Source organism: Flavobacterium akiainvivens, assembly GCF_001278115.1.
Classification (GTDB): Bacteria; Bacteroidota; Bacteroidia; order Flavobacteriales; family Flavobacteriaceae; genus Flavobacterium; species Flavobacterium akiainvivens.
This window is the reverse complement of the sequence record NZ_LIYD01000005.1, coordinates 4,436,258-4,493,928: the sequence shown is the minus strand read 5'-3', so window position 1 is coordinate 4,493,928 and position 57,671 is coordinate 4,436,258. Positions and strand designations below refer to the sequence as shown.

General features: G+C 44.5%; 53 protein-coding genes and 1 pseudogene (1 of these 54 cut by a window edge). 22 read left to right on the top strand and 32 right to left on the bottom strand.

Annotated features, from left to right (window positions below; genetic code table 11):
- Window positions 1–9, bottom strand: partial view of a hypothetical protein gene (locus AM279_RS20275; protein ID WP_054409969.1) — the 5' end (the start) only. The gene continues 621 nt to the left of window position 1, outside the view; the window shows 9 of its 630 coding nt (coding positions 1–9); it begins with the start codon at window positions 7–9; its stop codon lies off the left edge, out of view.
- Between the two features lie 148 nt (window positions 10–157).
- Here AM279_RS20275 and AM279_RS20270 point away from each other — a divergent pair, with 148 nt between their 5' ends.
- The 9 genes from AM279_RS20270 to rplT all read left to right on the top strand — a co-directional run bounded on the left by AM279_RS20270 (window position 158) and on the right by rplT (window position 8,851).
- Complete coding sequence (locus AM279_RS20270; RefSeq protein WP_054409967.1) at window positions 158–418, top strand: hypothetical protein; 261 nt, start codon at window positions 158–160, stop codon at window positions 416–418.
- Window positions 411–707: a type II toxin-antitoxin system RelE/ParE family toxin gene (locus tag AM279_RS20265; protein ID WP_054409965.1), complete on the top strand. Its 297-nt coding sequence runs from the start codon at window positions 411–413 to the stop codon at window positions 705–707. The genes AM279_RS20270 and AM279_RS20265 overlap by 8 nt, the downstream gene beginning before the upstream one ends.
- A gap of 138 nt (window positions 708–845) precedes the next feature.
- A complete protein-coding gene (locus AM279_RS20260; protein WP_082344276.1) occupies window positions 846–2,807 on the top strand; it encodes a trehalase family glycosidase in 1,962 nt (653 codons plus the stop codon).
- Between the two features lie 385 nt (window positions 2,808–3,192).
- The gene (locus AM279_RS20255; RefSeq protein WP_054409964.1) at window positions 3,193–3,897 is read left to right on the top strand and encodes a DUF4339 domain-containing protein; all 705 of its coding nucleotides are present in this window, start codon (window positions 3,193–3,195) and stop codon (window positions 3,895–3,897) included.
- A 15-nt stretch (window positions 3,898–3,912) separates the two neighbouring features.
- Window positions 3,913–5,310, top strand: a complete 1,398-nt coding sequence (locus AM279_RS20250; protein WP_054409962.1) for a KAP family P-loop NTPase fold protein — start codon at window positions 3,913–3,915, stop codon at window positions 5,308–5,310.
- A 226-nt stretch (window positions 5,311–5,536) separates the two neighbouring features.
- On the top strand, window positions 5,537–7,483 hold the full coding sequence (gene thrS / locus AM279_RS20245) for a threonine--tRNA ligase (protein ID WP_054409961.1): 1,947 nt from the start codon (window positions 5,537–5,539) through the stop codon (window positions 7,481–7,483).
- Window positions 7,484–7,512: 29 nt separating this feature from the next.
- Window positions 7,513–8,064, top strand: coding sequence for a translation initiation factor IF-3 (gene infC, locus AM279_RS20240; protein ID WP_074961668.1), 552 nt, complete (start codon window positions 7,513–7,515; stop codon window positions 8,062–8,064).
- 141 nt (window positions 8,065–8,205) lie between these two features.
- Window positions 8,206–8,403, top strand: a complete 198-nt coding sequence (gene rpmI, locus AM279_RS20235; RefSeq protein ID WP_054409957.1) for a 50S ribosomal protein L35 — start codon at window positions 8,206–8,208, stop codon at window positions 8,401–8,403.
- 103 nt (window positions 8,404–8,506) lie between these two features.
- Window positions 8,507–8,851 (top strand): 50S ribosomal protein L20, encoded by a 345-nt coding sequence (rplT, locus tag AM279_RS20230; RefSeq protein WP_054409954.1) that lies wholly within the window; start codon window positions 8,507–8,509, stop codon window positions 8,849–8,851.
- A gap of 76 nt (window positions 8,852–8,927) precedes the next feature.
- Here the strand turns inward: rplT and AM279_RS20225 are convergent, their stop codons facing one another.
- Window positions 8,928–9,437 (bottom strand): DUF4833 domain-containing protein, encoded by a 510-nt coding sequence (locus tag AM279_RS20225; RefSeq protein ID WP_074961666.1) that lies wholly within the window; start codon window positions 9,435–9,437, stop codon window positions 8,928–8,930.
- 125 nt (window positions 9,438–9,562) lie between these two features.
- Here AM279_RS20225 and AM279_RS20220 point away from each other — a divergent pair, with 125 nt between their 5' ends.
- A complete protein-coding gene (locus tag AM279_RS20220) occupies window positions 9,563–11,068 on the top strand; it encodes a DUF2254 family protein (protein WP_054409950.1) in 1,506 nt (501 codons plus the stop codon).
- Window positions 11,069–11,121: 53 nt separating this feature from the next.
- Here the strand turns inward: AM279_RS20220 and AM279_RS20215 are convergent, their stop codons facing one another.
- The 5 genes from AM279_RS20215 to AM279_RS20195 all read right to left on the bottom strand — a co-directional run bounded on the left by AM279_RS20215 (window position 11,122) and on the right by AM279_RS20195 (window position 15,004).
- Window positions 11,122–12,012: an SDR family oxidoreductase gene (locus AM279_RS20215; RefSeq protein WP_054409948.1), complete on the bottom strand. Its 891-nt coding sequence runs from the start codon at window positions 12,010–12,012 to the stop codon at window positions 11,122–11,124.
- A 78-nt stretch (window positions 12,013–12,090) separates the two neighbouring features.
- Window positions 12,091–12,669, bottom strand: a complete 579-nt coding sequence (locus AM279_RS20210) for a Crp/Fnr family transcriptional regulator (RefSeq protein ID WP_054410447.1) — start codon at window positions 12,667–12,669, stop codon at window positions 12,091–12,093.
- A gap of 10 nt (window positions 12,670–12,679) precedes the next feature.
- The gene (locus AM279_RS20205) at window positions 12,680–12,952 is read right to left on the bottom strand and encodes a hypothetical protein (RefSeq protein ID WP_054409946.1); all 273 of its coding nucleotides are present in this window, start codon (window positions 12,950–12,952) and stop codon (window positions 12,680–12,682) included.
- 173 nt (window positions 12,953–13,125) lie between these two features.
- Window positions 13,126–13,968, bottom strand: coding sequence for an isoaspartyl peptidase/L-asparaginase (locus AM279_RS20200; RefSeq protein WP_054409943.1), 843 nt, complete (start codon window positions 13,966–13,968; stop codon window positions 13,126–13,128).
- 85 nt (window positions 13,969–14,053) lie between these two features.
- Window positions 14,054–15,004 (bottom strand): cyanophycinase, encoded by a 951-nt coding sequence (locus tag AM279_RS20195; RefSeq protein WP_054409940.1) that lies wholly within the window; start codon window positions 15,002–15,004, stop codon window positions 14,054–14,056.
- A 246-nt stretch (window positions 15,005–15,250) separates the two neighbouring features.
- Between AM279_RS20195 and cphA the strand changes: the two genes are divergently transcribed.
- On the top strand, window positions 15,251–17,878 hold the full coding sequence (gene cphA, locus AM279_RS20190) for a cyanophycin synthetase (protein WP_054409939.1): 2,628 nt from the start codon (window positions 15,251–15,253) through the stop codon (window positions 17,876–17,878).
- 200 nt (window positions 17,879–18,078) lie between these two features.
- Here cphA and AM279_RS20185 read toward each other — a convergent pair whose 3' ends face one another.
- On the bottom strand, window positions 18,079–18,945 hold the full coding sequence (locus tag AM279_RS20185) for a cupin-like domain-containing protein (protein ID WP_054409937.1): 867 nt from the start codon (window positions 18,943–18,945) through the stop codon (window positions 18,079–18,081).
- Window positions 18,946–19,141: 196 nt separating this feature from the next.
- Here AM279_RS20185 and AM279_RS20180 point away from each other — a divergent pair, with 196 nt between their 5' ends.
- Window positions 19,142–19,570, top strand: a complete 429-nt coding sequence (locus tag AM279_RS20180; RefSeq protein WP_054409936.1) for a lipocalin-like domain-containing protein — start codon at window positions 19,142–19,144, stop codon at window positions 19,568–19,570.
- Window positions 19,551–19,847 (top strand): DUF721 domain-containing protein, encoded by a 297-nt coding sequence (locus AM279_RS20175; RefSeq protein ID WP_054409934.1) that lies wholly within the window; start codon window positions 19,551–19,553, stop codon window positions 19,845–19,847. The genes AM279_RS20180 and AM279_RS20175 overlap by 20 nt, the downstream gene beginning before the upstream one ends.
- A gap of 206 nt (window positions 19,848–20,053) precedes the next feature.
- Here AM279_RS20175 and AM279_RS20170 read toward each other — a convergent pair whose 3' ends face one another.
- A complete protein-coding gene (locus AM279_RS20170; protein ID WP_054409932.1) occupies window positions 20,054–20,473 on the bottom strand; it encodes a nucleoside-diphosphate kinase in 420 nt (139 codons plus the stop codon).
- Window positions 20,474–20,651: 178 nt separating this feature from the next.
- On the opposite strand from AM279_RS20170, the gene AM279_RS20165 reads away from it, so the two are divergent.
- Window positions 20,652–21,914, top strand: coding sequence for a hypothetical protein (locus AM279_RS20165; protein WP_054409930.1), 1,263 nt, complete (start codon window positions 20,652–20,654; stop codon window positions 21,912–21,914).
- Between the two features lie 337 nt (window positions 21,915–22,251).
- Here AM279_RS20165 and AM279_RS20160 read toward each other — a convergent pair whose 3' ends face one another.
- The 11 genes from AM279_RS20160 to AM279_RS20110 form a co-directional block, all read right to left on the bottom strand.
- On the bottom strand, window positions 22,252–23,646 hold the full coding sequence (locus AM279_RS20160) for a hypothetical protein (protein WP_074961664.1): 1,395 nt from the start codon (window positions 23,644–23,646) through the stop codon (window positions 22,252–22,254).
- 116 nt (window positions 23,647–23,762) lie between these two features.
- Entirely contained in the window at window positions 23,763–28,409 is a 4,647-nt protein-coding gene (locus AM279_RS20155; RefSeq protein ID WP_143090436.1) for a GEVED domain-containing protein, read from the bottom strand.
- A 112-nt stretch (window positions 28,410–28,521) separates the two neighbouring features.
- Window positions 28,522–29,121 carry a lipocalin family protein gene (locus AM279_RS20150; protein ID WP_054409924.1) on the bottom strand — a complete coding sequence of 200 codons (600 nt, stop codon included), beginning with the start codon at window positions 29,119–29,121 and terminating at the stop codon, window positions 28,522–28,524.
- A 13-nt stretch (window positions 29,122–29,134) separates the two neighbouring features.
- Complete coding sequence (locus AM279_RS20145; protein ID WP_054409921.1) at window positions 29,135–30,622, bottom strand: DUF3570 domain-containing protein; 1,488 nt, start codon at window positions 30,620–30,622, stop codon at window positions 29,135–29,137.
- 6 nt (window positions 30,623–30,628) lie between these two features.
- Window positions 30,629–30,841, bottom strand: coding sequence for a DUF4266 domain-containing protein (locus AM279_RS20140; RefSeq protein ID WP_082344274.1), 213 nt, complete (start codon window positions 30,839–30,841; stop codon window positions 30,629–30,631).
- Window positions 30,834–31,835: an FAD:protein FMN transferase gene (locus AM279_RS20135; RefSeq protein ID WP_054409920.1), complete on the bottom strand. Its 1,002-nt coding sequence runs from the start codon at window positions 31,833–31,835 to the stop codon at window positions 30,834–30,836. The genes AM279_RS20140 and AM279_RS20135 overlap by 8 nt, the downstream gene beginning before the upstream one ends.
- On the bottom strand, window positions 31,832–32,272 hold the full coding sequence (locus AM279_RS20130; protein WP_054409918.1) for a thioredoxin family protein: 441 nt from the start codon (window positions 32,270–32,272) through the stop codon (window positions 31,832–31,834). The genes AM279_RS20135 and AM279_RS20130 overlap by 4 nt, the downstream gene beginning before the upstream one ends.
- Window positions 32,273–33,136 (bottom strand): T9SS sorting signal type C domain-containing protein, encoded by an 864-nt coding sequence (locus AM279_RS20125; protein ID WP_054409917.1) that lies wholly within the window; start codon window positions 33,134–33,136, stop codon window positions 32,273–32,275.
- Between the two features lie 110 nt (window positions 33,137–33,246).
- On the bottom strand, window positions 33,247–34,563 hold the full coding sequence (locus AM279_RS20120) for an HTTM domain-containing protein (protein WP_054409915.1): 1,317 nt from the start codon (window positions 34,561–34,563) through the stop codon (window positions 33,247–33,249).
- A 16-nt stretch (window positions 34,564–34,579) separates the two neighbouring features.
- A complete protein-coding gene (locus AM279_RS20115; RefSeq protein ID WP_054409913.1) occupies window positions 34,580–35,980 on the bottom strand; it encodes a di-heme oxidoreductase family protein in 1,401 nt (466 codons plus the stop codon).
- 70 nt (window positions 35,981–36,050) lie between these two features.
- Complete coding sequence (locus tag AM279_RS20110; RefSeq protein WP_054409911.1) at window positions 36,051–37,244, bottom strand: imelysin family protein; 1,194 nt, start codon at window positions 37,242–37,244, stop codon at window positions 36,051–36,053.
- Window positions 37,245–37,403: 159 nt separating this feature from the next.
- On the opposite strand from AM279_RS20110, the gene AM279_RS20105 reads away from it, so the two are divergent.
- The 4 genes from AM279_RS20105 (at window position 37,404) to AM279_RS20090 (ending at window position 43,145) form a co-directional block, all read left to right on the top strand.
- Window positions 37,404–38,510: an imelysin family protein gene (locus tag AM279_RS20105; protein WP_054409909.1), complete on the top strand. Its 1,107-nt coding sequence runs from the start codon at window positions 37,404–37,406 to the stop codon at window positions 38,508–38,510.
- Window positions 38,511–38,517: 7 nt separating this feature from the next.
- Window positions 38,518–39,882 (top strand): HTTM domain-containing protein, encoded by a 1,365-nt coding sequence (locus AM279_RS20100; RefSeq protein WP_054409907.1) that lies wholly within the window; start codon window positions 38,518–38,520, stop codon window positions 39,880–39,882.
- On the top strand, window positions 39,779–42,283 hold the full coding sequence (locus AM279_RS20095; RefSeq protein WP_236688535.1) for a TonB-dependent receptor domain-containing protein: 2,505 nt from the start codon (window positions 39,779–39,781) through the stop codon (window positions 42,281–42,283). Before AM279_RS20100 ends, AM279_RS20095 begins: the two co-directional genes overlap by 104 nt.
- Window positions 42,284–42,500: 217 nt before the next feature.
- Complete coding sequence (locus tag AM279_RS20090) at window positions 42,501–43,145, top strand: TetR/AcrR family transcriptional regulator (RefSeq protein WP_054409905.1); 645 nt, start codon at window positions 42,501–42,503, stop codon at window positions 43,143–43,145.
- 13 nt (window positions 43,146–43,158) lie between these two features.
- Here AM279_RS20090 and AM279_RS20085 read toward each other — a convergent pair whose 3' ends face one another.
- Window positions 43,159–44,130: an SDR family NAD(P)-dependent oxidoreductase gene (locus AM279_RS20085; protein WP_054409903.1), complete on the bottom strand. Its 972-nt coding sequence runs from the start codon at window positions 44,128–44,130 to the stop codon at window positions 43,159–43,161.
- A gap of 223 nt (window positions 44,131–44,353) precedes the next feature.
- Here AM279_RS20085 and AM279_RS20080 point away from each other — a divergent pair, with 223 nt between their 5' ends.
- A complete protein-coding gene (locus tag AM279_RS20080) occupies window positions 44,354–45,196 on the top strand; it encodes an SDR family NAD(P)-dependent oxidoreductase (RefSeq protein WP_054409901.1) in 843 nt (280 codons plus the stop codon).
- A gap of 74 nt (window positions 45,197–45,270) precedes the next feature.
- The gene (locus AM279_RS20075) at window positions 45,271–46,191 is read left to right on the top strand and encodes a helix-turn-helix domain-containing protein (protein ID WP_054409899.1); all 921 of its coding nucleotides are present in this window, start codon (window positions 45,271–45,273) and stop codon (window positions 46,189–46,191) included.
- Between the two features lie 20 nt (window positions 46,192–46,211).
- On the opposite strand, the gene AM279_RS20070 is transcribed toward AM279_RS20075, so the two are convergent.
- Complete coding sequence (locus AM279_RS20070; protein ID WP_054409897.1) at window positions 46,212–47,654, bottom strand: FAD-dependent oxidoreductase; 1,443 nt, start codon at window positions 47,652–47,654, stop codon at window positions 46,212–46,214.
- A gap of 117 nt (window positions 47,655–47,771) precedes the next feature.
- Between AM279_RS20070 and AM279_RS20065 the strand changes: the two are divergent.
- Window positions 47,772–47,927 (top strand): annotated as a pseudogene (locus AM279_RS20065) (helix-turn-helix domain-containing protein); the annotation flags it as partial.
- A 6-nt stretch (window positions 47,928–47,933) separates the two neighbouring features.
- On the opposite strand, the gene AM279_RS20060 reads toward AM279_RS20065, so the two are convergent.
- Both AM279_RS20060 and AM279_RS20055 read right to left on the bottom strand, forming a co-directional pair.
- Window positions 47,934–48,425, bottom strand: a complete 492-nt coding sequence (locus AM279_RS20060) for a hypothetical protein (RefSeq protein WP_054409895.1) — start codon at window positions 48,423–48,425, stop codon at window positions 47,934–47,936.
- Between the two features lie 494 nt (window positions 48,426–48,919).
- The gene (locus AM279_RS20055; RefSeq protein ID WP_054409893.1) at window positions 48,920–49,816 is read right to left on the bottom strand and encodes a DUF2971 domain-containing protein; all 897 of its coding nucleotides are present in this window, start codon (window positions 49,814–49,816) and stop codon (window positions 48,920–48,922) included.
- A 355-nt stretch (window positions 49,817–50,171) separates the two neighbouring features.
- On the opposite strand from AM279_RS20055, the gene AM279_RS20050 reads away from it, so the two are divergent.
- Window positions 50,172–50,357: a hypothetical protein gene (locus AM279_RS20050; protein WP_152926069.1), complete on the top strand. Its 186-nt coding sequence runs from the start codon at window positions 50,172–50,174 to the stop codon at window positions 50,355–50,357.
- A 187-nt stretch (window positions 50,358–50,544) separates the two neighbouring features.
- On the opposite strand, the gene AM279_RS20045 is transcribed toward AM279_RS20050, so the two are convergent.
- The 8 genes from AM279_RS20045 to AM279_RS20010 form a co-directional block, all read right to left on the bottom strand.
- Window positions 50,545–51,549, bottom strand: a complete 1,005-nt coding sequence (locus AM279_RS20045; RefSeq protein ID WP_054410440.1) for a nucleotidyl transferase AbiEii/AbiGii toxin family protein — start codon at window positions 51,547–51,549, stop codon at window positions 50,545–50,547.
- Between the two features lie 5 nt (window positions 51,550–51,554).
- Window positions 51,555–52,166, bottom strand: coding sequence for a DUF6088 family protein (locus AM279_RS20040; RefSeq protein ID WP_054409889.1), 612 nt, complete (start codon window positions 52,164–52,166; stop codon window positions 51,555–51,557).
- Window positions 52,167–52,706: 540 nt separating this feature from the next.
- Window positions 52,707–53,000 carry a putative quinol monooxygenase gene (locus AM279_RS20035; protein WP_054409887.1) on the bottom strand — a complete coding sequence of 98 codons (294 nt, stop codon included), beginning with the start codon at window positions 52,998–53,000 and terminating at the stop codon, window positions 52,707–52,709.
- A 39-nt stretch (window positions 53,001–53,039) separates the two neighbouring features.
- Window positions 53,040–53,930: an NAD-dependent epimerase/dehydratase family protein gene (locus AM279_RS20030; RefSeq protein WP_054409885.1), complete on the bottom strand. Its 891-nt coding sequence runs from the start codon at window positions 53,928–53,930 to the stop codon at window positions 53,040–53,042.
- 59 nt (window positions 53,931–53,989) lie between these two features.
- The gene (locus AM279_RS20025; RefSeq protein ID WP_054409883.1) at window positions 53,990–54,733 is read right to left on the bottom strand and encodes an SDR family oxidoreductase; all 744 of its coding nucleotides are present in this window, start codon (window positions 54,731–54,733) and stop codon (window positions 53,990–53,992) included.
- A 19-nt stretch (window positions 54,734–54,752) separates the two neighbouring features.
- Window positions 54,753–55,553 carry an SDR family NAD(P)-dependent oxidoreductase gene (locus AM279_RS20020; RefSeq protein ID WP_054409881.1) on the bottom strand — a complete coding sequence of 267 codons (801 nt, stop codon included), beginning with the start codon at window positions 55,551–55,553 and terminating at the stop codon, window positions 54,753–54,755.
- A gap of 11 nt (window positions 55,554–55,564) precedes the next feature.
- Entirely contained in the window at window positions 55,565–56,764 is a 1,200-nt protein-coding gene (locus tag AM279_RS20015; protein WP_054409879.1) for an NAD(P)-dependent alcohol dehydrogenase, read from the bottom strand.
- Window positions 56,765–56,978: 214 nt separating this feature from the next.
- Window positions 56,979–57,614 carry an SDR family NAD(P)-dependent oxidoreductase gene (locus AM279_RS20010; RefSeq protein ID WP_054409877.1) on the bottom strand — a complete coding sequence of 212 codons (636 nt, stop codon included), beginning with the start codon at window positions 57,612–57,614 and terminating at the stop codon, window positions 56,979–56,981.
- Between the last annotated feature and the right edge of the window lie 57 nt (window positions 57,615–57,671).

Sequence of the window (57,671 nt, the reverse complement as noted above, 5' to 3'; positions counted from 1 at the left end):
TCGTATCATAACTTTAGGTTTTAAATGGTTGTTGTTATTTGATGAAGCAAAGTTGCACACAAAAACCCACCTTTTAAAAACCTTGTTACCCAGTTGTAGATTTTAGCGGACGAACTGTAAAATTAGGTATATTTGTGTATAAATTAAGCATTTGGATATGAAAAGACTGCTATTAAAAGGAAATTCTAAAGAAGATATAAAACTTATTGCCAACTTCGCCACCAGGCTTGGCCTTACCGTGCAATACCTTGAAGACGAGATTACTTATACCGTACAGGAGCCAGAAATGGTAACCGAATGGGATAACCTTTCTACAGCGCAAAGGCAAGGTATATATGATGCTTTGGAGGATATAAAGGCAAATGGGGGCAAATCTCATAATGATGTTATGAAACAGATGCGCAGCAGGTATGAGTAAAAATATCATATGGTCTTCGCAGGCAGAAAAAGACCTTATAACAATTCTTGAATACCTTGATTTACATTGGTATAAAGAAGTTACAATTACATTTCTTGACATACTTGATCAAAAAGTCATCAAAATAGCAGGACAACCTGAACTCTTTCCATACTTCGACAAAAACCACAACATTCGCAAATGCGTTGTTACCAAACACAACACCTTATATTTCAGGGAAGAAACATCTGAAATCCAGGTACTCCGCATTTATGATGTACGCCAGCACCCTGATAAGCTGCACTTTTAGTTCCACTGAAAACTCCTCAAAACAACCCGCCCTATTTTACCAAAGCCGCAAAACCATGCTAATGATTTGTTAAGCTTCCTCTTACATTTTTGAGAACCGTCATTATTTCGTAAATTAGGATTTTGTACTGATTAACAAATGATTACACCCTCAAACATATTAAAAATGCCGGTACTTTACCTGCCGGCGCTTGTACTATTTATGAGTTGCAGCGATAAATTTATAGAAAGCCAGACCGTTTTTGAACTCCCCGTAGAGCAAACCATACATGACCTGCTTGCGGGCTACGATACCGATGGCGATAAGCGCATTACTAAAGACGACGCGCCCTCTAACAAAGATTACTACATGCTTAGCACTAAGGGAGATACCGTTATTTTGCGCAATACCTACTACATTTCTAACCTGCTCCAGGAGCTGGCCATAGCCAATGACAGCGCCCACCCCACCCTGCTCATCAGCCTCCGCCAGATACAGGAGCCTCCGGCTGAGCGCATTAGCCGCCGCATACGCACCCAGTTTTGGGACGACCTTACCCGCACCATAGATGCCGAGGGCCTCGACCGCATTGCCCATGACGACAAAATGCACGACAGCAAACAACGCATTTATGTACCCTCTACCGACCCGGTTGCCATTGCCTATTTCAAAGATTTAGAGCAGCAAAAACCTAACCTTGAAGTAGTTATACTACCAAAAGACATCACAGCAGAGTACGTGCAGTCCATTAATGAGAAGCCCGGCATCCTGGCCCTGAAGATAGAGCACAACCGGGGCGTACCCTTTGTGGTACCCGGCGGCCGCTTTAACGAAATGTACGGTTGGGACAGCTACTTTGAAGGTATCGGACTACTGATAGACAACAGGTTAGACCTCGCCAAGGCCATGGTAGACAACTTCTGTTACCAGGTTACCCATTACGGTAAGATACTGAATGCCAACCGTTCCTACTACCTTACCCGTACCCAGCCGCCGTTTTTGTCGTCTTTTATAAGGGAAGTGTACCACAAAATGCCCCGAAAAGACAAAGAATGGCTGGCTGAAAGCCTGTATACCTGCATTTTAGAGTATGAAACCGTATGGATGCAGGGCAACCGCTACACCCCCCAAACCGGCCTCAACCGCTACTACGCCGGCGGCATTGGCATACCCCCCGAAACCGAGCCCGGGCACTTCAATGAGATACTCGAAACCTATGCCAAAGAGCGCGGATTGACCATTCAACAGTTTGAGGATCAATACAAAACAGGCCAGTTAAAGAGTGCTTCGCTCGACCGCTACTTTGTACACGACCGCACCCTGCGCGAAAGCGGGCACGACACCTCCTGGAGGCTTGACGATACAGCGGCCGACCTCAATTCTGTCGACGTTAACTCACTGTTATACAAGTATGAACGCGATTTTGAGTACCTTATAAGTAGCTATTTTAAGGATGGTTTTAAGGGCCCAAACGGCAAAATATACACCGGTGCCTATTGGCATGAGCAGGCTGCCAAACGCAAAATGCTAATGCACAAGTATTTATGGAACGAACAGGCTAAAGGCTACTTCGATTACAATGTGAAGACCCAGCAAATAACTGATTTTCAGTCGGCTACCAACTACTTTCCGCTATGGGCGGGGCTGGCAACAAAAGATGAAGCCGCCGTTATGGTAACCTCCCTGATGCGCGAACTTAAAGCCAAAGGTGGCATAACAGGCTCAAGCAGAGCGAGTTTAGAACAATATTCGGGAGGCAGCGAAGTGCAGCGCCAGTGGGACTGGCCCAACGGCTGGGCGCCCCACCAGATGATGCTGTGGCAGGGCCTGCTGAATTACGGCTATGAAAACGAAGCTTACGAACTGGCCTACAGGTGGTTATGGATGATTACCCGCAACGCCGTAGACTACAACGGCACTATACCCGAAAAGTATGATGTAGTAGCCGCCAGCCACAAGGTATATGCCGAATACGGCAACGTAGGTACTGATTTTGCGTACATTACGCGCTCCGGCTTTGGCTGGATGAACGCCTCCTACCAGTATGGCATGAGCATTTTGCCCCACGATTACATTGTAAAATTAGATGCCCTTATCGACCCCGATGAACTGTTCAAATAGTCTACAGTCGCAGTCGCAGTTTTCAGTGCAGTAAAATCTTACGTTTTAAGATAATTTTAACGCTAATTCTTCACTTTCGGAGTTTGTTTTCACGGTGTGAAGGCAAACTTTGTTTTTTGGGCTAATTTTTCCATTTCGAACTCAACCCATTTTCCATTTCGAACGAAGCTTGCGGAGTTGAGAAATCTCAAATTTTACCACCACAAAAAATATTTAGTTTATTTTCTTTTTAGTGTTGATTTTTTTCTTAATTTTGTAATATTGAAATTTTACAGCTTTTACCAAACCAACCAATTTTATCAAGCTCATATTTTTCAGTAATATTTTTTGACATAAGTCGACAATAATATTTTTTTGTTATTTTTAACATTTCTAATTCCTCTCTATGAAAAAATATTATGCCCATGATGGAGCCGTAAGTAAAGGTCCATTTACAATTCAAGAACTTAAGGACAAAGGGATTAAAAGGGCAACTCCCGTATGGACAGAAGGGATGGCCGACTGGGTTAGTGCAGGCACCTTAGACGAACTTAAAGAGCTGTTTGCAACTCCCCCTCCATTTAATGCTACCCCACCACCTTATCAAGCCGCACAACAACCAGTTCAGGAAACACATCAAACATTCGAACCTGAAAAAGAATACACCCCTATCCGTAAAAGGCTATGGTTTAAAGTTACTTTCACTGTGACCCTCTGCGTTTTTGCAATAATACTTTTTGGTAATATGAGCAAAGGCTCAGGGTACGAGCCTGATACTTTTGCTGAGCCTGAACTTACCCCCGCACAATTAGAAGCCCAAAACCCGCAAAATTACCTTAATGCAGGAGGCGGATATCATGAGAACTTCCTGGGCGACAAATTAAAGATTGAAGGCTATATAGAAAACAAAGCAACCGTTACAAACTATAAAGACGCCGTTATACAGGTTACCTTTTACAGCAAAACACACAGCCCGGTAAATACCGAAGAATATGTTATCTATGAATACTTCCCGCACGGAACTAACAAAGAATTTAAGCTAAAAGTAAATAACTATAGCAATATTGAGAGCATTGGATGGAAGGTTATTAATGCTAAAGTAATGAAATAATTTAAGTCTTTATCTATGAGTTTACGACATTCTGATATTGTAATTGACGAAAATAATCCATTTGCTAATTGTAAATTAGAAAGGAAAAAATATGCTGATGTACTTACCCAAATTGTTAAAGCCTATGATACCGGATTTGTTTTAGCCATCAATAATAAATGGGGCACAGGTAAAACGACTTTTGTAAAGATGTGGCAAGCCACATTAGAATTACAAAAATATAAAGCCATATATTTTAATGCCTGGGAAAATGATTTTGAGGATAATGCTCTAACAGCCTTAATGGGCGAATTAAAATTACTGATATCTCACGACTTAAAAGAGGATTTTAAAATCCTACTAAATAAAGGTGCTATTCTGAGTAAACATATATTACCTACTCTTGTAAAAGCCATAGTTGCTAAACATTTTGATCTAAAAGAACTTCAAGATTTTTCTGAAAAAGCTACGGAAGGTTTAACAACAATGTTAGAAGAAGATATTTCGCTCTACATCAAAAAAAAGAAAAGTATAGGCGAATTTAAAGCAGAGCTCGAAAAATTTATAAAAAAGAATAATGATGGTAAACCGTTAATATTTATAATAGATGAACTTGATAGGTGTAGACCCAATTATGCCGTTCAGATACTTGAACAAATCAAACATTTCTTCTCAGTTAAGAACATAATATTTATTCTATCCATTGACAAAGAACAATTAGGAAATGCAATTAAAGGTGTGTATGGCAATGACAGGATTGATTCAGAAGAATATCTAAAAAGATTTATAGATATTGAATATAGCATTCCAGAACCTTCAACGGAACTATTTTGTAGATATTTATATAACTACTTTGATTTTGGTTCTTTTTTTAGCACTCAAAATAGATTAAATATATACGAAACCCGAGAAGACGAAAATCTATTCATAGAAATGTCCATCTTTCTCTTTAAAATATCTAAAACTTCTTTGCGTCAGCAAGAGAAAATATATAGCCATGCGAGAGTTGCGCTTAAGAGTTTCACTGAAAACGGCTATGTATTCCCTCAAATTTTCTTCATCTTAATTTTTATAAAAGTCAATCATAAGGAATTTTACAGCAAAATAGCTGATAAAAAATTGAAGTTAACAGAATTGCAATCTGAATTACAAAAATGGCTAATTACAAATAATATTGAAGAGGATTTATATCAGCAAACTATTATTGAAGCATATTTATTAATATTTTACAAAAACTACATAACAACATATTATTTTAAACCAAAAATATATGAAGGGAATGGCGATAAAAAGGAATGGATAATTAATTCTGTATTTGATAATACACAACATAACTTTAGAACGTTTGTAGATGCATTAGATCATAGACGCTCTGGACCAGGGCTCGAATATTTACTACATAAAATTGAGTTATTAGATAATTTAAAAGATTAAAATACAATAAGTTCTTAACAACATATCCCCGCTGGCGCGAGCGTCTCGCTCGTGCCCACAACTAACCACACGAGCAAGATGCTCGCGCCAGCGACAAAAAAATTCGCGCCCAACCATTCCTATCCCTCCCTAACTCCAACCCAAAAAATTCCTCAAAAAACCCGCAGCACCCCACTCACAACCGCGCAAAAAATTCCCTATATTTGCACCTTATAAATTTTAAAAAATGATAAATATTACACTGCCGGACGGTTCGGTAAAACAGTTCAACGCCGGGGCTACTCCCCACGATGTTGCCCTGAGCATAAGCGAAGGCCTTGCTCGCAACGTTATTTCTGCATCATTTAATGGTACAACCGTTGAAACCAAGACCCCGCTAACCACCGACGGTTCACTGATATTATATACATGGAACGACAAAGAGGGCAAAAAAGCCTTCTGGCACTCAACCAGCCACGTTATGGCGCAGGCCCTACAAGAGCTGTACCCGGGCATTAAGCTTACCATAGGCCCCGCGATTGACAACGGTTTTTACTATGACGTTGACTTTAACGGACAAAACATTACCGAGAAGGATTTCAAAGCCGTGGAAGACCGCGTACTGGCAATAGCCAAAGAAAAATTTGAGTTCACCATGCGTTCGGCTACTAAGGCTGAGGCGCTTGCGTTTTATAAAGCAGAAGAAAACCCATACAAAACCGAGCTGATAGAAAACCTTGAAGACGGTACCATTACCTTTTGCGACCACGCCACGTTTACTGACCTTTGCCGTGGGGGCCACATCCCTAACACCGGCATAATCAAGGCGTTTAAAATTATGAGCGTGGCCGGTGCCTACTGGCGCGGAGACGAGAAAAACAAGCAGCTAACGCGCGTGTACGGTATCTCGTTCCCCAAGCAGAAAGACCTTACCGAATACCTTGAGCTGTTGGAAGAGGCCAAGCGCCGTGACCACCGCAAGCTGGGCAAGGAGCTTGAACTGTTTGCGTTTTCACAAAAGGTTGGGCAGGGCTTACCGCTTTGGCTGCCAAAGGGTGCTGCATTGCGCGACCGCTTAGAGCAGTTCCTTAAAAAGGCGCAGAAGAAAGCCGGCTATGAGCAGGTAGTTACCCCGCACATTGGCCAGAAAGAGCTGTATGTTACATCGGGCCACTATGCCAAGTATGGCGCCGACAGCTTCCAGCCCATCCACACCCCTAACGAGGGCGAGGAGTTTTTGCTGAAGCCGATGAACTGTCCGCACCACTGCGAAATTTACAATACAAGGCCATGGTCATACAAAGACCTGCCAAAACGATATGCCGAATTTGGTACTGTATACCGTTACGAACAAAGTGGTGAGCTTCACGGCTTAACCCGCGTGCGTGGCTTTACTCAGGACGACGCCCACATTTTCTGTACTCCGGACCAGTTAGACCAGGAGTTTAAGAACGTTATCGACCTGGTGCTGTATGTGTTCAGTTCGCTTGGTTTTGAAAACTTTAGCGCACAAATATCACTGCGCGACCAGGAAAACCGTGAGAAATACATCGGTACCGACGAAAACTGGGAGAAAGCAGAGAACGCAATTATCAACGCTGCAAGGGATAAAGGCCTTAACACCGTGGTAGAATATGGCGAGGCGGCTTTCTATGGCCCTAAGCTCGACTTTATGGTTAAGGATGCCCTGGGCCGCCAGTGGCAGTTGGGTACAATCCAGGTAGACTACAACCTACCGGAACGCTTTGACCTTACCTACAAAGGTGCTGATAATGAGCTGCACCGCCCGGTTATGATTCACCGTGCGCCGTTTGGTTCAATGGAGCGCTTTGTGGCTATTTTGCTGGAAAACACAGCCGGAAACTTCCCGCTTTGGCTAATGCCGGAGCAGGCTATCATATTGTCTTTGAGCGAGAAATATGAAAATTATGCCAAAAAAGTTTTACAATTGCTGGAAAATCACGAAATTCGCGCCCAAATCGACAACCGAAACGAGACGATTGGCAAAAAAATACGCGAAGCCGAGACACAAAAGCTTCCGTTTATGCTGATTGTAGGTGAAGAAGAAGAGAAAAACGGCACGGTTTCTGTACGCAGGCACGGCGATGCCGGTAAGAGCAACCAGAGCATGACGGTAGAGCAGTTTGCCGCCCTCGTTCAGGAAGAGATTGACAAGACATTAAAACCTTTCTAAGTTTAACTTAAATATTAAGAGCCATAGCTATTAGAAACAACAGGGGCCCAGCCCGCGTAGAAAAAAAAGATCCGCACAGGATTAATAACTTCATCCGAGTACCCGAGGTAAGGCTTACGGGCGGCGAAAACATTGAGCCAGGTATTTACAAAACATCCCAAGCAATGCAATGGGCTGAAGAGCAAAACCTTGACCTTGTGGAGATATCGCCAAATGCCGAACCGCCGGTATGCAAAATCATGGACTATAAAAAGTTCCTGTATGAGCAAAAAAAGCGCGACAAGGTACTGAAGGCTAAATCAGCGCAGATAACCGTTAAGGAAATACGCTTCGGGCCGCAAACCGATGAGCACGACTACGATTTCAAGAAAAAAAATGCCGAAAAATTCCTTAAGGAAGGCTCTAAGCTAAAAGCATTTGTATTCTTTAAAGGCCGTTCTATTATTTATAAAGAACAAGGCCAGATACTATTACTAAAACTTGCCACAGACCTTGAAGAATGGGGCAAGGTAGAATCGCTGCCGGTTCTTGAAGGTAAAAGGATGATTATGTTCATCGCACCTAAAAAGAAGGCGAAATAAGTCATAAAGACGAAAGTCTAAAGTCATAAAGTCGGTAACGCCTTGTGCGCAACTGACTTTATGACTTTTAAAACTTTAGACTTTCGGCCTTTGACTTTTGACTAAATTTAAAGTAAGATAAATTAAATATAAAGCAAGAAAATGCCTAAAATGAAGACCAAATCCAGTGCCAAGAAACGTTTCAAGGTAACTGGTTCAGGAAAGATCAAAAGGAAGCACGCTTTCAAAAGCCACATCCTGACAAAAAAATCTACTAAGCGCAAGCTTGCCCTTACTCACTCTACCCTGGTTCACCAGAGCGATGAGAAGAGCGTTAAACAGCAATTAAGGATTATCTAATTATCCTGCTGTTTCGGTTAAAACAAGTAATAACCCTGGAGTATGGCTTTTAAGTTCCCGCAACAATAATTAAGGGGCGCCTGCTACAAAAAACATTAAAATTATGCCAAGATCAGTAAATTCAGTTGCTTCAAGGGCCCGCAGGAAAAGGGTTCTTAAGCAGGCCAAAGGTTTCTTTGGAAGACGTAAAAACGTTTGGACAGTAGCCAAAAACGCGGTAGAAAAAGCAATGGTTTATGCTTACCGCGACCGCAAACAAAAAAAGAGGAACTTCCGTGCACTATGGATTATGCGTATTAACGCTGGTGCCCGTCAGCACGGCCTTAGCTACTCTCAGTTTATGGGTAAAGTTAAAGCTGCAAACATCGAGCTAAACCGTAAGGTTCTTGCCGATCTTGCTGCTAACCACCCTGAAGCGTTTGCTGCAATAGTAAACCAGGTTAAATAATAAACGATTTCGTCTAACAACATATTTATCTTACTCCCAAAACCCTGCAAATTGCAGGGTTTTGTTTTTTTCAGCCCTACTTAATATACAACTTTTCAACCGCCTGCTTGCCGGTAGCCTCGTCTTTACCCGTAAACTCAATATACTCTACGCTGGCAGCGCCCTTTAGTTTCAGGAACAGCTTGGTAACTATAAGTTTCTTGCCGTTAACCTCAGCCACAACATAAGGCTTGTTGTTTTTATCCAGCTTAAGGTGCAGTGTCTTTTCATAAGCCGCCAGGGTAAACTCGCAGCTTTGGGCAGCTGCTTTCTTAATGGTAACGCCATACGCCATTTTACGCTGAATGGCCGTTAGCTCACCCTTTACCCCACCCTTTGTATAATCTATACGGTATACCTTAACCGGTTCGGCTGTATTAAATTTTTTATCGGCCTTTTGGTTGGCGTCATACACATAAGTGTTATGATTGTTACTGTGCTGAATATAAAACAGCCTGCCCGGGGCATCGGCCGGTACAGGATACCCCTGCTGAAACCCATTGGCCACAGCAAAAATCAATACAATAAGTCCACACAAATACTTCATATTTATAAAAATACAACATAAAACTGCTTAATACATCCATAAACATCTATTTGTTTTTTAATCCGGCAAAAACTAATAGCGGAAAGCTGATGGCTAAATGTTATATTTGGGTATAATTTACCCCTATGCTCAGAAGTTTAAAAATAAAGGCCGGCTACTGGCTGGAGCACCGCATAAAACACCTTGGCACACTGCTTAGCAGCACCTTTGCTATTCCCGTGGGCTTTATGCTCCTTACTGCCGACCACTTTGTGGGCCTTACACACTATGTTGCCAACGAAAAACTTATTTATGAACGCCTTACCGGTGTGGGCAACATCCTCATTTCTATAGTACTGGGCATTTCGCTTACTACATTTTCGGTGGTATTTGTGGTTATGCAGCTGGCATCGTCGCAGTTTTCGCCGCGTATATTAAGGCATTTCCTGGCTAATGATGTACGCATACAGCAATACATTGGCCTGTTTATAGGTACGGTGGCATTGTGCATACTGCCACAGGCTGCCAGCGCCCTCTTTTATGGCGAGCCCTATACCATTACCCTGCTTACGGGCATTTTTATGGGCATATACTGCCTGGTGTGGAGCTACCCCCGCCTTATTACCTACCTGAGCATCAACATGAATGTAGCGGCTATTATAGACCGCATTAAACAAGAAGTGGTTAAGGAAATAGATATTATTTACCCAGAAAAATGGCAGCCGGGCCAAAGCATGCTGTATGCCGTTTCCCGCCCTGATGAGCACACCTATACCGTTAGCATTACCAGCCGCTTTAGAACCGGCTACCTTGAGAGTATAGACTACCCCCGCTTTGAGCGTGAAGTTACCCGTTTTGTAGATGCCCGCCCCTGGACCAATGGTTTACTGGTATACCAAATGCCGGTAGTGGGAGAATTTATTATGAAAGATGCCGGCCTGCTCCTGGCTGTTCAAACACAAAAAGAACCAACACCGGCACAGGAAAAGGAACTTGCCGAAGCGTTTGCCGCTATTGCAGAAAACGTATTTACCGTTAACACCTTTCGCAGCTACACACAGGATATAAACTTTGGCGTGCGCAAGCTGGTAGACATTGCCATAAAAGCCATATCGCCTGCCGTTAACGACCCTACCACCTGCCTTAACTGCATAGACCACCTGGGCGATATTGCCCACAACCTGCAACTGCGCCGCTACCCCGGTGCCGAAGCCTGTAAGCTCAAATCTAAAAACATTATTGCCAAGGAGTTTAATTTTGACCAGTTTATTGATTTTTGTTTTGACCAGATATACCAGTGGGGTAAAGAAGACCCTACTGTGGTGCGCCGCCTGCTGCAAACCAAAACGTTGCTGGTGCAAAATGCCACTAACCCTTATAATGTTATGGTACTTATACGCCAGGTGCGCGATATGGAAGTACCATTGCTGTATAACGATGCTACCATTGCCGAACGCCACATTAAAATAAACCGCGAAAAGCTGGAAGGCGTTAGGCGTGAACTCGAAACCTTTGAGCACCAGGCCAAATTAAAAGTGCGCAAAATGGAACAGGCCGGGCTGCTGCACTATGCACCCGCCGGCGAAGCCCCCGCTATAGAAAAGAAAGAAGCAAAGGCAATAGGCTACCTTGTTGATTTTATTTCGGGGTAATTCATAAAAAAACCACACCGTTCAGGGTGTGGTTTAGTAGCAATATGCTATTCTTAATCCAGGTAATTGGCGGTAATATCGCTAATCAGGTCGGTTTCTTTAGGTTGCCAGCCCAATATTTCTTTTGTTTTTTCTGCCGATGCCATACAGTTTAAGCCGGCAAAGTGCGTAAACCAGCCAAAGTAAGCCGCAGCATCTTCGCCTGTTTTGCTCACCACCTCAAGCCCCAGCCCGTTGCCTATGGCTTCAGCTATTTTGCCAAACGGCACACCGTCTTCGGCTATTGCATGAAAAATCTTTTGTTCAGGGCGCTTATCCAGTATCAGCCTGTAGATGGCCGCCGCATCAAAACGGTGTACGGTGGGCCATAGGTTGGCTCCGTTGCCCACATAAGCCGCCTGTCCTTTTTCTTTAGCAACACTAACCGCATACGGAACAAAACCGTGGTCTCCCGCACCGTGCACACTTGGCGGCAGGCGCACAATATACACCTCCACACCTGTAGCGGCCACGGCATTGGCAGCCTCTTCGGTAGCGGCACGCGGCACGGCGCCCGAACCTGATGTAAGGGCATCGTCTTCGTTAAAAATACGGTCGTAATGCAAAATACCAATACCCGATGTTATAACCAGTGGCTTACCGCTACCGGCCAGCTCACGGCCCATTATTTCAATAACGCGGCGGTCTGCCTCACAGTTGGCCTTATACTGCGTCATATCATGGTTAAATGCAGTGTGGATAACGGCATCGCTGTTGGCAATACCATAAGCCAGGTCGGCCTCGCTGTTTACATCGCCCAGGTGGGGCGTTGCACCCAGGGCTTCTAATTTTTGCACGCCGGCTTCAGAGCGCGACAGGCCCAATACACTATAGCCGTTACTTAAAAGTTCTTTTACAAGGGCGGTACCCACCCATCCGGTGGCACCTGTTACAAATACTCGCATGGTTTTATAATTTTGATTTTCACCAAAATTAGTGCGGGCAGTAGCCTGTAAAAAAGGTCATTTGACCATAATTAGGGTTTAGCGCTGCAATTGCGCATGGCGAATGCGGGTAAGGGTTTTTAAAGACATACCAAGGTAAGCGGCAATCATGCGCAGGGGCAGGCGCGCGGCAAGCTCAGGGTTAGCCTGAATAAAAGCATCATATTGTTCTTCGGGCGAATTGCTCAGCATTTCAAAAATGCGCCGCCTGCTGCTGTGTACATATTCAGCAATAAGCCCTTCGGCGAATAGTTTAAATTCAGGGATTTCCCTCAGCAACATATCAAAATCGTCTTTCTGCCAAAGCAATACCTCGCTGTGTTCTACGGCGGCTATGCTAAAGCGCGATGGTGTTTGCAGCTCATAGCTTTCCACATCAAGCGTCCAGGTATTTTCGGGCGATAGCTGCAGGATGTGCTCATGGCCATCTTCGGTATTGTTAAAAGTATGCAGCAGCCCTTTTACCACAAATACCTTGTAGCGGCACACATCGCCCACATTAAACAGGGCTTCGTTGCGGGTTAGCCTGCGCTCAAGGGCCAGGCTGTAAATGCGTTGCACCGCTTCATCAGGCAACGGTGCCCTGTTGGTAAGATATGTTTTTAAAGCATCTATCATAACCTCAATTTTACTGTGCTGCCACAATTTGCCATACAATAAGCGCCACAATGCCCACCGGCAAAATATAAGCCGCCAGGAGCAGTTTTTTCAGCCGTTTGAGACGTGGATGCCATTGCGAGTGTTCAGCGTTAGCCAATGCCTTATTTATGCGTGTAAAGCCCGGCCATTTAGCATCAGGAAACACATAGCTAACATATAAAAACTGCCTTTCATAGCCCACCCAAAGGTTGGTTATGGCAGCAAGCCCTATTAGTATGTATGTAATGATTTGGAGTAACACTTTTTTTTATTGAAAGATTTAAAAATTTAATGATTGAAAGATTCAATGCGACAGCATATTTCTTCATTCCTTTCTTCAGGTTCTGTCATTGCGAGGAGGCACGACGAAGCAATCTTTTTGGTATAACAATCATCCGACTTTTGACTTTTGACTTTCACACTTTTGACTTTCGACTACCCAAACACCTCAACCACTTCCCCGTCAAAACTGGCAAACACCATGCTGGGGTGCGAATCCTGGTGGTAGATGTTGCCCTGTGCATCTATAGCTATAGCACCCGCAAAACCGTCATACGGCTTTAGCTCTTCAAAGGTTTTGGCAAAAGCACTTGCAATGGGCAGGCCATCGGTAACGCGGGTCACAATTTTGGCGGCGGTGGCGTTGCTTACAATATCTTCGCCCACACCCGTGCAGCTTACCCCGCAAAAGGCATTGGCATAATTGCCTGCCACAGTGGCTGAGTCACTAATACGGCCCACCATTTCAAAACCTTTGCCGCCTGTAGATGTAGCCACGGCAATTTTGCCATTGGCATCAAGTGCCACGCAGCCCACAGTACCCGTGCCCGTAGCGGCAAGCTTTTTAACAAACTCGGCACGGCGTTCGGGGGTTTCGGTGCTAAAAGCCTCAAACCCGGCCTTACGGGCAAAATGGGTTGCCCCTTCGCCACCTAAAACACGGTCGTCATAAGGCATTAGCTTTTCGGCTACCAGAATAGGGTTCTTTACATCCTGTATGTTAATCACGCCACTCATTTTTTGAGTAGTGCCGTCCATAAGGGCGGCGCTCATGCGTATTTGCCCGTCGCTTTGTATCTGGCTGCCAATGCCAGCGTTAAACAGCACATCGTCTTCCAGCAGCGTAACGGCATAAGCAACGGTTTCTAAAGCCGAATGCGTTTTTAGGTATTCGTATGATTGGGTAACAATAGCGGTAAGCGCGTCCTGCTTGGCTTTCTTTGTAGCCGCATCGGTACTGTATTCGCTAAAAAACCCACCGTGGATTATGATTTTCATAGGCCTCTCCCCCTACCCCCTCTCCAAGGGAGAGGGGAACTCGGGCGTAATATTAAATCGTTAGTATATTCAGGTTTGAGTGTAGCTACTCCCTCTCCTTTGGAGAGGGCTGGGGAGAGGCTTTTTTCTCCCCCTCATCCTCAACCGCCGTCATCAGCGGAATGTGGTATTGCGAGTTGTGTATCTCCATTTGCTGCGTGTTCAGGTCAAAGGTATCATACATGCTCATAACGTGCACCACAAGGTTGTTAATAGAAATAGGCTTGCCCAGCTCTACCTGAGTAAGGTTGGTATCTTTAATCTGTCGGCCATCCACCAGAATAACAAGGCCGCTGCCTATGGCTTCCATCCTGCCGTCACCGGTAATTAAAAGGCCGGTATCTTCGCCCAGGCCAATGCCCAGCACGCGGGGGTTGCCCACCACAGCCTGAAACAGGCGGCCTATGCGCCCGCGCTGCACAAAGTGGGTATCTATAATTACGTTTTGTATCAGGCTCAGGCCACTGGTAATTTTAACCTCACCTTTTAAAAGGGCTTCGCTGCTGCTGCCCTGGTATATCATGTTGTTAGATGCCGCAGCTGCACCGGCAGATGTGCCCGCATAAACAAACTCTTCGTTCTTAAACTTCTCCAGTATAATATCATGGAATTTCGTTCCACCTAAAATCGACGTAAGCCTCAGCTGGTCGCCACCGGTAAACATAACCACATCGGCTGCCTGTATGCGCGCCAGTATTTCGGGGTCGTGTGCCTGTTCGCGGCGCTCAATATACATAAGCCCCACGTTTTTGGCCTTCAGGTATTCAAACGCCTTTACATACTGTGGCCCCACCTCACGCGGAATGACTGATGCCGTGGTAATAACCTCAATACGGCTCTCCTCGCCATGCTTAGATTCGCGTATGATACGCCTTAAAATTCCGGTTTCAAAAAAGTTCAGGTTATTGGCTATGTTCTCGTCGTATGACACCTCTGTAAAGCTGCCTTTATCTACCGCACCGCCAATAATTATAAGTTTTCCAAGTACATTATTCATAGTGCAAAAGTAACTACAAATGCTAATAAACGCAATTACAGGTTAATTATTTCTGTCTATAATGTTATCAAGGTGTGAGGTTTACAAAAAAATAAGGGCAAAGTTACTTTCTGAATGATTTTTTGAGTAATTTTCTAACGAACTAATAACATTTAAAAAATACCTTTAGGGTTTTAACATATTGTTTAGAAAAAACACCGCAAATTACACCATACCACTAACCATTAGCCAATTACACCACCTTTTATGAAGATTGAAAAGATACAGGCACTGCGCGGCCCCAATATTTGGAGCGTTAAGCGCAAAAAACTCATCCAGATGCGCCTTGACCTGGAAGAAATGGAACAATCTCCCACCAATACCATTCCCGGTTTCCGTGAGCGTATAGAGACGCTTATGCCATCGCTTTACACACACCGTTGCAGCGAGGGCGTTCCGGGCGGGTTTTTCAGCCGGATTGAGCGCGGCACCTGGATGGGCCACGTGATTGAGCACATTGCACTCGAAATACAAACCCTTGCGGGGATGGACACCGGCTTTGGCCGCACCCGCGAAACCAAGACCCCCGGCGTATACAACGTGGTTTTCAGCTACCTGGAGGAAAATGTGGGCATTTATGCCGCCGAAGCCTCAGTACGCATAGCCGAAGCCCTTATTGCCGGTACCGAATACGACCTTGAGGCCGACATACAAAACATGCGCAAAATACGTGAGCGCGACCGCCTTGGGCCTTCAACCGGCAGTATTGTAGAAGAAGCCGTAGCGCGAGACATCCCGTGGATTCGCCTGGGCACCAACTCGCTTGTACAGCTGGGCTATGGCATTAACCAGATGCGTTTCCAGGCTACCATCACCAACAAAACCAGCCATATAGCTGTAGATATTGCCTGTAATAAAGAGCAAACCAAGCGCATGCTCGATGCAGCATCAATACCCGTTGCAAATGGCGGTATTTGCAGCACTGAGGAAGGCCTTAAGGAAATCATCAACAAAATAAACTACCCCATTGTACTAAAGCCGCTGGATGGCAACCACGGCAAAGGCGCATCCATAAACGTAAAAACGTGGGAACACGCCGTTGCAGGGCTTGAATTTGCCCAGAAATACGGCAGCCGCGTTATTGTAGAAAAGTTCATTACCGGCTTTGACTTCCGTGTTTTAGTTATTGATAATAAGGTGGTGGCCGCCGCACAGCGCGTACCCGCCCACGTTAAAGGCAACGGTACAGATACTATTGAGAAACTCATCGAAACCGAAAACCTCGACCCACGCCGTGGTTATGGCCACGAAAACGTGCTGACCGAAATTACCGTAGACCGCGATACTACCGACCTGCTCGAAAAGAAAGGCTATACCCTTGAAACCGTACCCGCGCAGGATGAAATTGTGTACCTTAAATCAACCGCCAACCTGAGTACCGGCGGCACCAGCGTTGATGTGACCGACCTGATGCACCCTGAGAACATTTTCCTTTCCGAACGTATAAGCCGCGTTATAGGGCTTGATGTGTGTGGTATAGACATTATGGCCGAAAACCTTACCCAGCCGCTTAAAGAAAACGGCGGTGTAATACTTGAGGTTAACGCCGCGCCGGGCTTCCGTATGCACCTTGCACCCAGCGAAGGCCTGCCGCGCAACGTGGCCGCACCGGTTATAGATATGCTGTACCCGCCGGGCAAGCCAAGCCGCATCCCTATTTTTGCCATTACAGGCACTAACGGCAAAACCACCACTACCCGACTGCTGGCGCACATTGTAAAAAACAACGGATACCGCGTGGGCTTTACCACCAGCGACGGTATTTACATACAAAACCACATGCTCGAAAAAGGCGATACCACAGGGCCTTTCAGCGCAGAATATATATTAAAAGACCCAACCGTGGAGTTTGCCGTGCTCGAAACTGCCCGTGGTGGCATTTTACGCTCGGGCCTTGGCTTTAGCCGTTGCGATATCGGTATCATAACCAACATTCAGGAAGACCACCTGGGCATGCTCGACATCCACAACCTTGACGACCTGAGCCGTGTAAAGCGTGTTATACCCAAAAGCGTAAAGAAAGACGGCTGGGCAGTACTAAATGGCGATGATGCAGAATGCCGCAAGATTGGAGCCGACCTGGAGTGCAACGTGGCTTACTTTAGTATGGACGAAGACAGCCCGTTTATTAAGGCTGAGGCCAAAGCAGGCCGCGTTACCGCCGTATATGAAAACGGGTTTATTACCATTAAAAAAGGCGAATGGAAAATACGCATAGACAAGGCATCTCATGTACCGCTAACACTGGGTGGGCGTGCCCGCTTTATGATAGAAAACGTACTTGCCGCCACCCTGGCCTCTTACCTGTGGGGCTTTAAGACTGATGATATTAGCCTGTCGCTGCAAACCTTTATTCCCGGTGCGGCACAAACCCCGGGCCGCATGAACATTTTTGAGTTCAAGCAGTTTAAGGTAATGATAGACTTTGCCCACAATCCCGCCGGTTACCTTGCTGTAGAGGAGTTTTTATCGAACACTGAGGCCTCCCAGAAAATAGGCATCATAGCCGGTGTGGGAGACAGGCGCGATGAAGACATTCGCGACTGCGCCACCATTGCCGCACGTATGTTTGACCACATTATCATTCGTAACGAAAAGCACCTGCGCGGCCGTACCGAAGAAAACATCAACGGGCTGTTGCTGGAAGGCTTTAAGGCATCGGGCAAAGAGGTTACCTATGAGGTTATCCCTAAAGAAACCGAGGCGATCCGCCATGCTATAGACAACGCACAGGACGGCAGCTTTATAGTAGCGCTAAGCGATGTGGTTACCAATGCCATTGAGGTGGTACAGGGCTACCTTGACATTGAAAACGAGGAAAGCATGCAATCATAAAAAAAGAGCCTCATTACGGGGCTCTTTTCTTTTATATTTCGGTAATGGAACGCGGATGAGGCGGCCTTCGACTCCCGATAGCTATCGGGACAGGCTGATAACAGCGGATTTACGCAGTTTTTTCACATCCCTTCTTTGCGAGGAGGAACTACGAAGCAATCCTGCTAAGTAGCTAAGCGGCTCAGCAGCTCAGCAGCTTACTACAACCCAATCAACGCATTGGTACGCCTTATCGATTCTTCATCTTTATAATCCAGCCACTCCTGCCCTTTGCGCTTACGCATAAAGTTATCATACATGCGGTTAAAGGTTACATTGGCAAGGCCTTTGGCAAGGTTTGTGGGCCTTCCGGCAAGCGAACGCAGGCTAAGCGAAAAACCGGGTGTAAGGTACTTCATGTAATGCCACCAGCCTTCGGGCATGTACAGCATTTCACCGTGCTCCAGGTTGGTTATGTAGGGCGTTACCTTTTTAAGTGCCGGGAAACGCTCAAAATCAGGATTGTCAAAATCAATATCCTCGTTGCAAATCCAGCTGTACGGCAGGCGGTACATGTATGGCGTTTCTTTAGGGTCTACCAGCACGCACTGCTTCTTACCCGAAAAATGAAAGTGCAGTATGTTAGGGAAATCAATGTCATAATGCATAAACACCTTGGCATTTTCACCGCCAAAAAACACCAGCGGCAGGCTTTTAATCAGGCGCAGGCCAAGGTCGGGCCAGCGCATATCATCCTTCATGCTGGGTACATCTTTAAGCAGGTTGTATAAAAAGATGCGCAGGTCGGTTGGGCCTTTCTCAAGAATATCAATATATTCAGCCATGGTCATGGTAAAGTCCGGCTCGTTTACTTTCTTGGTATAATCAGTCTTGCGGCTGTCATACAGCGGCACGGTTTTATCGCCGGCCACTTCGCGCAAAAAGTCGAAGTTCCATTTGCTAAAGGCAGGCCAGTCTTCTATCTGGTTGGTAATAACCACAGGCTTTTGCGGCTTGTAGTAATTTTCTATAAACTCTTTTTTGGTAAGTTTTTCTACGCGTTCAATTTCTTTGTATGTAAATGACATGATTGATGATTTTAATACGGGTTTTATTGGTACAAAACCCTAACAAATCTCGTAAAAATTTACATTCATTTAACATACGGCCTGCGATTTTTCGCACGCATCGGTAATTTAATTTAAACATTGAAAAGTCTGTAGATACCGTACTTTTTTATCAAACATTTAAACCTACCTTTGCGTTTATAATTGTACCTGAAAAATGAAAAAACTAAGCTTGCTGCTTGTATTGTTTACGGTTATTTCGTGCTCCGAGAAAACCGCTACTACCCGGCTAAACGGCTATTGGGAAATTAAAACGGTAATATTGCCAGACGGGCAGGAAAAAGAATTCCCCGCCAGCGCTACGGTAGACTACTTTGAGTTTAAGGGCAACAAAGGCTTCCGCAAAAAGGTAATGCCGCAGTTTGACGGCACCTATATGGCCAGCAATGCATCTGAAGCAGTTGAGTATACCGAAAAAGACGGCCATAAATGGCTTAACTATACCACCCAGTACTCTAAATGGCAGGAGGAACTGATAAGCGTGGACGACGATGAGCTGGTTATAAAAAATACCCACGGCATGGAATACCACTACACAAGGCCGCAAAATTTTACACTTAAGGAAGATGGCAAAACGGCTGAATGACGATAGCAGCATAGGCGATATACTTAAAGCCTTTGTACAGCAAAACAACCTGCAAAAAGGTATGGATAGCATTAACGTGCGCGATGCCTGGGCCAGCCTTATGGGCCCCGGGGTAAACAACTACACCCGCGAGATTATGCTTAAAAACGGCGTACTCTACGTGCAGCTAACCAGTGCAGTACTGCGCGAAGAGCTAAGCTACGGCAAAGAAAAAATAGTAAAAATGATAAACCAGGAACTGGGTCGGGAGGTGGTTAAGGAAGTGGTTTTGCGATAAGGTACTGAGGTGCTTAGGTTCTAAGGGACTTAGCCGTTTTGTCATTCCGACTGAAGCGCAGCGGAATGGAGAAATCTCTAATTTAAAGATTCTTCGACTCCGCTCAGAATAACAAAACAAAAGGGTTGCCACCGGCAACCCTTTCTTATTTTATGTGTAGCTTTACCTAAGAACCTCAGCGCCTAAGCACCTCAGTACCTTAGAAATTAAAACTGCTCGCGGCCTGCAAAATGGAACGCGCCTTCTATAGCGGCATTCTCATCGCTGTCTGAACCGTGAACGGCGTTTTCGCCCATTGATGTTGCATATTTTTTACGGATGGTACCTTCCTCAGCGTTTGCTGGGTTAGTAGCGCCTATCAGTTTACGGAAATCTTCAACTGCATTGTCTTTTTCAAGAATGGCAGCCACAATTGGGCCACGGCTCATAAAGCTTACAAGCTCGCCATAAAAAGGCCTTTCAGCGTGTACTGCATAAAACTCCTGTGCATCGGCCACAGTAAGTTGTGTAAGTTTTAGCGAAACGATCCTGAAACCTGCTTCGGTTATCATTGATAAAATACCGCCTATGTGCCCTTTTTCAACAGCATCCGGCTTAATCATGGTAAATGTCCTGTTAGTTGCCATATTAGTTTTAATTTTTGCGCAAAAATAGTGGTTTTAAAGGTAATCCTTTTACCATATTGTTACTATTTTTTCAAAATGGCGTGTTTTCTTTCTAATTTACACATCATCTATTCTTAAAAAATACTACAGGCATGGCATCTGCCGTTAGTTTACTATCTTTGGATAAATCAAAATTGCAATGTCTTTCAAAAAAATCTATATACTGCTACTGCTTGCCTTTATAGTTCCGGCCCGTGCCAGCATGATTTTGCTGCCCATGGACGAAACCACCCAGCAAAACCATCTTAAGGCTTACGGCATTACTTACTGGGCATTAGAGCGCAGCTACAAGGCCAACTGGCTGCTTAACTACCGTGGCGGCTCTTTCCTTTTGCCTGATGCAGATGAAATCAGGCGCGAGTGCCAGATTCGCGGCGTAAGCTTTGAGGTACTGAGTGACGGCGAGGCAAATAGCATATTGGATGAAATAGCAAGCCCATCGCAAAATATGGAAAATGTGCTGCTTGAAAAAGCACCCAAGGTTGCCGTTTATACACCCCGCGGCAAACACCCGTGGGACGACGCCGTTACCATGGTGCTTACCTATGCCGAGATTCCGTTTACCGAAGTATATGACGAAGAAGTACTTACTGACCAGCTGCTGCTATACGACTGGCTGCACCTGCACCACGAAGATTTTACCGGCCAGTATGGCAAATTTTTTGGCCAGTACCGCAACGCACCGTGGTATATTGAGCAAAAGAAAGAAGCCGAAGCCCTGGCCACAAAGCTGGGCTACAGTAAGGTTAGCGATGAAAAACTGGCAGTATCGCTTAAAATTCGTGATTTTGTTATAGGCGGCGGCTTTATGTTTGCCATGTGCTCTGCCACCGACAGCTTTGATATTGCGCTTAGCGCCGAAGGGGTAGATATTTGCGAACCCATGTTTGACGGCGATGCCAGCGACGCGGCCTACCAGAGCAAAATTGATTATAACAGCGCTTTTGCCTTTAAAGATTATATTTTAGAACGTAATCCACAGGCATACGAATTTAGTGATATAGATACCACCAACGACCGCAAGATTTTGCCCGATGCCGATTATTTTACCCTGATGGAATACAGCGCCAAGTGGGACCCTATACCCAGTATGCTGTGCCAAAACCACACCCAGCTTGTAAAAGGCTTTATGGGGCAAACAACGGCCTTTAGGGGCGATAAGGTAAAGAGCAGTGTACTGGTTATGGGCGAAAACAAGCAAAACGGCGAGGCGCGCTACATACACGGCACTAAGGGCAAGGGTATGTTTACCTACTATGGCGGCCACGACCCCGAAGACTACCAGCACCGTGTGGGCGATGCCCCTACCGTGCTCGACCTGCACCCTAACTCACCAGGCTACAGGCTTATATTGAACAACGTACTTTTCCCGGCGGCCAAGAAAAAGAAACTTAAAACCTAAGGTCATGGCTGAATTCTTTTTAGAATTGCTTGTAGCATTTTTTTGTGAAATGCTTATGTTTTATCCCGGTGCTTTTATACGCTGGTGTTTCCTGGGCAGGAAAAAGGGCTTAAGCCATTTTATATCAGATACTGACAACCCATACAGCTACCTCCTGAGTTTTTTGTTGATTTGTGCTGTGATCTTGGGAATCGCTGTAAAGCAGTTTGCATAAAATTCTGGACTGAATTCCTACTTAATCAGCGTTGCTAACTTGTCTTTAGTTAGATTCGTAGGGCTTTCTACGTTAGCATGCAGCTTACCGTTTTTGTTTATTATGGCATACACCGCGCCACCGTTACAAAAAGCATCTATTTTTAGTATCGCCAAAGCGCTTCAGGGCAGTGGGGTTATCTTCCGTTGATAAAAAATAGTGTTTGCCTTTCCAGTCCGTATCACTTACACGTGCAGTCCACAAACTTTTATACTGGTTACTGTCTACGCAGATATTTAGTATTTCAAGATTATACTTGTCTTCAAGGAAGTACAGCGCCGGGATTTTATGCACCACGCTTGCCCCTGCAAATTGCGCCGACCAAAACACCAGCAGTACATTTTTACCCTTATTAGCATTAAGCAATGCAGTAAAGCTATTGGCATCAAGCACCTGGATATTAGCGGGCTGTTTATCCATTTTAGCCTTAAAATCATCTGTCCGCACAAGATAGTATTTGTTAGCGCAATTATCTACCAGGTAGCTGTATAGTGCATCATTATTTGTACCCATACTTATAAACCAGCTGTATATGTCGGCAAAATATTTATCGTGCACCTCTGTAGGAAATTCCTTTTTCAAGTATCCCGATGTCCAGTCATAATACCCCGGGTCAGACAGGATTTCATTCCAGTCTTTATACTGTAACTGCGGGTTTTGCTGTACCCTGAACCTTACATACTCCACCTTTAAAATAAGGTCGAGCGCATTACCCAGCCTGTGGTGGTTAAGGTTATCAATATTTTTATAGGCTTCTTTATTAAACGCCTTAAAAACAGGATTGGTAAAGTCTATGGCCTCATGCTCCAGCTGTTTACGGCTGTACGTTTGGGCAATATAATCTGCCACATAATACTGCTGCAGTTCAACAAGGGTTTTCAGCAAACGGTACTCCTTTTGGGTAAGCGGTGTTTCTTTAATAATCCGCAGTATCTTGGTCTTTTCAGGCGATTGGACAACAATGTTAGCCAATGTATTCTTAGTGTAAATACTTTCCAGTATATCAAGGCGCCGTTTCATTATGCTGTCATTTTTAGCAGCAAAATCAGCTAACGTACCCTCGGCGGGAAAGAACTTTTCCTGAAATTGGTTCAGGTTCATTACATTAATTTTACCCGCTCCCCTTCCCATTGCAAAAACAGATGCCGGAAGGTTTTCAATATCGGCCTCGAGTTTAAAATTGTCATCTTTAAACAGTACCAGCTTTATTATATGCTTGTTGAAGTCAAGATAATACTCGGCACCGTCGGTAATTTTGTCGCTTTTTAGCGTGAACTGTCCTTTTTTGCTTATTGGTGCGCCTATAGTCTGGTAGCCGTCATGGCTGAGGCTGCCCCTGTAGCGCGGCTCGTAGTTTAAGGTAACAAACTCCTGGCCGGTATTTTTTACGGTAACATCAATAACCGTTTTGTTTGTAGTTACATCTTGAAAACCGAATAGTATGCCCACTGAGGCAAACAATAACAGGAGTTTCTTCATTATAAGGCTGGCTTTGGTTACTATTATAACTGACTTTGAAAGAAAATTAGTATAACCGCATATAAAAAAACCTCCGGCAATGCCGAAGGTTAGCTCATTTTATAAAGGGGCAAAAATTAGTATACTATCTTTTTAGAAACAGTACCGTTTACGGTTTGTATTTCTACTATTATTACCTGTTGTGCCACAGCAAGGTTGCTTACCGATGTTTGGGTAGCATTGATGCCGTTTTGCTCATACAGCTTCCTGCCACGGATGTCATACAGGGTTACGCCTGTCATTTCAACCGAACCTGAAGTAATGTTTATGGCACCGTTTTGCTGGTATACCAGTACCATGTTGGCTAGTTCAGGCTGGTTAGTGCCCAGTTCGCCATCGGTTTGGTACAGTACCTCAAACCTTGTGTCAAAGCTGCCTGCACCACTTGTAAAGGTGTAAGCGCCATCCTGAAGGTTGTGTACCGTGCCCAGCAGGTTGTCTTTTACAAAGATGTCCTGGCCCTGTGCAAACTGGCCGTCTACGTGGTCAAGTGCCAGGGTGTATTCACCCGCTGTGGTAATGTTAAAGCCCATTGGCACCACATCGGTCACTTCAAATGCCGGCCTGGCCTGTATGGCAAGGTTGTCCTCAGCTTCTTTAGAGTATAAGGCTATAGGGCCGTCTGAAATTGCGCGGGCATCATAACCATAGTCAAGGCCTGTGGTAGCCTGTGGCATGTAGCTTACCAGCGACTGGCTGAATACATCGGCACCGGTAAGGTTTATCCACCACCTTGATACCGCAGGGGCATCGTTATTGTTTTGTGTCCTGAAGAACGGCTGGCCTATTGCAGGCACGCCACGCCTCATGCTGTTGGTAAAGTTTACTTTAGAAGTTGCACTTATACCACTCTTAAGTTTTACAAGGAAGCCCTGTGCCGGAGAAATAATCCAGTTTTCATTAAAGTTGGTGCTTCCGGTTGTATTGCCTCCATAGTAATAAGCACCACCGTTTTCAATATTACCACCTGCGGCGCTGTTAGCGGTAAAGCCTGCCATAGAAAGGTGGGCGTAGCTGGTAGCAAGGGCGTTGTTTTTCTTCCTCCAGAAGTAAATACCTTCACCGGCTTCAAGCACGCCACTGTTTTGGGTAAAGAAGTCTACCACACTTATGGGCGATGCATATGGGTTAGCTACTGCAATGTAATGGTTTACAAGGTTGCCTGCTTCTGCACCCACGGTGCCGTTGTTTAGTGTGCCTGTAAACACGCCATGGTCTACATGAGTAGCATCTCCGGTGTTGTAACCTGTAACATCCGGCAGGTTATTAGGCATACGGATAAGGTAGCCTGTTGCCGGTGCAAAGTTAATGGCAGCCGGGTCTGGCACGGCAAGGTAGTTTTCTTCGCCATTGGTGTTTAGCCCATACGTATAGAAACGGTTAACGGCTGTATCATCGCTAAAGGCAAACAGGTTCTGGCCTGCAACAGGTGAACCCCAAAGGGTGTAATCAAGCCTGTATAACGGGTTGCTGTCGCGATACACTACCGCTGTAGCACCGGCACTCTGAGTATATATAGAGCCTGTAGCCTGTACAAGGGCAGCGTTGTTTTCTACCACTATACTACCGTTGTTTACAAGTGCATTATTTACCGTAAGCGTACCTCCCGTTTTAATGGTTACGGTTGCCCCCTGTTCTATTGTAAGGCTTTTAACTGTGGCAGTAGCTGTGCTAATTTCCGGGGTATTACTTCCATTAATTACAACATCAGCTGTAGCGCCCGGCACCACACCGCCACACCAGTTGCCTGCTGTAGACCAGTTGTTACTTACAGCCCCTGTCCAGGTGTTGCAAGCCGGCAATACGGTTAGGGTAAAATCTAAAGTAGAACCATAGCTTACACTGCCGCAAGCTGCAGGGTTTGCACTGCTGCCCCATTGTGCCCTTACACGCAAGCGGTAATTACCAGGCAGAGTACCGGCAGGTATGTTAACCGTTCCGGTTTTTGTAACATTGCTATTAGCAAGATTAAGTACCTTTTCGCTATCACTAAACACCAGGTCATTATTCCAGTCTACCCAAATATTTATACCGTTATTCCCACCGGAATACGTACTTGAAAAGTTAAAGCCTAAACCTGTATATTGCTGTATGGCCTGCCCTTGCGACTGATTACTATAAGAGCCCGCAGGCTGTGTTGTTGCAGTGTAATTAATATTTTGTACTGCACCTGTTGTGCTAAAAGCACTTATGTAATCAGTAGAACTTGTAGTTGAAACGCTGCAATATCCTGTAAATAGTGTTACAGGACTTAAAGTCCACGCACTTTTATCTGAACCTGAACAAACCGAACGCACCCATACATAATAAGTAGTATCTGCCGTAAGGTTAGAAAGCGTAACCGAAGTGCCCGTAGCAGTACCTGTAGCCGCTGTTGCTGCAACCGGGGCCGTGCTGCTTGTTGAAAGGTAATATTCATAACCGTTACCCGGAACCGGGCTTGCTGCCTGCCAGCTTACCGTAGCAGAATTAGCTGTTATAGTACCCACTGCAAGGTTAGCAGGCTCTATGCAGGTTGGCGCTATTTCAACACTTACTGCATCTATATATACATCAGCCTGGTTATACGCCCTAAAGCTTATATAATATACGCCCGATGTTTGCGGCGTAAAATCTACATACTGTAATGTAAAGGCCGTATTCATAGATACTCCCTGCAAATTAGTAAGGGTTAAAAGGTTAACCTGTGTTGCCGTAGATGCCGCCTGTGAGCTGTAAGCAACAGCTATATTAGCCTTATAGTTAGATGAATATCCCACAAGGTACCTGAATGACAACCTGTAAGCAGTACCGGCTGTAAGGTTTATACCTTTGGTATACAGGTAATCGTTTTGGGTATAGTTAGAAGGCATATAGGCCGAGTTAGTACCGGAATGTTTGTATGAACTGCTGGTTCTCCAGTAATAAGAATCGGCAGTTGTGTTTTCCTGGGTAATACAGCCTGGTAATGCCGGCGCGGTTACATCATCAAAAGTAAGATAGTACGGAACCGCAGCTGTTGCACAACTGGTTGTAAAACTCAAAACAGACGACCATGCACTTTTTTCGCTGGCACTGCATTTAGAGCGCACCCAAACATAATAAGTTGTTGCCTCATTTAAGGCCGAAAGACTTACCGATGCAACACCTGCATTGGTACTACCCGATGCAGTGACTGTTTCAGCCGGGGTGGCAGATGATGTACTGTAATAGTAATCATAACCCGAGGCCGGTGCCGTAGCTGGTGCAGTCCAGCTTATGTTTGCCGTATTTACCGCTACACTAACTGTTGTAAGCCCTGTAGGTGGCATACACGATGGTGCATAGTCAAGCATTAAATTGTCAATACCAATGTCAGTACTACCAAAATCTGACGTGGCAATTAAACGGACAACCGTTTGCGCCGAAGATGATGTAAAGTCGCGCGTTTGCAATGCCCATGACGATGATGTTACTATATCTGCACCTATTTTTGTAAAGGTTTGCCCACCGTTTGTAGATACATATACCTCAACTTTATCCGAACCGCTTGTATTGATATAGTAAAACGTAAGACGTTTGCTGCTGCTGCCACTGCTGCAATCTGCATACAGGTCTAAAGCCCCCTGCGTGCCGCTTGATGTGTTATAGGTATGGAACCTTGCAGAATATGACCCTGTCTGGCTTACCGGGCTATAGGCTCCTGAATTAGAAGACCATGAAGCAGAGCTTGAACCCTGGTCATTCCTCCTCCATGAGTTATTGCCGGCTGAAGGCGTGCTCATCCAGTATTGCGATGGCACATTAGAAGTACCGTCGCATTTGCTTTGCCATGATTCAAAACTTTCGGTGTAAGGTAATGCAGCATATAATTGCTCTGTTATTACCTGTACCGGGTTTGAAGCGCCTGTATTACCCGAACAGGTAACATTACAACGGTAATAAGTAGACGCATTTTGAGTAGTAGTCAGGGTTGAAGCCGTAGCTCCGGAAATATTAGCCCATGTTGTTTGGTTTGATGACGACTGCCATTGGTAGCTAACGCCAGAACCGGTTGTGGCATTTTGAAGTGAAAGCGTAAAATTAGAGCCTGCACATACGCTGCTTACTGAAGATAACGTATTGCCGGGAGCAGGAGTGCCGGTACAAACAGATGCCTCTTCGGCAGTTAGCCTTACATAATCAACATAGGCATTTGCGCCATTTGCAGAAGTAAATAAAAGGGCTACGTAAAGCGTGGTTGCACCCTGAGCTCCAGAGGGTAATACAATTGTTTTTTCTGACCATCCGTTTGTTGCAGAATTATAAACAACCATTTCATTTCCTGCATTTTGCCAGGTTGTACCATTAGTAGAGTACTGCACCTGAACACGATCATTAAAGGATGCAAATGCACTTTCGTTTGTATGCCACAACATAAATTTTAGTGTAATGTTCATTTTGCCTACAGTATTAAAGGCAGATGACATAATCCTTGACTGAACACCTGCAAGAGCAAGGCTGGAACGAAACCGTAAACAGCGGCCACCTTCATAAACATCATAAGTTTGTAAAGTCGGACCAGATGGTGAACTTGTTATAGAAGTAATTGTTGAGTTAGACGAAGTGGCACCGCTTACCTGCGCCTGAGACCAACAGTTTGAAATAGTAGAAGTATTAAATCCTTCGCTGTAAGAAAATCCCACCGTACATGTGGGCGGAGTCTGCCCCATCACAACCAGCGGGCAAAACATAAGCAGCAGCACTATTAAATTATTAATTTTCATATGTATTTTAGGGTTAGTATTTAAATTATATTTATTTAAACTTATTCTAAACAATAAATTGAGGCGTAAAAAAAGGTACATGGTTAGTACCTTTTTTTCTTTCTAACTCAAATTACTGTTTCTGATAAACATAGCGGCGCACTACGGTACTGCCGTTAACGGTTGTTGTTTTTTCTATATAAAAACGGCTGTTAGCATCTATAAAAGTAATGGTAACCACCTCTGTAGCTCCGGTAGATGTAAGGCTGTATACACTGCTGCTCGATGTCCAGGTGCCTATAACCCTTTCGTTATTAATACAGCTGCCGCCGTTTCCACCGCCGCCGCCGTTATCGTCAGAACCATCATCGGTGCTTTCGTCGGTCTGGTTGTCATCACTGTTGTGGTCATCACTCCCGTCATCACTACTGTGGTCATCACTTTCTTCGTCATCGCCTTCCTCATCATCACTGTCGTTAACTGATTTGTAGGGGCTGGCAAAACGGCCGGTGTTTTCATACAGCTCGTGTGTAAACTGTTCCGGGCCAAAAATGTAGGTTTCTTCCCTGTCGCAGTTGCTTAGTGCTACCTGGCTGCCGTTGTAGTATTCTTCCACAAGCTTCCAGGTGCCTATTACAGGGTTGGCACCACCGTTGTTATCATCATTGTTACAGGCCCAGAAAACCGACAGCGCTGCAACAAACATCAGGATTAATAATAATTGCTTTTTCATATAGTTAAGGGTATTAGTGTACAAATTTTAGCCCGAAGGTTATAATATCGGCCTCAAGCGAATCGCTTCGGCTGTAGTGGTTATACCTCAAATCGATATTCTTAAGCCCGAAAGCCCATATTTTAAAATCCTGGAAAATATCGGCATAGCTTGCGCCTACGCCATACTGATGGCTGTCAAAAGACGACAGGTCATAATCAGATGTGTAAAACTGCTCAAACGAATAATGGCTGTCCTGCGGCGCAAAATACTTCATGGCCTGCTGTGTGTAAAAACGGTACATAGGGTAAACCGTAAACCCGCCGCCCAGCTTTACCGGCAGCTCAATACTGGCCGTGTGTGCCGTTAAGCCCCAGTTATCATTGTAATAACGGTAGTACATGCGCGCCACCATCCAGTCGTTTATATAGTAATTAACCCTTGCCCCTACCGGCAGCTTAAAGCGTGTAGACGGCAGGCGCTCCACATCATCTGCCAGGCGGAAAATACCCTGATTGTCCTGCATATTATATACAGGTATGTAGCGCGACTGGCCTATGTAATAGTTGGCCTTATCGGCAAAATAAACACGGTGGTAGGGTGTTGAGAGCAACCCCTGCTGGTACAGCACATCAAGAAAAACTGATACCTGCAGCTTTTTGTTCACGATTTGCGAACCCGAAAGCGACACAGCATAAGAGTTGCGGTTGCTGTTAGTAAACTCATTAAATGCCGATGGCAGGTAGTTGCGGGTTTCCTCTCCGGCCTGGTCATAAACCGTTACACCGTTAAAATAGCCGCTGTTTAAAAAGTTAAGGCCATACAGCCCGTATTCGTGCAGTTCGGTTGGGTAAATGGGTTTCCACTTGTCAAAATAAGCCGTAGCCTTAACGCTTACCTCACTGTTTTTTTCATTAAATAACTTAGCCAGGCCAAGGCCTACGCCAAGCGAATGATAGTCATATTCTACCGAGCCCGAGCCCTGTACCGACCAAATGGTATTGCGGTCATTAGAACTATGGCTGTAGGTTGCCGAAAGCATGGTAAGCACATCGTGCTGCGATGCCCCGCTGCTGGCTATCCACGGGCTGCCGTATGGTGCCGGTGCCGACTCATATTCATCATCGTCATCATCCATGGTTTTGTAGCCTGATGTACCGGGTGCCGCAAAACGTGCCGATGCGCCGGTGTTGCTGGTATAACTGCCATCGGTAAAAAACGGGTTTATATTACCCGAAGAGGCTGATGTGTAGGCCGAAAAACCGGCATCTATAGTAAGCACGGCATCATCGCTTAGCGGCATAGCTATAATAATATCCGATGCCACATCAGTAAGCTCCTCCGTACCGGTCCCCCCCCCTACGGCAGAGTGTATGCCGCTTTGTGCATAATAGCTGCCCAGCAGGTCTATTTCGGTACTTTCCAGCACGCGTTTTTTAAACACAAACGTGCTGTCTATAGCTTCCTGGCTTAGCGCTGTAAATGATATAAGTAAACCGATTAAAATGTACAGTTGTTTCATATAGCTTTAATTGCATCCGCAGCCCCCGCCTGTCTTACCGCCGTTAGCACCGCTTGCACCCTCGCGGTACACCTGGAAATTGGTTTCATAACGCTCGGTTGTCTTGGCGCTAAGCGACATTTCAGGGTCGTTTACCTGTTGTTTTTCATACTCTTTTACTGCTGTGCAAGAGGCAAATAACACAGCCATAAGCAGCAGTAGGGGTAGTTTTTTAATCATGTTTTATCTCTTCTGTCTGGTATTTTTTAATATCAATGTTTTTAGATGAAAATACCTCACCGGTATCGGTCACCATAATGCAGCTTAGCTGCGGAAACTGGTTAATCAGGTTAAGCCCGGCATCTTTGCCCAGCACCATAATAGAAGTACTAAAGCCGTTTGCAAGCTCGGCGCTTGGCCCCATAACCGTTACGCTACACAACCCCGTTGCCGGATAGCCCGTTACCGGGTTTATAATATGGGCATAGCGCTTGCCGTTTATCAGGGCAAATTTTTCGTAGCTGCCACTGGTTACTACTGCACTTTGGTGTAGCGGAAAAACAGCAAACACACGGTTTTTGTTCATAGGGTTGGTTATACCCACGGTCCAGGGGGAGCCATCGGGCTGTGTGCCCCAGGTATTCATATCGCCCGAACCGTTTACAATACCGGCCTTAACACCTTTTTCCAGCATCATTTTCTTGCAGCGGTCGGCCGCATAGCCCTCGCCAAGAGCGCCAAAGCCTATTTTCATGCCCGGCAGCTTCAGGAAAATGGTACTGTTTTCCTTATCAATAATTATGTTTTCATAGCCTACTTTCTCAACCGACTTTTTCACGGCTTCCGGTGTTGGCATTTCGGTCATGCTGCCGTCAAACTTCCAGATACGCTCCATGGCTGCAAAGCTTATATCAAAAGCGCCATCGGTAATTTTAGAAAAGTGCAGCGCCCTTTCTGTCAGCTCAAGTACCTCGCGGTCTACCTTTACCGGGGCTATACCTGCGTTACGGTTTACGGCACTTACCTGGGTCTCGGGCTTCCAGTCAGATATCAGGTTTTCAATACGTGTAATCTCGGCTATAACCGTGTCTATGTATTTGTTTGCTTTTTCATAATCCTGGGCTACAATGCTAATATCGCAGCGGCTGCCCATAAGCTTTACTGTGCGGTTAGCCTGTACCTGTGCATGGCAGGTAGCAGAGAGCATTAGTAAACAGGCAATCAGTCTTTTCATTTTCCTTCCAGGGTATGCAAATGTTTAATGTATTCGGCAGGTGTTATGTCTTTATACGTAGTTTTACCCAGCACCTTGCCGGTTTTATCTATTACTACCACAAGCGGAAACACCCCTTCTTTATTGTATTTTTCATACAGGGCGGCATTATGCTGCGTTTGGGCTTCGGGCAGCGCGTTGGCTTTCTTTTTAGGAAAATCTGCCTTTACCAGCACCCATTTTTGTGCGGCTTCTGCCTTAAATTCATCCGACTCCCATATTTTTTGTTCCAGCTTAATGCAGGGGGCGCACCAGTCTGAACCCGCAAAAACCAGTATAATATTTTTATCCTGTTCTGCGGCAGTATGCCTGGCCTTGTCAAAATCGGTTAGCCATTCTACTGACACCAATAGGGTAACAAGGCAGGCAGCCACTAATATTTTTATAGGTGAAAGCATTTAATAAACGGTTTTCAGGGTAAGGGTGCGGTTGTAAGCATCGGTTACCTTTACAAAAAGTACCTGGTTTTGTGCAGTAAGGGCACTCAGTACAACATCTGTACTGTTAATGCCCTTAAGGCTATATACTTCTCTACCCAGCACATCATACACCGCAATGCTGCTTACCTCAACAGCCGATTTAAAGTGTAGCTTCCCCCCTTCGGTATACAGCAGGCTATTGGCTGTTGTAAACCCTTCTGCCGAAAGCGTTCCAAAAGCAAGCCTCACGTTAGGGCGCTCCCACACGGGCTCCATTACAGATGCTGAAGTCCACGGGTTGTTACCGCCACAGCCTATTGAGCCATCATCATACCCCGCACTCATTTTATTACCCTGCGATGTAGTGTAGCGGTACTGTGGCCTGCCACTTTCTATACAGGTTGAACCTACTACCAGTATGGCAAGGTTTTGTGCTGCCGAAACCGTAAATGGGGTTTGCAGGGTTACTTCCATCCAGCCGGTAGTGCTGTTATTAGGCATAGTACCTTCATATACCAGCGTGTATCCTGCAAATGCAGTAGCGCCTATGCTATAATCTGCCTGGCCTATAACCGCCTGGCTGGTTTGTTTCATGTATATTTTAACCTGGGGTTCTGTTGTGCTATTGCCCGATGCCTTTTGGTAGGCAAGCTTTGTTACTTCGCCGCTAACGCCTATTTCATTTCCGGTATAAATACTTTCGGTGGCCGATGATTCATACCATGATGCTATTGGGCCAAAAGTACCGGAGCCGGTACCGTCGCCTACTGTTATATTTGTCTGGCCATATAGTGCCGCATTACACATTGTTACAAAGGCAAGCTGTAGTAATTTTCTTTTCATTGGTTAATTGTGAAGCAATTATTTTTATTTAAACTAATTCTAAATTGAGTGCAATAGTACAAACAAAACACAATTCCAGTCAAGTTAAATTTTAGATTTTTTTAACATTTTTATTTTTCCCACTCGTAGGTAAGAATCCAATCATTGTGAGAAAAATAATTCCATTCGGCAAGCGCCATATCTACATGTGGGTCAATAAGCAATCGCTCCGGCTTTTTGTTTACCGAAACTTTTGAAGTAATGTAAACCCCTACCTGTTTACCCTGTGCTGCATACTCATTTTTTATGCGCTGCGCCATTTGCCAAAGCATATCGGGCTTGGTTTTCATGTTGTGAAGTTGCACGGGTGTAAGGGTATTGTTGAGGTTATAAGTCCATTTTTTTCCGGTTTGTTTGTCCTGTACCTTAAACTGCACATAACCACTACGCTTGCGCAGCATCATGCGCCAGCTAAGGCGGTGGCCTTCTTCGGTCCACAGTACATCGCCCTGTATAAAATGATGCCTGATGGGCAGCAACACCTGCAAAATAAAGTAGGGAACAAAGAAATACAGCAGCACTCCCCTGCCCTTTTTTACAACAACCGGGCTTTCGCCGGAAGGCTTATAAATCCTGAATTTTTCCTGTGGGATAAAAAACACAAGCATAGCCAGCGACAGGTAAGGAAAAATACCAATATGCAGGGTAAGGCCGTTAAACACGTGGAAAACCACTGCAGCTATAAATGCTAAAACCCGTGTTTTGCGGTATAACAGCAGGGGCACTATAAGCAAATCAAACAGCAACCCGGCCCACGCTATAAAAACATGAAACCAATGCTGCCTAAAAAAACCTATCTCAAAATGCCGGCCTGCCTTATTTAAAATACCGGCTGTAAATGTGCCGTTTAACCACTCAGGATATAACTTTGCCACAGCCGCATAAAAATAAACAACAGCTATTTGTGCAATAATTACATACCGGCACCAGGCGGGCATTACTGTTGTTTTTATCTTAGGGTTCCGCTTACTGTCTACCGAAAAGTTAGCATTAGCCGGTAAAAAACACATAATGAGGCATAACAACACCAGCAGATAATAATGGTTGTTGTAGGTGGTTTTCTGCATAAAGTACACACCTGCCCAAAGCACGGTATAGCCTATAATTGCAAAGCGGTAAAACAACCCGGCCATAACCAGTAAACCGTACAATGCAAGCAACCCGAAATACCAGTACATACCGGTACCCGGCAGCGGCTGCAGCCACTCCATACCAATATGCGAGAAAGTAAACTTAGGGTCGATAAGGTTACGCTTTACCCAACCTTCACATACTAATAAACCGGCCTGCCATGCTAATAACACCCCAAACAACATCCTGAAAATAACCAGCGGGGCATTGGTTTCTGCCTCAAAAAGGGTTGTTTTCAGTTTATGTAGTGATAACATTGATGTAGTGTAGTGCTTATAGCGAATCTATAAAGTCTAACAAATCCTGGCGCTCCTGCGGGGTCAGCTGCTTAAAGGCATTTTTAGATTGCTCAGCCTCTCCCCCATGCCATAAAATAGCCTCGGTAACATTGCGCGCACGGCCATCGTGCAACAGCCTGGTGTGCCCGTTAACGGTATTGATAAGGCCTATGCCCCATAGTGGCTGTGTGCGCCATTCGCTGCCGGTGGCAAGATAGTCAGGTGCCCCGTCGGCCAGGCCGGGGCCCATATCATGCAAAAGCATATCGGTATACGGGCGAATGGTTTGGTTACGAAGCCCTTCTATGTAATAACTGTTTCCCGTTTGCATTTTAGGTATATGGCACGCCACACAGTTTAAATCAGTAAATACCTTTTTACCCCTTAGTACGTTTTCAGCATTATAGTTTCGCCTTATGGGTACTGATAGTGTTTGCGAATACAGTACCACGCGGTTAAAGGCTACATCTCCAATTTCGGGGGAGCCGCCATTGGGTATACCGCTTATGTCAAATCCTGTTGGTGCATATTCATCAGGGAATATGGGCGATGTAATGCCTATATCGTTAAGAAATGCCGCGGCTATTTGCTGCCTTATACTGGGCTGGTTGGCTTTCCATCCAAAAAGCCCCATTTTAAGGCTGTTGCTTTCTTTATCATACACATAGTTTGCCCTTCCGGAAATACCGTCACCATCGGCATCAAACTCATCTGCAAAACCTAAATAAGTACTTTGCGGAACGGCCTCAAGCAAGCCCAGGCCTATCATTTGGTTACCCACACGCGGCGATACAAGTAATCCGGATGCCATAGGCCCATAACCAAGGTTATTTATGTGGTATGTAGGCAAAAGCAGTTCTACAACAGTGCCGTCTGCCAGGGTTTCGGTAAGGGTTTGATAGGTTATAGTATAAGTCCCTTTTACATCTACACCCAATAATGCAAGGTCTTGCAACTGGTGCCCATACACAGGATCCGGCAATGCGCCGCCCCAAACATCGGTACCGGCAGTGCTTAAACGTAAAAGCAGGCCTTTACCCATTTCGCCGTCAAAAGCCGGTGGACGGCCACGCCCGTCTTTAAAGTGGCAGGCGCTGCACGATATGGCGTTAAAAAACGGCCCAAGCCCGTCTCGCGCCGTGGTAGATGAAGGCGCCGTTACCCAACTTTGCCTGAATAGCGAATTACCCACCCCAAAATCAACCGACTGGTCTGGCGTTAATGTAGACGATGCAAAGCCAAAAGCTTCGACAGTAGCGTTTATAGCGGTAGAACTGCCACCGCTGTACTGTTCGCCTTCCTCGGCAGACAGCCTTTGGTAATCGCTGTCATCATTACCGCAGGACAGCGCCATGAGCGATAATAAAGTAATGCCTGTATTCCTTAAACTATTCATTTATAAAACAATAAAGAGTGCCGCAAAAGTACGGCACTCTAAATAAAAATAACATAACATTAATCACGTATTATTCAATACCGTTTACAGTAATGCCACTGGCAGTTGCACCGGCAAGCAATTCCTGAGACAGCATGATAAGCTGTGTGTAAGCCACTTTAACTTTAGCACCCTCAGCGCTTGTAGGCCCTCCGCTAATTGCAAGGTCAAACGGGGTTAAAATAGCCTCAATATCATCTTCAGCAGCATCTATAGCGTTTTCAATATCGTTGTACTTGCTGTTGTTTGCCTGTTTTACAAGGTCAGCTAGAGACGGGCCGTCTATATTGCCATACTTGCCTTCATAAACGTTAACTATACCTGCAAAGTTTAGGTAAACATCGCGGTGCGTGTTGTCGCTAAAGCACGAGTGTTCATCTTCCTGGTCGGCATTTTCAAGCGCTACAGACATACGCTCAATTGGCAGTTCAGAACTGCACAGGGTAATTATGCCCAGGTAAATGTTTTGCAGTGCCTCTTCTTCAGGTAGCGCAAGGAACGTGTTCCTGTAGCTTCCGCCTTCAGCCCAAAGGTCTACAAGATACGTAAGGTGGTCTATAAGCAGGTCGGCAGCAGCGTTAAGGTAAGCCCTGCGCCTGTCCTGGTTTTCGGCAGTGCCGCCGTCAACAAAATCAGTATAAGGCCTCTGGCCCGGCAGGTTTGCAGCAGGGGCAGTTATATCCTGGCCCCAAAGCAAAAACTCAATGGCATGGTAACCGGTAGAAATGCTCTTCTCGTCTTCGCCTTCATTAAGCTCTTCAAGAAGCTGTTTTGTAATGGTTGGGTAAAGCTCAGTATTGTTTATAATACCGCCGTTATACTGGGCATCGCTGGCCTGTACATAATCAATATAAGCCTCATCAAGCGGCCATGCATTTATAAGGCCTTCCGGGGCTTCAAAATCCTGGTCGTTATCAATAGGGCCGTTTGCAAAACGGAAAGCCTCGGTAGTGCCATAGCTCTCGCGCGATGTTTTCCAGGCAGCCTTGGCGGCATCAAAAGTAGCTTGGGTTGGGTTAGCGGTAAATGCATTAACGGCCACTTCAAGGCTTTCGGCATCATCAAGCGCATCCTGGTAGTTTTGGTATACTATATCGGCATAGTTTTCTACTACCTGTGCCCTTGTTACATTGTTGTTATTAGTAGCATTGTCATCATCACTACAGGCTGTAATCATAAGGCCTGAAGCTGCAAGTAAAAATAAGCTGGTGGTTACTTTCTTCATCTTTAATCTTATTGTTTATTTAGATTTATTAAAAACAAGGCAAATGTACTTGAATTTTAATAACCGCAAAATGTATGTTAAACTTTTTATGAAAAAATTATTTAGAATAATTACAGATAAAGGTTTTATCTTTATACATTTGCCGCAAATTTCATCAGTATGAAACGCTTCGTTTTGACACTTTCAGTTGTGGCAGGCCTGCTTGCAGGATGCTCTTCTTCAGACAATAACACTACATCGGAAGGTACTTATGACCGTACCGCCCTAATGACAAACTGGGCCGATAATATAATTATTCCATCTTTTGAAGATTACCAGGCTAAGGCCAATGTACTCAACACAAAGGCTGCTGCTTTTGCCCAAAACCATACCCAGCAAACACTTGAAGAGGTAAGAACAGCTTGGCTTGATGCTTACAAGGCGTTTCAGCATGTAGGCATTTTTGATGACCCAAAAGCGTTTGAGCTGCACCTTATAGAAGGCAGTAACACCTACCCTACTGATGTTACCGGTATAAACAATAACATTGCAAGTGGCAACTACAACCTTGCCCAGCCTGTGCAATACACGCGTGAAGGTTTCCCTGCGCTGGATTACCTGCTATATGGCATTGGCGATACCGATAATGGGCTGATTTCTTATTATGAAACCACACCTAATGCACGCCAGTATGTGGCCGACCTTGCCGCACATATAAAATCAGTTGCAGATGCCATTGTGGCCGACTGGAACGGCAGCTACCGCGAAACGTTTATTGCCGGTACGGGTACTGCCGTAAGCGCACCCATAAACCAAACGGTAAACAACTTTGTAAAAAACCTTGAAAAAGACACCCGTACCCCTAAGCTGGGCATACCTGCGGGCCTTTTTAGTAACGGTGTTACTTATGCAGATAAGGTGGAAGCCTACTATAACAACAACGTGAGCAGGCAACTACTTATTGAGGCTCTTACTGCTTCTAAAGACTTTTTTAATGGCAAACATTTTGGCATGTCTGCAAACGGCCCCGGCCTTGGTGCCTATCTTGATGCCGTAAATGCCGTGCGCGAAGGGCAAAACCTCAGCGCTGTTATAAATGCTAAATATGATGCCGCCCTTGCGGCCGTAAACCAGCTCAACAATAGCTTTAGCAGCCAGGTAACGGCTGATAACACTAAGATGGTAAACGCTTACAACGCCGTGCAACAAATAGTTATTGCCGAAAAGCTTGATATGCTACAGGCGCTAAACATAAGCATTGACTATGTAGACGGCGACGGCGATTAATAAGGCCATGCTTACATTCCGTTCATACCTAAACCTGAAAACCGATGCTGCCTCACTGGCTTTTTTCCGTGTGGCATTCGGGCTTATGATGTTTTTCAGCATCATACGGTTTGCCGGTAACGGATGGATAGACAAGTTTTACATTGCCCCGGCATTTCATTTTACATACTTCGGTTTTGGCTGGGTTAAGCCTTTGGGCATTTACACCTACGGCATCTTCATTATTTGCGCCCTATCAGCGCTTATGGTTGCTTTAGGATACCGCTACAGGCTGGGCAGCATACTGTTTTTCCTGAGCTTTACATACATAGAGCTTATGGATAAAACCACATACTTAAACCATTACTATTTTATATCGCTGGTAAGTTTTGTGATGATATTTTTGCCTGCCAACGCCTTCTTCTCATTAGATGCCAAACGGAACCACCTTATAGCAAGTGCTATTGTACCCCGTTACACGGTAGATGTGCTAAAGGTGCTGCTGGCAATCGTCTATTTTTATGCAGGCCTTGCTAAGCTTAATACCGACTGGCTTATAAACGCCATGCCGCTTAAAATATGGCTTACCGGCAACACACACCTGCCACTAATTGGCCCATGGCTGGGTAAACAATGGGTAGCCTACGCCTTTAGTTACATTGGTGCGGTGTATGACCTTTTTATTGTCTTTTTGCTGCTCAACCGCCGCACCCGCCTTTTTGGGTTTGTACTGGTGGTGGTGTTCCATTCGCTTACACGGATATTATTCCCTATCGGGGTATTCCCGTTAGTAATGATTGTTTCATCGCTTATTTTCTTCAGCCCGCAGTTTCACAGGAGGGCGCTTGGGGTAGTGTATAGCATTATCACATTCGGAAAGAAAAAGGCATTGCCAGCATCTATTGTTACGGTCAATAAATATTTTGCCTCAGAGGGCATTGGCTACTTTCTTGCTATTTTTATTGCAATACAGCTTATACTGCCTTTCCGCTACCTGCTCTACCCCGGCGAATTATTCTGGACCGAAGAAGGCTTCCGCTTTTCTTGGCGGGTAATGCTTATGGAAAAGGTCGGGTACGTACAATTCCGCATTGTAGATAGTAAAACCGGCGCTACCGCTTACATAAACAACCGCGATTACCTTACGGCGTTCCAGGAAAAACAAATGTCTTTCCAGCCCGATTTTATACTGGAATATGCACACTACCTGCACGATACTTTTAAAGCTAAAGGCATGGCCGACCCGCAAGTATATGCTGAGAGTTATGTTGCACTAAACGGCCGCCTCAATGCCCCTTACATTAACCCAAACGTTAACCTTGCAAAAGAACATGAATCATTTGCCCATAAAACCTGGATACTGCCGTTTAAAGACACTATTGGCGGGCTTTAGCATACTTTTTTTCCTGAGCCAGCACCTCTCGGCGCAAAGCCATACCGGAGTTGTAGCAGATGAAAACAACGCAGCACTTACCGGCGTACAGGTCATCAACCCTGAAAACGGCACCAGCATATTGACCGGCCCGGATGGCACATTTGTAATTGAAAGCACAAAAGAAAAGCTACACCTGGTATTTTGCAAAGAGGGCTATACCATTATAGAAGAAGATATTACAGCAAGCAAACCGGTTACCATTATATTACAGCAAATTACCGAACTTAACGAAGTGGTTATAGAGCGTAACCGCGAAAAACTGTTTGCCCTTACCCACCTTAAAGATATTGAAGGCGCATCCATCTATGCCGGTAAAAAAACTGAGGTTATAGAAGTAGACAAGCTTACGGCAAACAAGGCGGTAAACAATATGCGCCAGGTATATGCACAGGTGGTGGGGCTAACCTTTAACGAAAATTCAGATGGTGGTTTGCAACTCAATATTGGCGGCCGGGGGCTTAACCCCAACCGCACCAGCAACTTCAACACGCGTCAAAACGGTTATGACATAAGCGCCGATGTTTTGGGTTACCCCGAAAGTTATTACACCCCACCTACCGAGGGTGTTGAACGGATACAGGTTATCCGTGGGGCTGCATCACTGCAATATGGCACACAGTTTGGCGGCCTTGTAAACTTTGTAATGCACAAACCTTCTGCCAAGCCTATTGAAATCACACTCCGCAACACTGCCGGGTCTTACGGCATGTATTCTAACTTTACCAGCCTTAGCGGCACCGCCGGAAAATTTAGCTATTACACCTTTTTCAATTATAAGCAGGGCGATGGTTTCAGGCCCAATGCGCAATACAACAGCCGTAATTTTTTCATTAACCTCAACTACGCGTTTACACCAAAAACATCGCTGCATTTTGATTATACAATGTTTGACTATCTGGCCAAGCAGCCGGGTGGATTAACTGATTATATGTTCAATCAGGACATGTTCCAGAGCAACCGCACACGTAACTGGTTTGATGTAAACTGGAACCTGTACAGCCTCCGCTTTAACCACGCCTTTACAGATGATGCCCGTCTTGAAGTGCAGCTCTTTGGCCTTAATGCCAGCCGTAGTGCACTGGGTTACCTTACCAACCGTGTGGCTACCGCCGATGTACCCGGCACAGTGCGCGACCTGATTAAGGGCGAGTTTGTAAACGGGGGTGCAGAGGCTAAATTTCTTCAGCAATATAACCTAAAGGGTCAGAAAAGCGCCTTTATGGTCGGGGCTAAATACTACCGGGCGCGCAATACCGCCACCCAGGGCCCCGGAAGCAGCGACAGCGGGGCTGATTTTAGCTTTGCCAATACTGAGTTCCCCAACTATACCAGCCAGAGCGATTATACCTACCCTAACCAAAATATAGCATTGTTTGCCGAAAATATGTTCCGCCTTTCGCCGGTATTTACCGTTACGCCGGGTATACGCTTTGAAAACATCAGCACAAAGGCTGATGGCTACTGGCGCCGTATTAATACAGACCAGGCGGGCAACGTAATTCTTGATATCCTGGAACAGGAAAACATAGAAAAAAACCGAAACTTCCTGCTGGCCGGCATTGGCTTTAGCTACAAGCCGTCGGCAAAAACAGAATGGTATGCAAACGTATCGCAAAACTACCGTTCGGTTACGTTTAATGATATACGCACTGCCAGCCCCGGCCTTGCCATAGACCCAACCATTACCGATGAAAAGGGCTTTACGTTTGACCTGGGCCTCCGCGGAAAAATAGACGACCGTTTTAGCTTTGACACCAATATTTATGCACTGTACTACAACGACAAAATAGGCGAATACCTGGCTCCTAACCCTAACGGCAGCGCTGCCGTGGTGCGCTACCGCAGCAACATAGGTACAGCGCTTACCTACGGCTGGGAAATGCTGGCCGACTGGAACATAAGCAATACTTTTTTTAAAGAAAATGAAAAATTTTTATGGACAGCCTTTATAAACAACGCCCTTACCGGAAGCGAATATTTACAATCAGATGCTCCTAATATTGAAGGGAATATGGTAGAATTTGTACCGCTTGTAAACCTTAAGGCAGGTACAACCGCAGGCTATGGCAATTTTAAGGCATCGCTACAGCTAACTTATCTTTCAGAACAGTTTACAGACAGCGGAAATACAGTTACCGATGCTAATGACAACACATACGGTATCTTCGGGCAAATACCATCCTATTATGTAGCTGATTTTTCTGCATCTTATACCTGGCGTAATTTTAAACTGGAAGGCAGTATTAATAACTTTACCAACAATTATTACTTTACACGCCGCGCCACAGGCTATCCCGGCCCCGGTATACTACCAAGCGACCCGCGTACTTTTTACGTGACTTTACAGGTAAAACTATAGCTTTCAGTATAATAAAAAATTAAAAAAGCCCCTTTATTCAAGGGGCTTTTTTGTGAGGAGTGACTGGTTAGATTTCTTTTTCACGGACTTTTTTACTCCCTAAATATAACAACGTTGGATGTGGACTGTTTACATTCTGGGGACAAATATAAACAAAGTCACTAAATAGTGACAAAATTTCGTTGTATTTTTGTTTCATAATTATTAACAATAATTAATGACCGATAAAACACCCCCGGGAAGAAACAAAGAACGGAGCAAGCAGCAACTCTTAGATGCAGTTGGCAAGCTTTTGAAAACCGAAGGCTTTACAGGCCTGAAGGTTAACGATATTGCTGCGACCGCAGGACTCGATAAAAAACTCATCTATAAATATTTTGGCAGCCGCGATAACCTGGTTGACGAATATATAAGCTCACTGGATTTTTGGAGTAATGTAAGCCAGGACCAAGCCCCGCCTGTTATTACCGATGGCGGGCAGGATTTTACCAAACACATGCTCTTACAGCAATATGATGTTCTTGACGGTAATGATGAGCTTCAAAAACTTATGATGTGGGGTTTGTATGAAAGCCGTAAATCATTAAAGGCGGTGGCCGATGAGCGCGAAGCCGTGGGAGAAGTACTGCTTACCAATATTACCGACCCGTTTTTTGGCAAGTTTGCTAAAGAATACAGGTCTACCGTAGGCATACTGATTGCCGGCATTTACTACATGAATATGTATGCCGGGGTAAACTGCAACACGTTTTGTGGCATAGATATTACCCAGCCTGAAGGAAAGCAGGATATTAAAAACGCCCTGGTAAACCTGGTAGATTTATTTTATAAAGATATTGAGGCAAAAAAACAGGAAGGGTAAACAGAGGAATTAGTTACGCCTTTTTCTTTAGTGCAAACAATACTAAACCTACACCCAATCCGGCTGCAACGGCCAGGCCTATATTAGCGTTAACAGAGGGCTGCTTGCCATAAACCCGTAGCGGCTCTTTAGAATGGGTTAAAACATTACCGGGGTTGCCATCTTTATCTTTATTGAGCTTCATTTTTAGGCGCACTGCCGCCGAAGCCGTATTAATTACCAACTTGGGAAACATTTTGTAAATAGTAGTAATAGTTGCCGACTTAAAATCCGGGAATGTATCTTTTTTAGGATGTTTTGCCAGCCGCACCATTTTTGCTGCCGTTTCACGCGGGTCAGACGCTATTGGGGGGATAGACAAACTAAACCCTGAGTATTTTGCGGAGTGTAGGTTGCCTGTTGAGTTTTGAAGTTGAGGGTACAGGTTACAGATGTGTATGTGCCTCCTGTTAGAAATCTCGCCCTGAAGGCATTCCATCATACCTCTTATACCATACTTTGTAGCAGAATATACCGCGCTGTACGGTGCAGGCATAAACCCGCCAATAGATACATTGTTTATCAGGATGCCCTCATTCTGTTCTTTAAAGATTTTGAGGGCGTTGTAAGCCCCATGCATGTAGCCAAACAGGTTGGTTTTAATTACCTGTTCGTGTATTTCCATGGGTATTTCTTCAAACTTGCCACTGGCCATCACACCTGCATTATTTATCCATACATCAATCCTGCCGTTAATTTGCAACGCCTCTCCCACTACTCTTTCGACATCCTGCTCTACAGACATATCGGCCGAAACACCTATGGCAGTAGCATTTAAGCTACGGCAAACTTCAACCACTTCGTCTATTCCTTTTTGTCCCCTGGCAACAATTACTACATTAGCGCCCAGTTGTGCAAAAGCTTCGGCAGCGGCACGGCCCACACCACTACTGGCCCCGGTAATTACTACTGTTTTATCCAGAAAACTGCGTTTTATATTTTCCATAATATATTCTTTTTTTAAAGAATTGCATAAGCAAAACTCCTATTGAAGTTACTAATAATAGCCCTATACAAGGCCGTATTTAAGAAAACTTTATCCAACAGCATCAGACTGATAAATCCCTAACTGCACTTTTTCTCATTTAGGCTAAGTCCTCACCCGATTAGGCTACGTGCAGCACACACCACCTGCCGAACTTTGTACTATCAATTTAAAACATATTACAATGTCAGATCAAAAAACAACAGACGGTACAAAAGTTTGGTTTATAACAGGGGCGTCGCGCGGTTTTGGCCGTGTATGGGCCGAAGCAGCACTGAAACGTGGCGATAAAGTAGCCGCCACAGCCCGTAAGCTGGAAAGCATAGCCGCGCTTAACGAACAATTTGGCGAAAACGTACTTACGCTTGAGCTTGATGTTACCAATGCCGCCCAGGCCAAAGAAACTATTGAAAAAGCCCATGCCCACTTCGGCAGGCTGGATATAGTGCTTAACAATGCAGGCTATTCGCTGGTGGGTACTATTGAAGAAGCAAGTGCCAATGATGTTAAGGCCATGTATGATACCAATATTTTTGGCGCACTTGCCGTTATACAGGCAGCTTTACCTTTGCTTAGGCAACAGGGCTATGGCCATATACTGGGCACATCGAGCAATTTGGGGCACGTAACCCTGCCGGTTATTGGCTACTATGCCTCATCTAAATGGGCATTTGAGGCCATACATGAAAGCCTTGCGCTTGAGCTTAAAGACTTCAACATCAAGGTCACTATTATAGAACCGGGCGCTTATGCTACCGAGTTTGGCACGCAGGAATCGCTTAAATTTGCCCCGGGCATGGATATTTATACCGATTATAAAAACAACTTTTTCCAAAGCCTGCAAAATATGGAGCGTGGCAACCCTGATGCTACCCCTAACGGATTGTTTGCCGCTGTAGATGCCGAAAACCCGCCGCTGCGCCTGTCTTTAGGCAGCAACAACCTGGCGTGGGTAAAAGCTGAATATGCCAAACGTATGGCCGAATGGGAAGCCTGGGAAGACGTTGCCAATGCCGCACAGGGATAAAAAACAGAGTCAGTTACTGCAAGGTAACCGGTAGTCAACAGATTATCGGTTACCTTTATATAAATTTCCAGTATATGAAAAAGGAAGAGCATACCCCGCATAACTTTACATCACTTACCGAAGCCGCACGTGCCTTTGGCCTGCCCGAGCCTAACCACCCGCTTATAACCATACTGGGTGCCGAAAGTACGCGCGTGGTAGAACATGACGTTCCGCAGTCGCACATCCTTCATTTTTATAAAATATCATACAAGCCACGCCTTAGCGGTCGCATAAAATACGGCCAGCACTATTATGATTTTGATGAAGGGGGATTACTTTTTGCTGCTCCCGGGCAAATAATTGGTAAAGATGAAAACCACGGTGGTGTGTGCTCACAGTATACCCTGCTTATCCACCCTGACTTTTTACTGTCTTACCCGCTGGCAAAAAAGATAAAGCAGTACGGCTTTTTCTCGTATTCAGCTAATGAGGCACTACACCTTTCTGACAAGGAGAAAGCTGTTATCATTTCAATTTTTGAGATTATTGAAGAAGAACTCAGCAGCCGCCTCGACGATTTTAGCCAGGATGTTATCATCTCGCAAATTGAGCTGCTACTTAATTATGCTAACCGTTTTTATCGCCGCCAGTTTATAACCCGCAAAGCCGTAAGCAACAACCTGCTGCAAAACCTGGAGGAAATTCTGGATGAGTACTTCGGTAACGAACAGTCGCTAAACAGTGGTATACCTACCGTGCAATATCTTGCCGATAAGCTACATATATCGCCGAGTTACCTTAGCGACATGCTGCGTTCGCTTACGGGGCAAAACGCGCAACAACACATACACAACAAGCTGATTGAAAAAGCTAAGGAGCAGCTTTCTGTAACCGATTTATCAGTAAGCCAGATAGCCTACAGCCTGGGGTTTGAGCACCCGCAGTCGTTCAGCAAGCTGTTTAAAACCAAAACCAGCCTTTCACCGGTTGAATTCAGGAGGAGTTTTAATTAACTATGCCACGCCTGCCGTAATTATTTGTTTTCCTTCAGGCAGCGGCCCCGGGGGGCATTTCCTTCTTTAAGCACTATTTCAGAATGCAACAGCCCTGCCGCAGTTGCCGAATCTTTTACTTTAACAGCACTGCGTTTAAGCATTTCAGATTCAAATGCAGCCAATACACTTTTTCGTATACCGGTTTTTATCCACCCTGCAGATTTGCAGCCTTTAGAGATGCTCCTTGCCAGGGCAAGGGCATCGAGCAGTGCCTGGTTTGCGCCCTGCCCCTTGAATGGGCTCATAGGGTGGGCGGCATCTCCTATAAGTGTTATGGAGCCTGCTTTTTCTAATAAATTAGCCGATAGTAATTGCCGGTCGTATACGGGGTATCCTGAAATCCGGGTTTCGGGCGTTGCCGCTACAATCTGGGGTATGGGAGTGTGCCACTGGGTTCTTCGGCAGGCTTCTTCCTTAAGTGGCCCTGATCCGCCCGCGCTTAATGCTGTTGCGGCTGCCTGGGCCATGGGAAAGCTAAGTTGCCACATTACCTCATTTGCCGTATAGGGCATCATATATATACGCTCTTTACCATTTGCGGTCTGGAATACGGTAGCCGAATCCAGCAAAGGGGTATCAATCCCGTCTAATGCTGCCAGGGGGCAAATGCCTAATATAACAATACAGTCCAGGTAGCATAAAGGAGTAGTGCTTTCGCCAATGAGCTGCTTTCGTACTGTACTGCGTATACCGTCTGCACCTACTAAAAGGCCCGCGTGTACATTTTTTATCTCTCCATCTACAAGAAATCGCAGGTTAATGCCGCCACCATCAGCTTCTGTAAAATCAAGCAACTGGTGCCCCCATTGTACGGCATCGTGGCCGCCCAGTTGTTTTAGCAGCGCCAGCCGCAACGATTGACGTGCTATATGCATGTTAGTGCGTTTTTCCGGCAGCTCCGCATTTGAGTCCAGCCACTTTCTTGCGCCCCATTCGCCAATTATTTTCCCTCTCGGGTCATGAACCAGGTGCCGTGTAGAAACTACAGCGTCTTCTAATTGGGAAATGCCTAATGCCTCAATTGCTTTACCTGCCTGTTGCAGCGTAAGCCCGTAGCCTTGTGAGCGTGCATGGAAGTCAGGGTCACGCTCGTATAGGGTAAAAGGGATTCCGCGGTGCAGGCAGGCTACAGCCAGGGCAACTCCGCCTATACCACCGCCTATAATGGCTATGTGCGGGTAGGTTTGCATATCTGGTACAGGAGGGGCGGCGGCAGGGATGAGTCCTGTTCCCCTACAGTTTTGGCATGGGTACAGGTGTGCTTTAGGAAGAACGGATGGCGTGCCTGTTCCATCTGCGGTTTTACATTCGAGGAGCGCCTTACGGTAAAGGAGCTGCGCTTTTTTGCTAAGCCCTTTGCTTTTTTTGCCCTGTCCACGGCATTCCGGACACATGGTCCAGTTTCCTGCTGCATTTTCCATTTCTATTACTTGTGCGGTAAGGGGGCAAATTTAGTATTTTTTGTTTTTATGCTCATCTAAATATAAGTGAAGCCTTTGTAAGTGTAAATCACAGCACCTAACACCACGAGTACATAGGTTATAGAAAAAGCTAAGGAACAACTCTCAGGCACAAGCCTATCGGTTAGTGAAATAGCCTACAGGCTGGGTTTTGAGCATCCACAGTCGTTTAGTAAGCTGTTTAAAAACAAGACCAACCTGTCTCCTGTAGAGTTCAGAAGGAGTTTTAATTAGATAACTTTAGCCCTGATTTCTTTTATCTGATTCTTTCTCATGAATTATTAAACACAAAGAAAGGACAAGTTCAAAGTCTGTAATTTCATCACTGAGTTTAAAATTATCTTCGTTAGTAGGCAAAAAATTTCGGGATTTCAGCCAGTAACCTATTTCCTGCCCGTTTTTTAGGATGCCATACACTTTAAAGGCATTTTCTTTTATGGTGTAGGTATCGTCATGGTAGCTGCCCTCATAATTATGCTTCCAGTATTCAGTTCTTTTAAATGCAACGGGCTTATTTTCACGATTCAAAAAACGTATCGTATAACTGTCCTGTAATAATGTTATGTCACGTATAATTATACTTATTACTATATTAGATTGCTTATCAATCAGCTTTACGCACTCCTGACCACCAACACTGTCAGTTATCGTATAATATAGTTTTTGATTGTCCAGAAAAATGTTTTTCTTCCCAGATAATGAGAAAGTTTTAGATACTATTCTTACATCCATATCTTTAAAATAATCCTGTCTAATCTGCAAGACTGGAATTATTACACTTCTAATATAGTAATTTGAAGAATGTTTACAAGCAAAAAAAATCGTAATTAGAGTTTAGACACTAATTACGATTTTTTATCCGTGACCACAATGGGATTCGAACTTATTTCTGAAAGCCCAGTAAAACCTGGCTATTCCAACATCAATTTTAAAAGTGCCACGAAAGGCGAGAGTCTTATGAATATCTCCTTAAAACACATTAAATAAGTATGTTACGAATGAAATAAACATTATGTTTCATTTCATGCATTTGACACCTGAAATCGGTTATTTTAGACGTGTGTCACAGTGCTTTAACGGCCTCATTCCGATACTATAATTCCCTACAAATGTAATCAATATAATACTCCTCTGATAATTTTAACATCGTATAATTATAGGTAATTGTAATATTATTTGCCTAAGCCAATAATCGTAACTATAGCGCTCTTATCTATCGTCTAATGCTATCCTCGTATAAGCCTAAATTCCTGCGGGTGCTTTTTCATCGGGTACAAGGGTATATTGTTCATGGCTGCAAATTGATATAGTTTTTCCTTTAATTCCTCGTTGTTTGCTTCAAAACGTGTTCCCAGGTAAATGGCAACTGGTTTGGGTACCTGCAACTTTTGCGGAAAATTTTCTGATTGCTTAAAAATCGTTATCCGCCATTCTTGTTCATACTCCCATTCTTTTGATTTGATCAGGCTTGAGGCAACCATCTGTATCGTATTATAGTCCTCAAAAATCCCAATTTTGGGAACCTTAGAACTGTAAATGACAGGCTGGATATATGCTCTGGCAATATCGTTGTCCAATAAGTCGTATTCAATACATATACCTTTATGCTCTTCGGCATAATGACTCCATAACAGCAAGGAATCGTTATTGAGGCTAAAGCTGCAAATACGAAGCTTACGGTTGGTTTCTGATATAATTTCGGACCATCTGTCCTGCACTTTTGATAGCTGCTGCTCCGGTGATAGCTTTAGGGGTATATTCTTGGCGGCACATATCTTTATATACTCTTCATACGGCTTTTGACTCTTGGTTAGTAACCTAATTTCAGCACTGGAAAGCGCTTTATCCGTCATTTGAACGAACAAGTCATGAAAGTCTTGGGAACCGTAGTATTTCCTTAAACATTCGTTGTTGTCAAACTGGATTGAGCATTCAAAAGGATCATTAAGGCTGGCAATTTCGGCCAGCCATATATAATTCTTTTCAAGGATGTCGATTGTCCTTTCCGAGAGTGCCCTGTACTTATAGAAAGATCCCGGGAAATTATTGAGTTTCAACGGTATTGCAGCATCAAAGTTTTCAGCAAGCATCATTTTCCAATATTTATTTTGCCAATTTTTCAATTATGTAATATTTAGGTGTGTAAAGATACTATGACTTTCGGTGTCGTTAACAGTGCTTTTTTATCGTGTTTTTTTCATGCCTTAAAATAAATTTCTAATAGCATTTCATTTGTGCTAAAGTTGAATTGAAAAGTGATTTCTATATAACGACCTGAAATTCAATCAGTTGTATTTTTAAAAAACCTGTCCTATTTTATTTTTCAGGCCTTAGATATTTTCGCTGGCTGTAGCCCTTTTTCATGTTACACCGAAATAAATGTAACTGTTCTTAATTGCTGCAAAATTAGAAATTATAGAACGGTTGAGTTGGAATCAAATGATATTGCCTAATAGTGAAATGAATAAATTAAAAGTTATGTTGGAATATTTAAACCTGCCCAAAATCATTGCTGTAGGTTTGGTGCTTTTTATACCGATGCTGCTGCTAATGCTACTATTAATGTATGGCCCGAAAGACCGCACAAAGTATGCTATGGACGAAATAAGGAAGTTAATCAGGGCTTTTAAAAGCAGCAGCAAACCGTCTAATGGGAGGCCTTGATCGTTGCCGGATGATTTCATTAAAATATTTATCGCATCACAATTCGAAATTGGGAGGTGCAATTAATTTAGACATCCCATGGCTTCGGCAATGCGGCCAGCAAGAAACTACATGTTGCTGGGATTGCATAAGGCTGTGTTGTTTTGCTGCCTATTGAGGTTTATGCCCCTACTGCCATTTATCTAAATTATTCCTCCAGATTCCAATCAAGGGCATTTAGCTGTGCCCGGAAACTGATGATATTCTTTACCAGGTCCTCAAAGGAATGGCTTGTCCCAAATATCATTTGTTCCTGCATGACAGTATAGTCTTTTCTCCATTCGGCTATGATCGCCTCAGGCGGTATACAATTTATGAATTCGGGCTTATGCCTGCTGTAATCGATTCCCCTTAACGGCGTAATGGTGCGCCTATGGGTTACGATTTCCTGGTATAGCGCCTTATTTTCGAGTATATGCGGCCCGTAAACCGTAATTAGCCTGTCGACATCATAAAGGTGCCTGCTCAGGCGTTCCACCCGGATATTCTCTGATGGCTTTTGAAATTCTTCATGTAGCAGGAAGATTTTCTCCAGAAGTGTCCTCTCGGGGTTTACCGTCGCTATTTCAAAGGAGGTATCCGCAAAAGGGAGTGCTGGGAAATGTTTTGCCACAAGGCTAGAGATCGTGCGATGGCTGAAAGGCTCACGTAGGGAACGGCTGCCTATTTCGACGAGCACCCGGGGTTCAATATACTCGTTGTACTCAAAGACATGGGGATAGTAAATTTCTATGATCAGCGGGTCCTGGTCGCTGTCTTTGCTTTCCCTTAGCCTTAGCTCGACGGGGATGCCGTTCTGTTCAAAAAGTTTCGTCAGTTCAGGAAAAAACTCTTCTGATATATATTTATAGGAGGCCCTGCGTAGTTTTCTCACCTGGCTACCGGTCATAGGCCCTTCAAACCCCAGATATTTGCGATCCAGGGCCAAATCAATATCTTCCGAAAAGCGTTCGATTAAATCCCATGCCTTGCTTAATGAAGTCCCACCTTTGAAGACAAGGTGTTCAGCGGGAGTACTGGAGAATAAAAGGTTAAGGGTTGTGGTAACCCACCAGTCTTTCTCCACGGCCTGCGGTGTCATCCCGGTGCGGGCAGCAATTTCAGTATATACTTCAATTTTCTCTTTGTCGGTGAGCTCTAGCCAGTGCTGCATAATGGTTAGGGTTTTAAGGGAAGTGCTTTTCTCATGATCTGTCGTATCCATTCCGGTGCCAATGCGATGTCACGGGCCAGGACTTCAGGTTTTTCTTTTTTGAGGAATTCGATAATTTTTTGTTCTTGTTCCTCGGTCACCTTGTCTTTTTCCAGAACACGCAATGCCTGTATGGCAAGCCCGGTGAGTTCCCCTTCCACAGCAAGGTTTTTTGGGGTGGTTTTTTTAAAGAGGATACTCCTTTTGCCCAACTGTATCTTCCGGGCAGCACCATCAGTCAGGTATACCACGTTCATGGGAACCTGGGTTGATAGCCCGAGCATATTAAGGGCATAAGTACCTGTAGGTAGGATACGTGCCCTGTCTCTTTTGGCAATTGCCTTTGCAATAACCTCTGTTGAAGGGGTCAATGGCTGGCCCAGTAGCTTGCTCATTTCCGGTCGGGTATAGATACCCCTTGCGATTCGGGTAAGTTCTCCTTTGGTTGCGAGTCGTTCCAGTGTCTTGTTAACGGTCTTGGCCACGGCGACGGCAATGAAGTCATCGACAAAAAAAATCCTGCCTCTTCGGTTTTTTTTTATCTTTGCTAAGATCTTATTTTCAATGCTTTCAGTCATGTTGTTAACATTATTATTGTCGCAAATTTAGTAAATATTTGCGACAAAAAATATAATTTTCTTCTTCTTTATCACTACTTGCTTTTTTAGTTAAAAAACTGTACCTTTAGGCTCAAGCGAGGCGGCGCTTGAGGGTTGCGATACTATGCCATCGGGCATCCCTTTAGGGGATGCCCGATGGCTAGAACCTAAGTAAGGGGCATACGGAAGATTAATCTTCCGTATGCCCCTTACTGTAATAATAATGATTTTTTAATTAAGGAGCATCATACTGCTTAAAAAAGCGCTTAATCAACTGAAAATTCTGAATACCGATACAAGTATCCGTCGCGTTGTTGGTTTGATTGCATTTTTGAGTATTCCAAAAACATAAACTGGCTGGCAAAGTAAAAGGCGACAGATGACCCATTTGGGAACTGCTATCCTCGTGAAGAAAAACACAATATTCTTGGACAGCTATGACTGTGAATTAAAGACAGCGGTATTAAGCGCTGCTTTGGGGTAGCCATGGAATTCTCACTAATTAGGATTATCGGCTGATTAGCTTATCTGTGTAAACGTAGAAAGTTGTTTTGGCTGGGTAAGTAAGGGATCAATTTGGGCGACTATCGCGACGATTTCGTCGCTGTCAATATGCTGCTGGAGATGTTCAGGCGAGTCCCAACCGTCTACGATGAGAAATTCGTTATGTTTCTCATTGTCTTGATAGACATTATAAAATTCGCAGCCTTCCTGAGTCGAAGAAGGACCAACAAATGACAGCAAGAGTTCCTTACCTGCCTGCATATTTTCAGGAGTAAAGCTAAATTTTGTTGTTGCAACTATTTTGCTCATAATATTGATTTTAATATATTACTATTAACTACTTTTTTTTTATACTTGTTCTTCCCATGGATATTGTGGCTGGTACCCGAGTACATCCTTTGCTTTTTTATTGGATATAACAGCTTCATTCCCTTCAAAGCTTCTTTTTTTCTCAACATCTGGGAAGTATTGGTTAACCAAGTCTTCTGTAGGCCTACGCATAACCGTTTCGTTATTTCCTATGAAGAATTCATCTTTTCCCCTTTTATCGTACCGTATAGCACATTCAATAGCTTGTGCCGCATCGCGGTTATCAATGTAGGTCCAAACATTCCAAAGGCGAACGGTAGGATCATCTTGCCATGTTTCGAATTTGGGGTATTCTTCGGTATTGATGACGTTTGAAAGCCTTAGGCAAGTAATGCGCAATTGTGGATCATTTAAGCAGAATTGCTTTGCCATTTCCTCACCAAGTACCTTGGTAAGGGAGTAGGCATTATATCCCCTAAGGCGGTAGCTTTCATCCACAGGAAAGTAGGGCGGGTCCGTTTTATCGAAGGGTACGCCCAAGGCGACCTCACTGGCACTCCATACTATATTTTTAATGCCCAGTCTACGGGCTGATTCAAACACATTGTAGGTAGCAAGCATGTTAACCCTGAACTCTTCGCTATCAGTGGTCATGCGCGGATGCGCCATACTTGCAAGGTGCACAATCACATCAAAAGCTTTGGGTTCAGGGTGTCCGTATGCGTCCATATCTTTAGAAGAGAGGGCATCCAGCGCTTGGCCAAAGTCGGTAATATCAGCTTTGATAAATGGTTCTTCCAAAGTATCGGCATAATCTTTATCGATGACAAATACCTCGTAACCCAGTGATTTCAGGTAAGGCACTGCAACACGCCCCACTTTTCCGTGCCCGCCAGTTACGGCTACTCTTTTTCCAATATTCTTTTTCATAGCATTTCTTGTTTTTGATTATTTTAGTTTTACTTTATCATATTTTAGTTAAATAATTTTTACCAATCCTGCTGAGTCGGGGATACGATAATGTCGTTTACCGCAACCCCGTCAGGCTGGCTTAGGACGTAAACCACGGCATTAGCTATTGTTATAGGTTTGATAGCACCTTTGTTGAGTTCTTTAGCTAAAGCGGCTCCGCTTTCGTTGTTTACTTTGTCAGCCCATCCTGTATCGATTACTCCCGGACTTACCATTGAAACTGAAATGTTGTCTTTTACGCCGACTTCTTTCCTAAGACTTTCCGTAATGCCCCTTATAAAGAATTTTGTAGCACTGTAAACTCCCGCAGCCTCGCCAGTATGGATCCCAGCTACCGAACTCATATTGAGTATATGCCCGCTTTTCGAAGCAATCATATCGGGTAGAAATGCTGCAATTGTATGCAGGTAGCCTTTGATATTAGTATCTATCATCTTATTCCAATCGTCAAGTGCCGCATCTTTCCAATATGAAAAAAGCATTAACCCTGCGTTATTGACCAAGTTATCGACTTTGCCAAATTCGGCTTTACAATAAGTGGCGAGTTCAAACATTTGTTTGGCGTCGCTAACATCAGCAATCTTATAGTACGCTTTCCCGCCTGCATTGGTTATATCGTCTACTATTGCTTTTACTTTTTCTTCGGAACGTGCCACTAAGACCACGGTGCCACCTTGAGCGGCCACTTGTTTTGCGCTTTCAGCACCAATTCCTGATGAGGCACCAGTGATTACCGTTACCTTGTTTTCTAATGGTTTCATATTTATAGGTTTTTGATGTTTATTTATTTAACGTAGAGTCAGGATGTGAAATTAACCTGTGGCGTTGTGCTTTTTGCGATTCACTTTGTATCCTGTTAAGCACATCGCCTTCGTATTCCACCTCGTCACTACCATATGCGTATTCATGTCCGCTCATGAGTGCATAATAACCGCGATAGGCGACCTCTGCGGGATCATCTTTTTTCATGGAACCAACCTTTGTCTCTGCCATGTCTGCATTTTTAAAGAAGTTTGTTTCGGTAGCACCCGGCATTAGCAAGGTCATTTTTATATTGGTAGTCTTTATTTCATTGCGTAGCGCATAGAAAAAAGAATTTACAAAGGCTTTACTTGCGCCATAAACAGCCTCATAAGGAATGGGCGCAGTACCAGATACAGAAGATGTCATTAGCACAGATCCTTCATTTCTCCGCACCAGGTCTTTGATAAAAAGTTTAGAAAGGTGTACATAAGAGTCCACATTGAGCCTAATGAGTTCCAGCTCCCTGGCGAGTTCCGTTTTCTGTAAAAAGTCACCACCATAACCCTGACCTGCATTAAGTACTAAAGCGTTAATTATATATCCCTGTTGTTCAACCCAGGCTTTCAGACGTATAATATCATCGTACTTAGAGAGGTCTGCGGCAAAAGTGGTGATAGATACATTAAAAATTGCAAGTTCTTTTTTTGCCGCTTCCAGCTTTTCCTGTCCTCTTGAAACGAGTAAGAGGTCATAGTCGTCTTTTGCAAATAGCTTTGCGAGCTCAAAGCCTATTCCGTTTGATGCCCCTGTAATAAGGGCAAGTTTTTTATTACTCATGTTTTTTTGTTTTATATTGTTGCCGTGTCTATTACATATCGATAGCGGGCCTGTTTATTGGCTACTTTCGCCCATGAATCATTTATTTGCGAGGCTTTTATCACTTCTATTTTTGGTGCTATTTTCTTGTCTGCGCAATAGTTGACTACTTCTTGTGTTTCGGGTATGCCTCCGATAAGGGAATTATTATAATTTACACCCGTTCTTGCGAAGGCGAAAACGTTCAGTGAAAGCTGCTGTCCGACCGGCATTCCCAATTGTGTATAAAACCCGCCTCGCTTCACTACAGTTGCATAAGATTCTATATCATACTGTGCCGGAATTGTTGAAACCATGTAGTCCAGTTTGTGTCTGTAGGGTTTAAGTTTTGCAATATCATCCACTACAATGACTTCCTTGGCACCAAAACCTTTTATGTCATTTACCTTATCAGGTGATGTTGTAAAGGCATATACATCTGCACCTTTTGACACAGCAAGTTTCACTGCCATATGCCCGAGGCCGCCAATACCGGCAATGCCAACCTTATCCCCCCTGTTGAAGTTAGCCCTCATTAATGGCGAGTACGTTGTTACACCGGCGCACATAAGGGGAGCCGCCTCTTCAAGGCTTATATTTTCCGGGATACGAATAGCAAAGTGCTCGTTTACCACAATATTATTGGCATAACCTCCTTGGGTGATTCCGGTTGGTGAACCGCTTTCAGGATTTCCATAGGTGTAAACTGTGGCATTGTTTTCGCAGTTTTGCTCTTCACCGTGTTTGCAGCTCTCACACTTCATACAGCTGCTTACCATACACCCGATACCAGCGCGGTCACCAATCTTAAATTTGGTAACATTCCTACCTACTGCTGCGACAATACCGGCTATTTCATGCCCTGGTACCTGTGGGTATTGCTGTTTTCCCCAATCTCCTTTTAACTGATGAATATCGGAGTGACAGATACTGGCAAATTTTATCTCGATAAGGATATCGTTGTCGCCCACCGGTCTGCGTTCAAATTCCCAAAGGCTTAATATACCGGATGCGTCTTTGGCCGCATACCCCCTAGATTTTATGTTCCCGACAAATGCGCCATTTGCCGCATTTTCACCCGCAAAAAGGCTTAGAGGATTGGCCATTATAAGACCGGCTCCAGCAAGTGCTGTCTGCTGGATAAATTTTCTCATGGAAGCATCACCAGGATTGTTAGAATGTTTGTCGCACATGATTAATTTTTTTTATTTATTCAAAGTTACCGAGGTAAACAGGGCATTAATTATCTAAAAGGTCCAAGTAATTTTTGTTTTCAGTCCAAGACCCTATTTTAAGATGTTTTTGTGATTTGATGTCCGATGAGTGAACTCTCAATAACTCTCAATCCCATGTTACAATCGTGGTATTAAAAAAGCCGCTTATCAGGGATTAGCGGCTTTTGCATTTTTAGTTTTCAGGATAATCAGCTCCCAGTGATACCTCTTTCCATGTATCGAAATCGGTTTGTAGTTCCTTTAATTTCACATAAGCGTTGTTAAAGGCAACGGCTCCTAAAAGTAACCTTAACGGCGGGTTTTTATCTTCCACAACGGCTATAATTGCTTTAGCAGCTCTTACCGGGTCGCCAGGTTCATTGCCGCTTATTCCCCTTAAGCTTCCCTTGGTAGCACCTGAGGTATTCTCGTATCCCGCAATCAGCTCATTACTTTCATTAGCGGAACGACCTGCCCAATCAGTACGGAAAGGTCCCGGTTCTACTAATAATACTTTGACACCCAAATCAGCAAGTTCTTTTGAGAGTGCTTCAGAGTAACCTTCCACAGCAAACTTTGTAGCGTTGTAGTATCCAACGCTCGGGAATGACATCAAGCCTCCTATGGAACTGAAATTGACAATAAACCCGCTCTTTTGCTTGCGTAGTATCGGTAATACTTCTCTTGTAAGCCTGTCAAGCCCAAAAAAGTTAATTTCAAACATCTTACGAACTTCTTGTTCATCGCTCTCCTCAATGGCACCAAAGTACCCAATCCCTGCGTTATTTACCAGCACATCAATCCTACCAAAGTAATCTGGATATACCAATTAAATTGACCCCCTCTCGCCAGAGCAAATTGACCCCTTAGAGTTATTGACAAAAAA

What these genes read in the sequence shown, in the direction of transcription:
- AM279_RS20270 (WP_054409967.1), top strand. Translation starts at nt 158, where the DNA reads ATGAAAAGACTGCTATTAAAAGGAAATTCTAAAGAAGATATAAAACTT.
- AM279_RS20265 (WP_054409965.1), top strand. Translation starts at nt 411, where the DNA reads ATGAGTAAAAATATCATATGGTCTTCGCAGGCAGAAAAAGACCTTATA.
- AM279_RS20260 (WP_082344276.1), top strand. Translation starts at nt 846, where the DNA reads ATGATTACACCCTCAAACATATTAAAAATGCCGGTACTTTACCTGCCG.
- AM279_RS20255 (WP_054409964.1), top strand. Translation starts at nt 3,193, where the DNA reads ATGAAAAAATATTATGCCCATGATGGAGCCGTAAGTAAAGGTCCATTT.
- AM279_RS20250 (WP_054409962.1), top strand. Translation starts at nt 3,913, where the DNA reads ATGAGTTTACGACATTCTGATATTGTAATTGACGAAAATAATCCATTT.
- thrS (WP_054409961.1), top strand. Translation starts at nt 5,537, where the DNA reads ATGATAAATATTACACTGCCGGACGGTTCGGTAAAACAGTTCAACGCC.
- rpmI (WP_054409957.1), top strand. Translation starts at nt 8,206, where the DNA reads ATGCCTAAAATGAAGACCAAATCCAGTGCCAAGAAACGTTTCAAGGTA.
- rplT (WP_054409954.1), top strand. Translation starts at nt 8,507, where the DNA reads ATGCCAAGATCAGTAAATTCAGTTGCTTCAAGGGCCCGCAGGAAAAGG.
- AM279_RS20225 (WP_074961666.1), bottom strand. Translation starts at nt 9,437, where the DNA reads ATGAAGTATTTGTGTGGACTTATTGTATTGATTTTTGCTGTGGCCAAT.
- AM279_RS20220 (WP_054409950.1), top strand. Translation starts at nt 9,563, where the DNA reads ATGCTCAGAAGTTTAAAAATAAAGGCCGGCTACTGGCTGGAGCACCGC.
- AM279_RS20215 (WP_054409948.1), bottom strand. Translation starts at nt 12,012, where the DNA reads ATGCGAGTATTTGTAACAGGTGCCACCGGATGGGTGGGTACCGCCCTT.
- AM279_RS20210 (WP_054410447.1), bottom strand. Translation starts at nt 12,669, where the DNA reads ATGATAGATGCTTTAAAAACATATCTTACCAACAGGGCACCGTTGCCT.
- AM279_RS20200 (WP_054409943.1), bottom strand. Translation starts at nt 13,968, where the DNA reads ATGAAAATCATAATCCACGGTGGGTTTTTTAGCGAATACAGTACCGAT.
- AM279_RS20195 (WP_054409940.1), bottom strand. Translation starts at nt 15,004, where the DNA reads ATGAATAATGTACTTGGAAAACTTATAATTATTGGCGGTGCGGTAGAT.
- cphA (WP_054409939.1), top strand. Translation starts at nt 15,251, where the DNA reads ATGAAGATTGAAAAGATACAGGCACTGCGCGGCCCCAATATTTGGAGC.
- AM279_RS20185 (WP_054409937.1), bottom strand. Translation starts at nt 18,945, where the DNA reads ATGTCATTTACATACAAAGAAATTGAACGCGTAGAAAAACTTACCAAA.
- AM279_RS20180 (WP_054409936.1), top strand. Translation starts at nt 19,142, where the DNA reads ATGAAAAAACTAAGCTTGCTGCTTGTATTGTTTACGGTTATTTCGTGC.
- AM279_RS20175 (WP_054409934.1), top strand. Translation starts at nt 19,551, where the DNA reads ATGGCAAAACGGCTGAATGACGATAGCAGCATAGGCGATATACTTAAA.
- AM279_RS20170 (WP_054409932.1), bottom strand. Translation starts at nt 20,473, where the DNA reads ATGGCAACTAACAGGACATTTACCATGATTAAGCCGGATGCTGTTGAA.
- AM279_RS20165 (WP_054409930.1), top strand. Translation starts at nt 20,652, where the DNA reads ATGTCTTTCAAAAAAATCTATATACTGCTACTGCTTGCCTTTATAGTT.
- AM279_RS20160 (WP_074961664.1), bottom strand. Translation starts at nt 23,646, where the DNA reads ATGAAGAAACTCCTGTTATTGTTTGCCTCAGTGGGCATACTATTCGGT.
- AM279_RS20155 (WP_143090436.1), bottom strand. Translation starts at nt 28,409, where the DNA reads ATGAAAATTAATAATTTAATAGTGCTGCTGCTTATGTTTTGCCCGCTG.
- AM279_RS20150 (WP_054409924.1), bottom strand. Translation starts at nt 29,121, where the DNA reads ATGAAAAAGCAATTATTATTAATCCTGATGTTTGTTGCAGCGCTGTCG.
- AM279_RS20145 (WP_054409921.1), bottom strand. Translation starts at nt 30,622, where the DNA reads ATGAAACAACTGTACATTTTAATCGGTTTACTTATATCATTTACAGCG.
- AM279_RS20140 (WP_082344274.1), bottom strand. Translation starts at nt 30,841, where the DNA reads ATGATTAAAAAACTACCCCTACTGCTGCTTATGGCTGTGTTATTTGCC.
- AM279_RS20135 (WP_054409920.1), bottom strand. Translation starts at nt 31,835, where the DNA reads ATGAAAAGACTGATTGCCTGTTTACTAATGCTCTCTGCTACCTGCCAT.
- AM279_RS20130 (WP_054409918.1), bottom strand. Translation starts at nt 32,272, where the DNA reads ATGCTTTCACCTATAAAAATATTAGTGGCTGCCTGCCTTGTTACCCTA.
- AM279_RS20125 (WP_054409917.1), bottom strand. Translation starts at nt 33,136, where the DNA reads ATGAAAAGAAAATTACTACAGCTTGCCTTTGTAACAATGTGTAATGCG.
- AM279_RS20120 (WP_054409915.1), bottom strand. Translation starts at nt 34,563, where the DNA reads ATGTTATCACTACATAAACTGAAAACAACCCTTTTTGAGGCAGAAACC.
- AM279_RS20115 (WP_054409913.1), bottom strand. Translation starts at nt 35,980, where the DNA reads ATGAATAGTTTAAGGAATACAGGCATTACTTTATTATCGCTCATGGCG.
- AM279_RS20110 (WP_054409911.1), bottom strand. Translation starts at nt 37,244, where the DNA reads ATGAAGAAAGTAACCACCAGCTTATTTTTACTTGCAGCTTCAGGCCTT.
- AM279_RS20105 (WP_054409909.1), top strand. Translation starts at nt 37,404, where the DNA reads ATGAAACGCTTCGTTTTGACACTTTCAGTTGTGGCAGGCCTGCTTGCA.
- AM279_RS20100 (WP_054409907.1), top strand. Translation starts at nt 38,518, where the DNA reads ATGCTTACATTCCGTTCATACCTAAACCTGAAAACCGATGCTGCCTCA.
- AM279_RS20095 (WP_236688535.1), top strand. Translation starts at nt 39,779, where the DNA reads ATGCCCCTTACATTAACCCAAACGTTAACCTTGCAAAAGAACATGAAT.
- AM279_RS20090 (WP_054409905.1), top strand. Translation starts at nt 42,501, where the DNA reads ATGACCGATAAAACACCCCCGGGAAGAAACAAAGAACGGAGCAAGCAG.
- AM279_RS20085 (WP_054409903.1), bottom strand. Translation starts at nt 44,130, where the DNA reads ATGGAAAATATAAAACGCAGTTTTCTGGATAAAACAGTAGTAATTACC.
- AM279_RS20080 (WP_054409901.1), top strand. Translation starts at nt 44,354, where the DNA reads ATGTCAGATCAAAAAACAACAGACGGTACAAAAGTTTGGTTTATAACA.
- AM279_RS20075 (WP_054409899.1), top strand. Translation starts at nt 45,271, where the DNA reads ATGAAAAAGGAAGAGCATACCCCGCATAACTTTACATCACTTACCGAA.
- AM279_RS20070 (WP_054409897.1), bottom strand. Translation starts at nt 47,654, where the DNA reads ATGGAAAATGCAGCAGGAAACTGGACCATGTGTCCGGAATGCCGTGGA.
- AM279_RS20060 (WP_054409895.1), bottom strand. Translation starts at nt 48,425, where the DNA reads ATGGATGTAAGAATAGTATCTAAAACTTTCTCATTATCTGGGAAGAAA.
- AM279_RS20050 (WP_152926069.1), top strand. Translation starts at nt 50,172, where the DNA reads ATGTTGGAATATTTAAACCTGCCCAAAATCATTGCTGTAGGTTTGGTG.
- AM279_RS20045 (WP_054410440.1), bottom strand. Translation starts at nt 51,549, where the DNA reads ATGCAGCACTGGCTAGAGCTCACCGACAAAGAGAAAATTGAAGTATAT.
- AM279_RS20040 (WP_054409889.1), bottom strand. Translation starts at nt 52,166, where the DNA reads ATGACTGAAAGCATTGAAAATAAGATCTTAGCAAAGATAAAAAAAAAC.
- AM279_RS20035 (WP_054409887.1), bottom strand. Translation starts at nt 53,000, where the DNA reads ATGAGCAAAATAGTTGCAACAACAAAATTTAGCTTTACTCCTGAAAAT.
- AM279_RS20030 (WP_054409885.1), bottom strand. Translation starts at nt 53,930, where the DNA reads ATGAAAAAGAATATTGGAAAAAGAGTAGCCGTAACTGGCGGGCACGGA.
- AM279_RS20025 (WP_054409883.1), bottom strand. Translation starts at nt 54,733, where the DNA reads ATGAAACCATTAGAAAACAAGGTAACGGTAATCACTGGTGCCTCATCA.
- AM279_RS20020 (WP_054409881.1), bottom strand. Translation starts at nt 55,553, where the DNA reads ATGAGTAATAAAAAACTTGCCCTTATTACAGGGGCATCAAACGGAATA.
- AM279_RS20015 (WP_054409879.1), bottom strand. Translation starts at nt 56,764, where the DNA reads ATGTGCGACAAACATTCTAACAATCCTGGTGATGCTTCCATGAGAAAA.